Source organism: Pseudomonas sp. SJZ078 (assembly GCF_007828255.1).
Lineage (GTDB): Bacteria > Pseudomonadota > Gammaproteobacteria > Pseudomonadales > Pseudomonadaceae > Aquipseudomonas.
Window position 1 is genome coordinate 57,672 of the sequence record NZ_VIUG01000005.1, and the last position, 56,036, is coordinate 113,707.

Below are 56,036 nucleotides of genomic sequence, written 5' to 3' on the forward strand. Positions count from 1 at the left end.
GTTTCTGTCCTGACAACGCACTGTCCCCCCTGTGGGAGCGGGCTTGCTCGCGAAAGCGGTGAGCCAGACAACTGAGAGGGTGACTGACTCAGCGCATTCGCGAGCAAGCCCGCTCCCACAGGGATTGCAGCGATCGCACGACTGAATATTTATTCCAATATTTGCAATTAGCGAATATTTATTCCATAAATAGCCCTCCTGAAAATAATTATTCAAAGGGCTCTTCTCATGCATGACCTCGGCATCGGTCTGATTGGCACCGGCTTCATGGGCCGTGCCCACGCCTTGGCGTTCAACAATGCCAGAGCGGTATTCGACCTCCCCCTGAACCTGACCCTGGCGGCCCTGGCCGATGCCGATCCGCAGCGTGCCCGGCAATGCGCCAACAGCTGGGGGTTCGAGACGGTGCATAGCGACTGGCAAAAACTGATCGACGACCCGAAGGTCCATCTGGTCGCCATCACCACTCCCAACCACCTGCATTACCCAATGGCCATGGCGGCGCTGGCGGCGGGCAAGGCAGTCTATTGCGAAAAGCCCCTGGCGGTGTCCCTGGAACAGGCCGAACAGATGCGCCAGGCCGCCAAGGCCGCCGGGGTGGTCACGCGGGTTGGCTACAACTACCAGCACAACCCGATCATCCAATTGGCACGGGACCTCATCCAACGCGGGGAGCTGGGGTCGATCGTCAGTTTCCAGGGCGAGTTCAGCGAAGACTTCATGGCCAATCCGGCCTCGCCATGGTCATGGCGCTGCGAAGCGGCCCATGCCGGCGGTGCACTGGCGGATCTGGGCAGCCACTTGCTGGCGATGGCCCGTTACCTGCTGGGCGATGTCGAAGCGGTCTGTGCCGACAGTCAGACCGTACACACCCGACGCCCCGCCAGCGCCGGCAATTCCGAACAACGCGCCATCGCGGTGGACGATCAGGTCCACGCCCTGCTGCGCTTCAGCAGTGGTGCCCGTGGCACGGTGAGCAGCAGCTGGCTCAAGCACGGCTACAAGAACCACTTGGCGTTCGAGATCAGTGGCACTCTGGGAACACTGACATTCGATCAGGAACGGCTCAATGAACTGCGCCTGTGCCGCGCCGGCGAAACCGGTTTCCAGTGCCTGCTGGCCGGCCCGGATCTTCCTGGCTATGCCGCCTTCAGCCCCGCCGCCGGGCACCAGCTGGGCTACAACGAATTGAAAACCCTGGAGGTGCAGGAGCTGATCCTGGCACTGGCCGGCGAAGCAGGTCACGGTATGGATTTCGAAGAAGCCTGGGCGGTGGAACGCCTGGCGGCGGCGATTCGCCTGGCGGCGCGGGAACAGCGGTGGGTGAGGCTCACTGAGCTGTAACCCTCACTTAAGTGAACACGTTCCCTTGTGGCGAGGGGATTCATCCCCTCGCCACAAATTTTTGCTCAATTTCAATATTAGGTTTGCAATTCGGCCAGACGCGCCGCCAGTGCCTTGGCTTGACTGGCAACGTCGGTCACCGCGGTACTTTCCCACCACATCCCACGCAACGGCGGGCCCATGGCGAACAAACGTTCGGCGGGCTCGCCTTGAGCGTTGAGCACCGCACCGTCGGGACGGGCGGCGATGCCCAGGGCCAGTGGGCCGGGCTGGATCAGGCCGCGGGCCAGGAGCTGTTGCGGCAACGGTCTTGCGACCCGTCGCCAATCATATTCGATGCCACTGGAGTTGATCAGCGCGGCGCCCTGCACCATCGTTAACCCCGCCTCACCCCGCCGGCGTATGCGAATCCCCACTGTCCCCTCGGTAGACTCAACCAGCCCCTTGAACGACGCCGCCTGAATCCGCAGCCGCCCCTCTTCGTGCAGGCGCGCCACCAGTTCGGCACTCAACGGCGGCGAACGATGGTGATGGCTCTCCCACCACGGCCGGACGTGCCGGACGAATTGCCGACGCTGCACATCACTGGCCTGGCTCCACAAGCGCCCGATATGGGCACGTACCGTGTCCAATGGCGCCTGCCAATCGATGCCTTGGGCCTGGGCCTGACGGCATTGCTCACGCAGGGCTCTCATCAATTGGCGTAGCGAACGTAGGCTGTGATCTTCAGCGAGGAAATCCGCCCAGGCGGGCGGTTGGCGCCGCACATGGGGCAGCAAGCCATGGCGGGAAAACACTTCGATGGGCCCACGGTGCCCGGCCTGCTCCAGGGAAACCACGGCATCAACCATGGTCAGCCCCGAACCGATGATCAGCACCGTGGACTGCGGATCGAGCTGGCGCATCGCAGTCACGTCCCAAGGATCCAGGGCAGCGGCATTCAGGCCAGTGGACTCGGTTTGCGGGGTTCGTGCCGCCGGGAACATGCCAGTCGCCAGCACGGCGAAACGTCCACCCAGGGTCTGGCCGTCGTTCAGCGTCAGCAGGACCCGGTCATCGGCGAGTTGCAGGTCCACCACCTCCCCTCGCACATGCTCGGCCATAGAACCGTTCGATTCGCCCAGTGCCTGGGCCTCGGCCAAACGCTGTTGCACATACAGGCCAAACATTCCGCGAGGGGGAAACAGCTCACTGACCGGCACGTGCTGCTGGTCCGACTCGGGCCAGCCACCGGCTTCGATGAAAGCGGTCAGCCATTGGGTCAGGTCGTCGGCGTTGTCCGGATCGACGCTCATCCGTGCCGCATTGCCGTTCAAGGTGTGCCCCAGCTCCACGGCACTGTAGGCCTCGCCCCGGCCCAGTTCGCTGCGCGGCTCGACGATCAGCACCTTGCGTCGACCCGGCAGACGCAGCAATTGCGCCGCCAGCATGGTGCCGCTCAGACCGCCGCCGACAATGACCACATCGGCTTCACGGGCGATGTCGTTCGCCTGTTGCTCCGGCGTTGTATCCATACCGCTCTCCCCCAGGCGTCAAATCACCACGTTGCGTACAAATCGTACCGCCACCGGCCCCTCATTACGATAAGCGTGGGGCTGGTTGCTGGCGAACATGAAAAACTCCCCCGAGCCTATCCGCCGCTCTTCATCGCCCAGCAGCACAGTCAGGCACCCCTCGAATACATAGAGTTGCACGCTCCAGCCGTCGTTATCCGGTTCAGACGCGTAGCGTTCGCCCGGCTCCAGGCGCAACTCCCACAGTTCGACTTCGCGGCTGGCATTGGCCTTGGCCAGGAGCACGGCTTTGCTGCCGGGGATCGCGCCGGCCCAGGCCAGCTCGTTGATGCGGCTCGGATCACGGGCATCGGGCGCCTGGATCAAGTCGCTGAAAGCTACATCAAGGGCTTCGGCGACACGATCCAGGGTGCTCAGGCTGACATTCTTTTCACCGGCCTCGATGGCAACCAGCATCCGCCGGCTGACCCCGGACAACTGTGCCAAGGCCGTCTGGCTGAGCTGCGCGGCGTGTCGCAGACGGCGGACGTTCTGACTGACGTGTTGCAGGACTGAGGCGCGCTGGCCGTTTTCTTTGTGCACGGTATGGCTCATTTATCGAGATTGCGCATTATACTGCCCAACTTCGGACGCATTGTGCGTCCCCCTCCAATGGCGCGCAAGGTCATGGCATCGGTGAACTCCCCTCAAACTTCCTCCCGTTTCCTGCGGCTCAGCAAGGCCGAGTGCGTGCTGGTGCTGATCACCATGATCTGGGGCGGTACTTTCCTGTTGGTGCAGCACGCCATGACCGTCAGCGGGCCGATGTTTTTCGTCGGCTTGCGCTTTGCCGCCGCGGCGGCGTTCGTCGCGTTGTTCTCCTGGCGCCATCTACGGGACCTGACCCTGTTCGAACTCAAGGCCGGCTGCTTCATCGGCGTGGCGATCATGCTCGGCTACGGTTTGCAGACGGTCGGCCTGCAAACCATCCCCAGCAGCCAGTCGGCGTTCATCACCGCGCTCTACGTGCCCTTCGTGCCGCTGTTGCAGTGGCTGGTGCTGGGCCGGCGGCCGGGTTTGATGCCGAGCATCGGCATCATGCTAGCGTTCACCGGGCTGATGCTGCTATCAGGCCCCGCCGGCGCGTCGCTGAATTTCAGTCCCGGCGAAATCACCACGCTGATCAGCGCCATCGCGATTGCCGCCGAAATCATCCTGATCAGTACCTATGCCGGCCAGGTCGATGTACGCCGGGTGACCGTGGTGCAACTGGCAAGCACCGCGGTGCTGGCGTTCCTGATGGTCGTGCCGACCCAAGAGGCGGTTCCGGGATTCTCCTGGCTGCTGCTGTTCAGCGCGGTGGGCCTGGGCGCAGCCAGCGCGGCGATCCAGGTGGCGATGAACTGGGCGCAGAAAAGCGTCTCGCCGACCCGTGCCACGCTGATCTATGCCGGCGAGCCGGTGTGGGCCGGTATTGCGGGGCGCCTGGCGGGCGAGCGGTTGCCGGGGATTGCGCTGGTGGGTGCCGGTTTGATCGTGGCGGCGGTGATTGTCAGTGAACTCAAGACCCGGAATAGAGGTGCCATCGAGGCGGAGAAGGTGCTGGAACGGGAGGGTTGAGGCCTTTCCTTGAAACAACGCAAAACAGGAAAACTCCACCTATCTTGTAGGATTCTGCGACATCCTCGCGGTTGGTGATCAGACCTACGCCACGTATGATCCCCCGCAACCTCCCGCCGAATAGAAGCCTATGTCACTGATAGTTCTATTGCTTTTGCCCTTCATCGGCAGCGGAATCGCGGCGCTGCTGCCGCATAACGCCCGTAACGCCGAATCGATGCTGGCAGGCCTCATCGCGCTGGTCGGCACCGTTCAGGTGGCCTTGCTCTATCCACAGATCGTCGACGGCGGCGTGATCCGTGAAGAGTATCTCTGGTTGCCCAGCCTGGGCCTGAACTTCGTGCTGCGGCTGGACGGGTTTGCCTGGTTGTTTTCGTTGCTGGTGCTGGGCATCGGTACGTTAGTGTCGTTGTACGCCCGCTATTACATGTCACCGGAAGATCCGGTGCCGCGCTTCTTCGCGTTCTTCCTGGCATTCATGGGCGCCATGCTCGGGCTGGTGATCTCCGGCAACCTGATCCAGATGGTGTTTTTCTGGGAACTGACCAGCCTGTTCTCGTTCCTGCTGATCGGCTACTGGCATCATCGCTCCGACGCACGGCGCGGCGCCTACATGGCCTTGATGGTGACCGGGGCCGGTGGGCTGTGCCTGTTGGCCGGGGTGCTGCTGCTTGGCCATGTGGTGGGCAGTTACGAGCTGGACAAGGTCCTGGCGGCGGGCGACCTGATCCGGGCCCATGCCCTCTACCCCATCCTGCTGCCGCTGATCCTGATCGGCGCCCTGAGCAAAAGTGCCCAGTTCCCGTTCCATTTCTGGCTGCCCCACGCCATGGCCGCGCCCACGCCGGTCTCGGCCTATCTGCACTCGGCGACCATGGTCAAGGCCGGGGTATTCCTGCTGGCACGGTTGTGGCCGTCGCTGTCGGGCAGCGAACAATGGTTCTACATCGTCGGCGGTGCGGGGGCCTGTACGCTGTTGCTGGGTGCCTACTGCGCGATGTTCCAGAATGACCTCAAGGGGTTGCTGGCCTATTCCACCATCAGCCACCTGGGGTTGATCACCCTGCTGCTGGGCCTGAACAGCCCGCTGGCGGCGGTGGCGGCGGTGTTCCACATTCTCAACCACGCCACCTTCAAGGCCTCGCTGTTCATGGCAGCCGGAATCATCGACCATGAAAGCGGCACCCGAGACATCCGCAAGCTCAGCGGCCTGGTGCGGCTGATTCCCTTCACGGCGACCCTGGCGATGGTCGCCAGCGCGGCCATGGCCGGGGTGCCGCTGCTCAACGGTTTTCTTTCCAAGGAAATGTTCTTCGCCGAAACGGTGTTCATTTCCGCCACGACCTGGGTCGAGTTGGCGCTGCCGATCGTGGCCACCATCGCCGGGACCTTCAGCGTCGCCTACTCTCTGCGCTTCACCGTGGATGTGTTCTTCGGCCCGACGGCCACCGACCTGCCCCATACCCCCCACGAGCCACCGCGCTGGATGCGCGCGCCGGTGGAATTGCTGGTGTTCACCTGCCTGCTGGTGGGGATCTTTCCAGCCCAGGTGGTCGGTTCCTTGCTGGCGGCGGCCGCGCTGCCGGTCGTGGGCGGCGCCCTGCCCGAATACAGCCTGGCGATCTGGCATGGCCTCAATGCGCCGATGATCATGAGCCTGGTGGCGATGTCCGGTGGCGTCGTGCTGTACCTGCTGCTGCGCAAACAGTTCAAGCGCGGGCAGATCACCCATACGCCGCTCATTGGCCGGTTCAGCGGCAAGCATCTGTTCGAGCGCTGCCTGGTGCTGATGATGCGCACCGGCCGGCGATTGGAGCGACTCATCAGTACCCGGCGCCTCCAGGCCCAACTGTTCCTCCTGGTGCTGGCCGCGGTGCTGGCCGGGCTGATCCCGATGCTGCACAGCTCGCTGGTCTGGGGCGACCGGCCGAAAATTCCCGGCTCCATCGTCTTCGTCATCCTTTGGCTGCTGGCCATCGCCTGTGCCCTGGGTGCGGCATGGCAGGCCAAGTATCACCGTCTCGCGGCCCTGACCATGGTCAGCGTCTGCGGCCTGATGACCTGCGTGACCTTCGTCTGGTTCTCCGCCCCCGACCTGGCCTTGACGCAACTGGTGGTGGAAGTGGTGACCACGGTGCTGATCCTGCTGGGCCTGCGCTGGCTGCCGCGGCGGATCGAGGACGCATCGCCGCGGCCCAACAGCGAACGGCGCGCGCGGATCCGTCGCCTGCGGGACTTGCTGTTGTCCGGCGCGGTAGGTGGCGGCATGGCGTTGCTCTCCTACGCGATGCTGACGCGCCAGACGCCCAACGACATTTCTTCGTTCTACCTCAGCCGGGCCCTGCCCGAAGGCGGCGGCAGCAACGTGGTGAACGTGATGCTGGTGGACTTCCGTGGCTTCGACACCCTGGGGGAAATCACCGTGTTGGTGGCGGTGGCCCTGGCCGTGTTCGCCCTGTTGCGGCGTTTCCGCCCACCGAAGGAAAGCATGCAGCTACCGGCGCAGCAGCGCCTGCTGGCACCGGACGTGGTCACCGACCTGGTCAACCCGCGCCATGCCAGCGACACCGCATTGGGCTTCATGATGGTGCCCTCGGTGCTGGTGCGCCTGCTGCTGCCGATTGCCCTGGTAGTGTCGTTCTACCTGTTCATGCGCGGCCACAACCAACCGGGGGGCGGCTTCGTGGCCGGGCTGGTGATGTCGGTGGCGTTCATCCTGCAATACATGGTGGCCGGCACCCAGTGGGTCGAGGCGCAAATGAGCCTGCGGCCGCTGCGCTGGATGGGTACCGGGTTGTTGTTCGCCACGGCGACGGGCCTGGGGGCGATGGCCGTGGGCTATCCGTTCCTCACCACTCACACCTGGCATTTGGAACTGCCGCTGCTGGGTGATATTCACCTGGCCAGCGCACTGTTCTTCGACATCGGCGTATATGCCGTGGTGGTCGGCTCGACGCTGCTGATCCTCACCGCGCTGGCGCACCAGTCGGTGCGGGCCCACAAGCCGGCCCTGCAATCCAAAGCCGCCGCCCCTCTCAAAGGAGCCACCCCCTGATGGAAGAAGTCATCGCTATAGCAATCGGCGTCCTGGCCGCCTCCGGCGTCTGGCTGGTGTTGCGGCCGCGGACCTTCCAGGTGGTCATGGGCCTGTGCCTGCTGTCCTACGGCGTCAACCTGTTCATCTTCAGCATGGGCAGTCTGTTCATCGGCAAGGAGCCGATCATCAAGGACGGCGTACCCCAGGATCTGCTGCACTACACCGACCCGCTGCCCCAGGCCCTGGTGCTGACCGCCATCGTCATCAGCTTCGCCATGACCGCGCTGTTCCTGGTGGTATTGCTGGCCTCCCGGGGCCTGACCGGCACCGACCATGTGGACGGCCGGGAGCCCAGGGAATGATGTTGACACCCCATCTGATCGCCGCGCCCATCCTCCTGCCGCTGCTCACCGCCGCGTTGATGCTGATGCTGGGGGAAAAGCACCGCGCGCTCAAGGCACGGATCAATCTGTTTTCCAGTCTGCTGGGCCTGGGCGTTGCAGTATTGTTGCTGTATGGGACCCAGGAGCAGGCCCTGCCCGCGTCCATTGGCGTGTACCTGCCGGGCAACTGGCAGGCACCGTTCGGCATCGTCCTGGTGGTGGACCGCCTGTCGGCGCTGATGCTGGTGTTGACCGGCATCATCGGCGTCAGCGCCCTGCTGTTCGCCATGGCCCGCTGGCACGGCGCCGGGGCCAGCTTCCATGCCTTGTTCCAGATCCAGCTGATGGGTCTCTATGGCGCCTTCCTCACCGGGGACCTGTTCAACCTGTTCGTGTTTTTCGAGGTATTGCTGGCCGCTTCCTACGGCTTACTGCTGCATGGCTCGGGTCGGGCACGGGTGTCGTCGGGCTTGCACTACATCTCGATCAACCTGCTGGCTTCGTCGCTGTTCCTGATCGGCGCGGCGCTGATCTATGGCGTCACCGGCACCCTGAACATGGCCGACCTGGCGCTGAAAGTGCCTCTGGTGCCGGAAGCCGACCGGGGCCTGCTGCATGCGGGTGCGGCGATCCTCGCCGTGGCGTTCCTGGCCAAGGCCGGCATGTGGCCACTGAACTTCTGGCTGGTGCCGGCCTATAGTGCCGCCAGCGCTCCTGTGGCAGCGCTGTTCGCGATCATGACCAAGGTAGGCATCTACACGATCTTGCGCTTGTGGACCTTGCTGTTCTCCGGCCAGGCCGGCGCTTCGGCGTATTTCGGCGGCGACTGGCTGATCTACGGCGGCATGGCGACCATTGTCTGCGCGGCCATCGCCATCCTGGCGGCCCAGCGCCTGGAGCGCATGGCCAGCCTGAGCATCCTGGTATCGGCCGGCATCCTGCTGTCGGCCATCGGCTTCGCCCAGCCGAACCTGGTGGGCGCTGCGCTGTTCTATCTGGTGAGTTCGACCCTGGCGCTGTGCGCGCTGTTCCTGCTGGCCGAGTTGATCGAACGCTCGCGTTCGGCCAATGACCTGTCGCTGGAGGACGACCTCGATACCTTGCCGCGACCGCTGGAGTCGCTGCAACCGCCCAAGGGCACCAACCTCGATGACGAGCAGAAAGCCGTGGTCGGGCAAGTCATTCCCTGGACCATGGCCTTCCTCGGCCTGAGTTTCATTGCCTGTGCGCTGTTGATCGTCGGCATGCCGCCGCTGTCGGGATTCATCGGCAAACTGGGGCTGTTGAACGCCTTGCTCAATCCCCAGGGGCTCGGAGCCGACGTCGGCCAGCCGGTGTCGCCTCAGGCCTGGGGCCTGCTGGCGTTGTTGATCCTGTCCGGGCTGGCCTCGTTGATCGCTTTCTCGCGCCTGGGTATCCAGCGCTTCTGGACCCCGCAGGAACGACCCTCGCCGCTGCTGCGGCCGTTCGAGTGCCTGCCGATCCTTGCACTGCTCGGCCTGGGCATCGCCTTGACGTTCAAGGCCGAACCCCTGCTGCGCTACACCCAGGACGCGGCCAATGCGCTGAACACGCCGGAACACTACGTGATGTCAGTGCTCGGTACTCGGAGCGTTCCCGGCCCCGACGCCATCAGTGCCGTGCCGCAGGTGCAGCCATGAAGCGCCTGTTCCCCGCGCCATGGCTGTCCCTGGCACTCTGGGCACTGTGGTTGCTGTTGAACCTGTCCCTCAGCGCCGGGCACCTGCTGCTGGGGGCAGCGTTGGGCTTCCTGGCACCTTTGATGATGCGCCCGTTGCGGCCACGGCCCATTCGTATCCGCCGCCCCAGGGCGGTGCTGCGACTGTTCCTGCTGGTGGGGCGCGATGTGCTGGTGTCCAATCTGGCGGTGGCCTGGGGCGTGCTGAACGCCGGCCGGCGCCCGCCGCGCTCGCGGTTCGTCAAGGTACCGCTGGACCTGCACGACGCCAATGGCCTGGCGGCGTTGTCGATGATCACCACGGTGATCCCCGGAACGGTCTGGTCGGAACTGGCGCTGGATCGCCGCATCCTGCTGATGCATGTGTTCGATCTGGAAGACGAAGCGTCGTTCATCGCGCATTTCAAGGCCACTTATGAGCGGCCCCTGATGGAGATTTTCCAATGAGTCCGTTGCTGTCCAATGCGATTGTGCTGAGTCTGTTCCTGTTCTCCCTGGCGCTGGTGCTGACCCTGTTGCGCCTGTTCAAGGGGCCGTCGGCGCAAGACCGGGTCCTGGCCCTGGATTACCTGTACATCGTGGCGATGCTGATGATGCTGGTGCTGGGCATTCGCTACGCCAGTGACACCTACTTCGAGGCGGCGCTGTTGATCGCCCTGTTCGGCTTCGTCGGCTCGTTTGCCCTGGCCAAGTTCCTGCTGCGTGGCGAGGTGATCGAATGACCGGACAATTGTCACTCTGGATCGAGATCCCGGTGGCGCTCCTGTTGGTACTCGGCAGCCTGTTCGCCCTGGTCGGGGCCATCGGCCTGGTGCGCTTGAAGGATTATTTCCAGCGCATGCATCCACCGGCCCTGGCCTCGACACTGGGGGCCTGGTGCGTGGCGCTGGCCTCGATCATTTATTTCTCGGTGCTCAAGTCCGGGCCGGTGCTGCACGCCTGGCTGATACCGATCCTGCTGTCCATCACCGTTCCGGTGACCACCCTGTTGCTGGCCCGGGCGGCGTTGTTCCGCAAGCGCATGGCCGGGGATGATGTGCCGGCGGAAGTGAGTAGCCGGCGGAGTGCTCAGGCCCAGGCCACCGCCAGCAGCCCCGCGCCCAGCACGACGCACAACGGCGAATAGACCCAGGTGTCGAGCCGGGCGAAGGTCGATTCCTTGAATTCCTTGAAGAAGCCCACCAGGTTCGACTCGCCAATGGCCCGGGCAAACATCAGCAAGGCAATCGCACTGATCAGCCATTGCAGCGCGCGATGGGTGACCGGCGGCGCCAAGAGGCCGCCGCGCAGGCACACCAGCACAGCGATGAACAGCAGCGCCAGGGCCACCAACAGGGTCAACCAGCCCGAGGGGTCGAACGCCGGGCGCAGGATGTCCCCCTGCTTGACCGGAACCTGGGGGACCACCGCCTGGGCCGCCCAGCGTCCACCCAGGGCCCAGTACAAATGAATCAAACTGATGGTCGCAAACACCGCGACCAGCGTCCGTGCCAATAAAAGCGTCATTCGCCAGCCTCCTGGAAAAGGTTGAACAATCATCCTAGCTCGAATTTGGCATTTCGCAGGACGGGCGCAGATTGCCCGTTTCCAGCGGATGACACATTGCTCGGGATCAAGTGTTCAGACACCGGCAATCGACGCTACAGACCGGCAGACACTTTTTCCGCCACCTCGCTGGGCACCCAGGCCTGCCACACCTGCGGATGGGCCTTGAGAAAGGCCTGGGCAGCCTCACGGGGCGGTGTGCGCTTTTCGCTCATTTCGGCCAGGGCCTTGTTCAAAGGATCGATGGGCAGGTCGACCTTGCTGAAGAATTCGGCGATCTCCGGATACTGTTTCTGGAACGGCGCCGAGACGCCAATCGACAGTTTAGAGGCCAGGGAACGGGTCGGCCGGGGGTTGGGATTGTCGGCGTCGGTCAGGGTTTTCCACGCTTCGGCATCGAAGGGCGGCTCTTGTAGCTGCACCAGCTTGAATCGCCCCAGCAGCGGCGTGGGTGACCAGTAGTAGAACAGGATCGGTTTGCCCCGGCGAATCGACGAGGTGATTTCCGCGTCCAGCGCCGCGCCGGAGCCGCTGCGAAAATTCACATAACTGTCGGTCAGGCCATACGCCTTGAGCTTCTGCTTGTTGACGACTTCGGATGTCCAGCCGATGGGGCTGTTGAGGAAGCGCCCCTTGTCGGGACTCTCCGGGTCCTTGAACACATGCTTGTAGCGCGCCAGGTCGCTGACGCTGCGAAGGTCCGGCGCCAGGGGCTTGATGCCTTTGGCGGGATCGCCCTTGATCACGTATTCCGGCACCCACCAGCCTTCCGTCGCGCCCTTGACCGTATCGCCCAGGGCGATCACCTTGCCCTCGGCTTCGGCCTTGACCCATACCGGGCTGCGACCGGCCCACTCCTCGCCGATGACCTGTATGTCGTTATTGGCCAGTGCGGTTTCCAGGGTGATGGTGGTGCCCGGCAAGGTGTCGGTGTTCAAGTCGTAGCCTTTTTCGACGATGATCCGCAGGATATCAGTGATCAGGCTGCCGCTTTCCCAGTTCAGGTCGGCGAAGTGGATCGGTGCCGAAGCAGCCGATGCCGGGAACGATGAAGCCAACACAGCGCAGGTGGCCCAGGCAGCCAGCCACTGTCGAACTCGTTTCATGCGATGTTCCTCATACCAGACAGCAAGAGCTGAACGGTCCTGCGTAATCGAACGCAAGCCCCTGAATAATTCAGTCAACTGACTGTAGCCGAGGTTCCAGTAAAACGGTCGCCGCGCCTGCGTATCACTCGCTGGCCTTGAACGTCACCAGTTCGCCCTTGCGCCACTTCGCAGCCTTGGCGGTGACCGCCTTGAGGGTCTTGGTCAAACCTTCTTGCAGCTGTTCGTTCGCCGCATACACGGTCACCACGCTGTGGCCTTCCTTGAACAGGATGGCCTGGCCGCCCGGGGTCGTGACGAACGCGTAATCCCCAAGGCCATAGACCGTCAGTTTGATTTCGCGAAACCTGATTTCGAACTTGCCCCCTTCGCGACTGGGCAATACCGCCGCACGAAAATGATCGCCCACCTTGAGCTCGAGCCTGGGCTTGTCATCGACCACAAGAGCCGATTCGGTGTCGATTTCGGCGACGTAGATACCTTCGGCGGTCTGCTCGGTGATGTAGACGAAACGTGACTGGAACAGTTTGACCAGTTTTGCCCGCAGGTCACCCAGTACAAATAACGCATGCGTATCGAGATTACTTACTGCCAAGGAAACATCCCCATCTTGAAAACGGCCCGCTGCGCAGAAAGAACGGACCACGAGAACCCGTGCCGACTGCAGCGTCGCAATGACCTGTAACTGAAATTCGAAGTGAACGGCGCACCCTGTCCCGGGGCGAGAGAAGACTAAAGGATTGCCACTCTCGCCGTCTTTCCCAGGAGGTCGTCAGAAGCTGAAGGAAATAGCCACTCTGAGCATCGGAAAAGGTGGGACTACTAACTTTAGGGAAAATTCTCACTTAGAAAAGCATTTTTCTGACATCGAGCCTAAAAAAAATTGCTTTAGATAGGCGCAACCGTCCGCACAGCGCAACCGATTCTAGAGCAGCCGGCGGTACGGAGACTACGAAACACTTGGCAATTCGTCGGTAAACCATAGAAAAGGAATTCACATGGGCACTTTCACAACCTTGCGCCACCCCACTACACCACCCATCGTCAATCCCCATGACGCCTTTGACGGGATTCATTACCTGCCGGTCTCGCTGGTTCAACCGCGATATCGGGTCGTACTGGCCGGCAAGTGTTTTTTCCATATTGAAGAAACCTCGACTGGACGTGTAAGAGGTTTCCGCACCGATCATAACGAAGCCTGCTACCTGGCCAGGCATCTCGAGCGAAGTGCCGGAACACAGCAATAATCGAACTCCTGACGCGCGCTTGCCTCAGATAAAGGGACGCAACCGACGCGCCATGACGGCGCATGCCCAAAGGAGAACCCCATGGAACAGCCTTCTCACGAACTCAAGACCTTGTTCGATCAACTGGGCCTGCCCTCGGACGACAAAGCCATCGACAGCTTCATCGTGGCACACCCCCTGGACCCGGAGACAAAACTGGTGGAGGCCGATTTCTGGTCGGATCAGCAAAAGGACCTGCTACGGGAATGGTTGCTCGCTGATGGCGAAGAGGCGGTGCTGGTGGATCAACTGAACGTACGCCTGCACGACGGAAAATAGCGGCTCAACAGCATGTTTTGTGGGAGCGAGCTTGCTCGCGATAGCGGTGCATCAGTCGATACTTTGCTGACTGCACCATCGCTATCGCGAGCAGGCTCGCTCCCACAGGGGATTTGTGGTGCTCCCGGAACTTGCGGCCACTGAAGGCCCCTGTGGGAGCGAGCCTGCTCGCGATCAGCGGTGAGCCTGGCCTATCCAAATGAAAGCCTAGCGCGGCTTCTCGGGTTTGTAGCCCAACCGCAACCCACCCCAGTGGCGGCCCTTGATCATGATGGGCACGGACAGGTCATGCATCAGCTCGCCTGTGTCGCGGGTATAGGTCTGCAACAGCACCGGTTGCTGGTGGCTGCCGCATCGAATCCCGGTGCGATCGGAGAACTTGCGCTTGGTACGGTTGTTCAGCGTGTCGACGGCAGGATCGCCGGTCAACGGCTGGCTGAAGACTTTGTTGTGGGTCGGCACATACCCTTGCTGGGTACAGGCAATCGCAAACACCAGGCCTTCATGCCGGGCGAGCAAAGGCTCCTGGATGGCCGGCAGGACCTGGTCGGTATAACGGTCGAAGCGGGTCTGGAACTTGGCGGGATGGGTATTGGGAATGGCCTGGTAGTTACGATCGAACAGATCCTCCAGGCTGACACGCCCTTGATCGATATCCGCCTCGAATTGCGCGGCGATCTGGCTCGCGCCTTCACGCGCCAGGTCGTAGACCCGCTGGTGATAATCGTCGAGCCCCACCTCCGCCAGGCGCTCGCTGATGGTTTCGGCCTGGCCTTCCATCTGCACAGCCGCTTCGGCCAGGCGCTGGGTCTGCTGGTCGCTGATGGACAGGTCACTGCGCATCTGCTCGATGGCGTGGAACAGGCTGTCGAGTTGTTCACGGTTGGTGTCGGTGCCCTGGGCGATGGCGCTGACCTGGGTTTCGACACCGGCGGCGAGCCGGGCAATGTTCTCCAGGTGCTGGCCCGTGTGCTCGACCTGCTGCACACCGCTGTCCAGATCGGCGGCCAGTTGGCGGATCTGCTCGACCACCTGGGCAGTGCGCTGCTGGATATCCGCCACCATGACGCCGACCTCGCCAGTCGCCGCCGCCGTGCGGCCCGCCAGGCCACGGACTTCGTCGGCAACCACGGCGAAGCCCCGACCATGCTCCCCGGCCCGAGCCGCCTCAATGGCCGCATTCAGCGCCAGCAGGTTGGTCTGGCTGGCAATCGACTGAATCACCAGGCTGACCCGCTGGATCTCGTCGCTGCGCACGCTCAAGGCCTCGATCAGCTCGCGGCTGTCGTTGGCCCGTTGGCTGAGTTGGTGCATGCGACTGATGGACTCCACCAGTTCGCTGCGCCCGGCAACGCTGCTGCGATGGGCTTCGCTGGCAGCGCCCAGGGCCTGCTGGCTGAGTTGGGAAGTGGCCTGTTCGGTGGCAATCATCGATTCGGCACTGCTGACGATCTGCGCCGCCGCATCGAGCTGCGACTGGACCTTGCCGGCCAGCTGCCTGACCGAATAGGCGACGCCGGCGGCCGACAACGCGTTATGACTGGTGGTGTAGGACAGGTCACGGGTCAGCTCGGCCAATGAGCCGGTATTCGACGAAGGCTGGGGCGCGATGACCAGGCGCGAGCGCAAGCGCGGCAACCAGACAATCAGCATCGCCAGGGGCAGGCCCAGGTACAACGACCAACCTCCCAGCACCATGCCGCACAGCAGCAAGGTCAGGGCAAGGCTCTGCAAGGTCGGCGTCAGCCAGCGCGCCGTGCTTTTCGTAGCCGATACCGAGGCAGGCACCGCCGCCAGAGATCCGTCTGTCGCCATGTTCGTCACCACACTTCTCGTTGTTATGCCCGCATTAAACGCCACTACGGAGCCATTATCCATGGTCCATTAGTCGCGTTCTTGCAGCAGATCAATGCAGGTGTGTGATTTTCGAGGAACGCTACATGGCCTGGCGGGAGCAAGCGCCCTCGCCCCAAGGTCTGTGCAGCCTTCGGTAGCTCGAATGGCAGGTAGTGGATCAGGCCTGACGCTGGTGCTTGTCGATCTGCTCGTGACGTTCCTGGGCTTCGATGCAGTACTTGGTGGTCGGGCTGATCAGCAGACGCTTGAGGCCGATCGGCTCGCCGCTGTCGTCGCACCAGCCGAAGCTTTCGTCGTTGATGCGATCCAAAGCCTGCTCCAGCTGGGGCAGCATGCGCTGGTCACGATCGATGGCGTTGACCAGCCAGGTGCGCTCTTCTTCTACGGAAGCAGCGTCGGCCGGGTCAGCCGGGGAATCCAGGCTTTCAATGGCGATTCGGTTCTGTTCGATGCGCTCGTGGGTTTCGACTTTCATGTTCTGCAACAGCTTGGTGAAGAAAGCCAGTTGCTCGGCGTTCATGTAGTCATCCGCCGGCATGGCCAGCAACTTTTCCTTTGTCATTGATATCTCTATAAAAAAACGTGCATTAAGGCGAATTATGGAGCGTCCCGCAGCGCAGCTGCCACGCTCGTCAGGAAGGCGCCGTCTATTCCAAGCGCCACCCGGCACTCAATTTACGAGGGGCGGCAGTCTAAGGCCGAGTCGAGGCCTCAGCAACCGAAAACATGGGAAAATGTCCGACAACCCCTTCAAATGTTCTCTGACAGGCTTTTAGCGATCATCGGAGTGCGTTTATAACAAGAAATTCGCTGTAATGGCTGTATTAAGAAGACAAATGGCAACGCCACGCGGGTCAGGCGTGGCGCTTTGTCGCAACTGGGCGGTCGTTAACGCTTGAGTTTGCGCTTGTTGCGATATTGGTCGATGACCACCGCTACCACAATGATCAGCCCCTTGATGATGTCCTGGATATAGGCATCGACACCCACGAATGTAAAGCCGCTGGCCATGACGCCGAGGATCAGCGCGCCGATCACCGTCCCGGTGATGCGCCCCACTCCACCGGCCAGGCTGGTACCGCCGATCACGGCCGCGGCGATCGCATCCAGCTCATAGGACATGCCCATGCCGGCCTGCCCGGTCGCGGCCCGCGCCGAAGCCACCACCCCGGCGAGACCGGCCAATAGCCCGGCGATGCTGTAGACGATGACCAGGTGCCGCTTGACGTTGATCCCCGAGGTACGCGCCGCCTGCATGTTGCCGCCGATGGCGTAAGTATATTTGCCGTACTTGGTGTAGCGCAGGGCAATATGGAAAATCACCGCCACCACCAGGAAGATGATCACCGGCATGGCGCCATGACCGATGGCAGTGTAGGAATCCGACAACATGCTCACCGGCTGGCCTTCGGTGTAGTAACGCGCCAGGCCGCGGGCCGATACCATCATGCCGAGCGTGGCAATAAAGGGCGGGATGCCAGTGATGGCGATAATGCTGCCGTTGATCGCCCCGGCCAGCAGCCCCACGCCCAACCCTGCCACCACCGGTATCCATGCCGGTAGATCGGTGAGGGACGGAAACACGGCACGGGCAAAATCCGAGGTCTGGGCCAGGCTGGCGGCGATCATGGCCGACAACGCCAGCACGGAACCGGACGACAGGTCGATGCCGGTGGTGATGATGACCTGGGTCACTCCGATGGCCAGCAGGCCGATGATCGACACTTGCAGGATCATCAGTACCAGGCGCTGGGAGTTCATCAGGAAACTCTGGTCGCGCATGATCCAGCCGAACAATTCGAACACCAGGCCAATGCCAATCAGCACCAGGAAGATACTCAGCTCTGTCGGTAACCGCCGGCGCGTCCTGGCCGGTGCGGCCGCGGGTTTGTTTTCCAGTATCGCGTTCATTGCCATCCACCTTTTTTGTTCGTTGGCGAGGGGATGTTCCCTGCCGGGCGGTGTAGTACGGCCCGGCGGGAGCAAGCTCCCTCGCCACCATGTTGCTCGACGTTATTGATGTGTGCGGGTGTCAGGCCAGGCCGGAGGCCAATTGCATGACCCGCTCCTGGGTCGCTTCGCTACGGTCGAGGGTGCCCATCAGGTCGCCTTCGTGCATCACCAGGACCCGGTCGCTCATGCCCAACACTTCCGGCAGCTCGGAGGAAATCATGATGACTGCCATACCCTCACTGGCGAGGTAGGCAATGAGCCGATAGATCTCGGCCTTGGCGCCAACATCGATGCCACGGGTCGGCTCGTCGAGAATCAGGATCCGCGGATTGGTCATCAGCCAGCGGGCCAGCAGCGCCTTCTGTTGATTGCCGCCGGACAGGGTGTCGATGCACTGCTCCAGGGACGGGGTCTTGACCCGCAGCTTCTTGCACATGTCTTCACACAAGGCGCGCAAGGCTTTCTGCTGGATGAATCCGTTGCCGACATAATGGGGCAACACGGCCATCTCCATGTTTTCCAGCACCGACAGGCACGGGAACAGCCCACTGAGCTTGCGATCCTCGGTCAGCAAGGCGAAGCCCTTCTCGATGGCCATGTGTGGGTCGCTGATGCGCACCGGTTGGCCGTCCAGCAGAATCTCGCCACCGGTACTGGGCGTGACGCCGAAGATCGCTTCAGCCACGTTGGTCCGTCCCGAGCCCATCAGCCCGGCGATGCCGAGGATCTCCCCGGCGTGCAGGTCGAAGGAAACCTCCTTGAAGACGCCGTCCAGGCTCAGGTCGCGTACCGACAACACCAACTCGCCAATGGGTTTTTCCCGTTCCGGGAACAGCTGGCTCAATTCCCGTCCGACCATCATCGAGATCAGACTGTCGCCGTCCATGCTGTCGGCCCGTTGCAAGCCGATGTAGCGGCCATCGCGAAACACCGCCACTTCATCGGCGATGGCAAACACTTCATTCATTTTATGGGTGATGTAGATGATGCCCTTACCCTGAGCCTTGAGGTCGGCAATGATCGAGAACAGGTGGGCGACTTCCGTTTCAGTGATGGCTGAGGTTGGTTCGTCCATGATCAGAATGTCGGAGTCATAGGACACCGCCTTGGCGATCTCCACCATCTGTCGCTCGGCAATACTCAGGTTGCCCACCTGCTCCTCGGGGTCGAGGTTGATCCGCAAGCGCTCCAGCAGCCTGGCGGTGCAACGGTGCATCGCCCCATGGTCGACCATGTGCAGGCCATTGAGCTGCTCGCGGCCGATCCAGATGTTTTCGGCGATGCTCATGTGGGGCATCAGATTCAGTTCCTGATGGATCATCGCGATGCCGGACTGCAACGCCGCCAGGGGCGTGTCGAATGTGACCGGCTTGCCCCGCAGGCGCAGCTCACCGGCGTCGGGCGGGTAGATGCCGGCAATGATTTTCATCAAGGTGGATTTGCCTGCGCCGTTTTCCCCCATCAGCGCCAGCACCGAACCGGGGCGTACCCGCAGCTCTACATCAGACAGGGCCACCACGCCGGGAAAACCTTTGCTGACGTTGACGACTTCCAGTAGATAGGGCTCGTCAGGTAGTGCGTCCGGCTGGGGAATCATCGCCGGGGCGCTCGATGCAATCGCTGAAGCGAACATGATCAGGTACTCCCTCGGCAAGGTCGGCGCGGCGACCCTGCCTGCTGGTTATGGGGTGGGACGTCACTTGAACTGATTGACGTTTTCCGGGGTGATCAGGCGATACGGCACCCAGACGGCTTGCTCGACCGGCTGTTTCTTGACCATTTTCACCGCCGTATCGATCGAGCCATCGGCCTGGCCCTTGGCGTCCTGGAACACCGAAACCGTCATATCGCCCTTCTTGATCGCTTCCAAGCCGTCCGGTGTACCATCGACACCGGCAATCAGTACTTGGCCCTTCCCTTTGTTCACATTCTTCAGGGCCATGGCAGCCCCAATGGCCATCTCGTCGTTGTTGGCCACCACGGCCTGGAAGTCGGTGCCCTGGGTCAGCCAGTCGCCGACCACATTCATACCCTTGTCCCTCAGCCAAGTGGCAGTCTGCCGCTCCTTGATCTTGATGTTCGGGTATTTCTTCAACACGTCCTCGACGCCCAGGGTACGGTTGGTGGTGGAGTTGTTGGCCAGGTCGCCCAGCAGGATCACGATGTCGCCCTTGCCGCCCATTTTGTCGGCCAGATACTGCATCTGCATGCGCCCCGCTTCCAGGTCATCGGAGGCCACGGTGACCACGCCTGCCGGCAGTTTCAGTTCATCAGGACGGCGGTTGACGTAGACCAGCGGAATCCCGGCGGCCACGGCGGCCTTGGTGATACGCGCGGTGGCAGCGGTGTCGACGGGGTTGACGATGATCGCATCGACCTTCTGGCTGATGAAACTTTCCACCTGACTCAATTGCTTGACCACATCACTGCGTGCGTCTTCGAACTGCAGGGTGACGCCGTCCGGCATGGACTTGGCTTTCTTGTCCATGGACTCACGCAGGTAAGTCAGCCAGGTGTCGTCGAACTGCGACATGCTGACCCCAATCTTCAGGTCCGCCAGGGCAGCGCCGCTGGTGAGCATCAACGACAGGGCCAACGAGGCGATACGGGTCTTGGTCTTCATGAACGGTCTTTCTCCACATTCTTGTTGGTTTTATGGATAAGGCGTGTCGGAACTCAGGAACGGGGCAAACGCACGATGGGCGCGCCGGGCATGCAACACACCACGGCACCGCTGCGCTGGATGCACAGGGATTCGAACAGGGGAAGGACTGCGGACAAGCGCAGCAGGTGTGGCAGGTGAAACGCAGAGCGGCTGAAGGTTTTCATCGACGGTACCTGGCTGTGTTTCTTGTTTTTGTTGAGTTCGCTGCTTGTTTAAAAAACCGTTGCACGAGCGGGAACTGGATGTCGGTAACCTGGAAAAGACTTTATTGGAAAATATTTTCCACATCAACAGATTTTAGAATTTTATTCGTTTTTTGTTCCATGGCCGATGGGCGTGGCCAACACCACGACTTCATGGCGTTCCGCGCTCTGCCGGGCAACGTCCAGCAAACGGGTAGTCGCCAGTGCATCACGGGGCAGGACTGGCAGCGGGCCAGCTCCCTGCAAAGCGGTTTGCAGGCGCTGATAGAATTCGATCCAACAACCGCGCTCCGATGTCACCCGCTCGCGCTCGGTGCCGTGCTCGAACCAGCCCCAGCGTCGATGTTCTTCGGTTCCCCAGCGTTCGCCCTCGGTCGCCGGACTCAACCCGGCCAAGGCCTGGGCCTCCTGCCCGTCCAATCCCTCGACGGTGTAGCAGCCCTGGGAACCACTGACCCGGAACCGTGGGCGCGGCGCGTTCTGCAGGCAATTGCCACTCAAGTGCGACACCACGCCGTTGACATGGCTCAGGGACATGAAGAAGCCATTGTCGAAAACCTGGCCTGGCTGTCGGTAGTCCAGCTCGGCGTACACCCGCACCACCGGCCCGAACAGCTGCAACGCCTGATCCACCAGATGACTGCCCAGGTCACGCAGGAATCCGCCACCGCTGCTTTTGCCGACGGACGTCGGTGAATAACGCTCGACGCTGGATTCGAACCGCAGGACCTGTCCCAGGACACCGGACGCCAATAATTTGCGCACGGTCAGAAAGTCCGAGTCCCAGCGCCGGTTCTGGTACACGCAGAGCGGCACGTTGTGACGTTCGGCTGCCAGCACCATCGCCTCGGCCTGCTTGGCATCAGCGGCAAAGGGTTTATCGCTGACCACCGCCACGCCCCGCTCGATGGCCTCCATCACCAGCGCCGGACGACCGTCCAGAGGCGTGGAAACCACCACCGCGTCGATGCCAGCCGCCACCAATTGCTCCAGTGTGTCGAAAGCCTGGACATCGGGGTGTTCGGTCGCCAGTTGCTGGCGACGCTCGGCGGACCGGGTCACCACACCGACGAACGTCGCCCCGGGCAAACTGCTGATCAGCGGCGCATGAAAGAAGCGTCCACCCTTGCCGTAGCCCACCAGTCCGATTCGCATGGCAACTCCTTATTAAATCACTGAATCAACGCCCCCCCTGTGGGAGCGGGCTTGCTCGCGAAGGCGGTGGATCAATCGGCATCAATGTTGAATGTCAGGCCGCTTTCGCGAGCAAGCCCGCTCCCACAGAGATTGGGGTCAGCCGTAGAACCGCGGGCGCTCAGGCAGTTCCACCTTGACGATCTGCCCACTGCCCTGCGCCTCGATACAGGCATCCGCCGCTACCGCCGCGGCGAAGCCATCCCACGCCGAAGGGCCGTCCACCTGGCCGGCGCGAACGCCGTCGATAAAGGCCTGCAACTCGACGTCATAAGCGGCGATGAAGCGATCCTTCCAGTCCATCAGGATGGCATTGGACAGCTTGGCGCCGCTGCGCAGCTGCACCTGAGACGGTTCCGGCAACTTGGCGATGCCGGTCTCTCCCACCACTTCGCACTGAATGTCATAGCCGTACTGGCAATTGACGAACACTTCCACGTCGATGCGCGTGCCCTTGGCGGTTTCCAGCAGGACGATCTGTGGATCACGCAGGTGGGCCAGGGCCTTGCTGGTCTTGCGCGGAAATACCACTTGCACCGACACGTAGTCGTCGGCCAGCAGCCAGCGCAGCACATCCAACTCATGGATCAGGGTGTCGGTGATCGCCATGTCGGTCTTGTAGTTTTCACCCACGCGGGGGTTGCGGTGGGCGCAATGCAGCATCAGGGGTTCGCCGATCTGGCCGCTGTCGATCACCGCCTTGAGCGCCCGATAGCCTTCATCGTACGGGCGCATGAAACCGACCTGCACCAGTCGCTTGCCATGGGCCACCTCGGCCTCGACGATCCGGCGGCAACCTTCAGCCGTGACAGCCAGGGGCTTTTCACAGAACACCGGTTTTCCGGCGGCGATCGCCGCCAGCACGAATTCCTCATGACTCGGCCCCCAGGAGGTGACGAGGATCGCCTCGACTTCCGGGGCCTTGATCAGCGCGTGCCCATCGGGATAGACCTCGGCGGTCAGTTTCAGGTCGGCCACCACTTTCGCCGCCTGGGCCAGGTTGATGTCGGTCACTGCCACCACCTGGCTGTTGAGCAAGGTCTGGCTGCAACGACGGATATGGTCCTGGCCGATGGCCCCGGTGCCGATGACGCCCAGTTTCAAAGACATTTGGAACTCCTTGTTGTGTGATCAGTACTGACGGGCCTGGGCCAGTCGTTCATTGAGGGCCTTGGCGACGACATTGGTCCGGGCGCTGGTGGAGACTTGCGCCACACCGACCCGCCACCAGGACAGGTAGCCGTGAATCATGGTCTTGGGCAGGACCTTGATGTCGATCAGAGTCGAGACCGTTTGCCGCCGTGCGTCGGCCAGGGCCGCGTGCAGTTCGTCGAGGGTCTTCACCTTGTAGGTCTTGCAGCCGTAGGCCGCCGCACTCATGGCGAAATCCACCGGCACGAAAGCGCCGTCGAGCTTGCCGGTGTCCGGGTTGCGGAAACGAAACTCGGTGCCGAAGCTGTCCATCCCGTTCCCCATCTGTAAATTGTTGATGCAACCGAAGGCCATGTTGTCCAGCAACACCACATTGATCTTGCGCCGCTCCTGGATCGAGGTCGCCAGCTCCGAATGCAGCATCATGTAGGAGCCGTCACCCACCAGGGCATACACCTCTTTATCAGGCTCGGCGAGCTTCACCCCCAGTGCCGCATTCACTTCGTATCCCATGCAGGAATAGCCGTACTCGAGGTGGTAGGTGTTCACGCCCTTGCAACGCCAACTGCGCTGCAAGTCACCGGGCAGGCTGCCGGCGGCGGCGACGATGATCGCATCATCCGCCAGGGTTTCGTTGAGGGTGCCCAATACCCGGCTCTGGGTCAGGCAGGAGCCGGTGAGCTCGATGAATTCGCGAAACACCGCCGGGTCCATGCCGTCGTTGATTTCCGGGATGAAATCCTCGGCCTGGTAATCGGCCTGGTAGACCCGGTCCACCTCGGCCTCCAGTTGCCCCTTGGCGGCGGCGATCCGCCCGCCCCATCCGGCACGGTAATCCCCCATGGCGGCGGACAGCGCTTCCAGCCCCACACGAGCATCGGCCAACAACTGCACGCCGTCGAGTTTCAGCGCATCGCATGGGCTGATATTGAGGTTGAGGAACTGCACATCCGGATGCTGGAACAGCCATTTGGAGCCGGTGGTGAAATCGCTATAGCGAGTACCGATGCCGATGATCAGGTCCGCTTCCTTGGCCAGCAGGTTCGCCGCCAGGCAACCGGTTTCGCCGACACCGCCGACGTTCAGCGGATGGCTGGACACCACCGCGCTCTTGCCGGCCTGGGTCTCGGCAAAGGGAATATCGAAGCGTTCGGCAAAGGCCTGCAATGCGGCGTTGGCGCCGGCGTACTTCACCCCGCCGCCACAGATGATCAATGGCCGGCCCTTGCCCTTGAGCAGGGCCAGGGCATCGTCGAGCATCGCCGCAGTGGCCGGACGGCGGTCGATGCGATGCACGCGCCTGGCCAGGAAATAGTCCGGGTAGTCATAGGCTTCGCCTTGCACATCCTGGGGCAACGCCAGGGTGACCGCGCCGGTTTCGGCCGGATCGGTGAGCACACGCATGGCCTGAATCGCGGCGCTCATCAATTGCTCGGGACGGTTGATCCGGTCCCAGTATTTGCTCACCGCCTTGAACGCATCGTTGGTGCTGATGCTCAGGTCGTGGAACTGCTCGATCTGTTGCAGCACCGGGTCCGGTTGACGACTGGCGTAGACATCGCCGGGCAACAGCAGCAGCGGAATGCGATTGGCCGTCGCGGTGGCCGCCGCAGTCACCATGTTCGCCGCACCAGGGCCGACCGATGAGGTACAGGCGTAGATCTTCCGGCGCAGGTGCTGCTTGGCGAAACCGATGGCGGCGTGGGCCATGCCCTGTTCGTTGCGGCCCTGATGGACCACCAGGTCGCCGCTGTCCTGCTCCAGCGCCTGGCCCAGGCCCAGCACGTTGCCGTGACCGAAAATGGTAAAGACCCCGGCAACGAACTTGCTCTGGACACCGTCGACCTCGACGTACTGGTTATCGAGGAATTTCACCAGGGCCTGGGCCATGGTCAGTCGTGTTGTGGACATGCTTGCACCTTTTCAAACGCAACTCGGTTCAAGTGTGGGAGCGGGATCTTCATCAGGTCGATGCCGGTATCAGACCTGTGAATCCTGCAAATGGCTCATGCTCGCGCCCAACGCCTGGCGGATGTCGGCCAGTTCATGAACGCTCTCGGCGAACGGTTCGAAGGACAAGTAACCTTCATAGCCACCGGCCCGCAGCGCTTCGATCTGTGCGGCGTTGCCGAGGATGTCGGCCTTGCCCACCAACACCCGGTGGCCGTCGCGGATCGTCGCCAACGGCGCCTGGGCATCTTCCACGCCGGAGATGTGCACCAGCCCGGTGAGTTCGGGGAAGAACACCTGCTCACCCGCCAGATGGTGATGAAAGGTATCGTGCACCAGGCGGAACACATCCAGCCCGCCGATGGCCTTGATCGCTTCTACCGCCGTCTCCTTGCGGCGCAACGAGCACTCCTCGAACCCCAGGGGCTCGATGAAGCCGTAGATGCCAAAGGCCCTCAGGATCGGCGCCAGTTCGCTGAGCGCCGTACGCAGCCCCGCCGCGCGCTCGGCCTCGCTGCGTGGGTCGGCACGCTCGTTGAGCGGGCACATGACCAGGCCTTCGGCACCACATTCGCGGGCATAGTCGGCCAACCTCAAGGCCTGGGCGCGGCGCTCTTCGTTCCACACGTCGAAGGGATAGAGGGCGTTGATCGACAACACCTTGATGCCCCTCTCTTCGCACAACTCGCGCACGCTGGCCGGCGCCATGCCGTTCTCGATCTCGACGCCTTTGAGATCGTTGCGGATCTCGATGGCATCGGTCTTCAAGGCCAGGGCCAGATCGATGAATTCGGGCAACGACAGGCGCGGGGCAACCATTCGGTTCAAGGCAAAACGCAGGGGTTTATTCATCTTGTTATCCCTCCAGTGTCCATACGAAACGGCGTGGGTGAGCGGGCAGCAAACGGTGTTCAGAGATCCAGCAACCAACTGTGCTGCGGGTCGTTATGGAACTGCCAGACCCGCTTCGGGCCGGCCATGACGTTCAAGTAGTACGACTCGTACCCGTAAGGCACGCTGACCGGGTGGTAGCCCTTGGGCACCACCACCAGGTCGCCGTTTTCCACGGCCATGGCCTGGTCGATGCTGCGGTCGTCGGTGTAGACCCGCTGGAATACGAAGCCCTGGGACGGATTGATCTGGTGATAGTAGGTTTCTTCCAGGAAACTCTGGTGCGGCAGGTCGTCGGTGTCGTGCTTGTGGGGTGGATAGCTCGACGAATGCCCCGACGGCGTGCGCACTTCCACCACCAGTAGCGAGTGGGCCGGTTCGCTGTCCGGCAGGATGTCGCAGATATACCGGGTATTCGCGCCCTTGCCACGCACGCTGCGCTTCATGCTGTCGGGGCGGATCAGCCGTGGGCCGTAATCGTTCTGGCTGGAACCCGGCGCGGCACAGACGGCGACCTGAACGTCGCTCAAGGCGATCACCTGGGCCTGGCTGCCGGGCGGCAGGTAGGCGGCGTAGGGCGATTTATCCTCGAACACCGACTGGCGATCGCCAAGGTTGTCCCAGGCGAAACTGCCCTGCCCCGGCGCTTCGCCCTTGAGACTGATGCGACCACTGAGCAGCACCAGGCACAACTCCTTGTCGCCGGCGGCCACCGGCAGGGTTTCGCCGAGGCTCAGGCGGTAGGCGGCGAACGCGACGTACTCCAACTCGCCCTCGGGCAGTTGGACCATGGTCCGGCCAGCGGGCTGGTTCTTGATCAACAGACTCATGAGGAACTCCTTTCCAGCAACAAGGTGCGCAAAGTGTCGTAGCCCTTCTTGGCGTAGGCATAACTCGGCGCCACGGCCGGGTCCTGTTCGGCTTCCACCACCAACCACCCCTGGTAATCGGCGGCCAGCAGGACATCCAGCAACGCGGCGAAATCAATGTCGCCGTCCCCCGGCACGGTGAAGGTGCCGTTGACGATGCAGTCCGGAAAGCTCCAGAGATGGTTGCGCGCCAGTTGCACCACCGGCTTGCGCACATCCTTGAAGTGCACATGACAGACCCGCTCGATGTGCTTGCGCAACACCTGCAGCGGCTCGCCACCGCCCATGTAGCAGTGACCCGAGTCGAACAGCAGACCAACCTCGCTGCCGGTCAGGGCCATCAGCTTGTCGATGTCCGAGGGGGACTCGACATAGGCGCCCATGTGGTGGTGATACGCCAGGCGCACGCCTTGGGACAAGGTGAAGCGGGCCAGTTCGGTGAGCTTGTCGGCATAGGCCTGCCAGGCGTCGTCGGTGTGAAAACGCGGCCGCTCGATCAGGGGAATGCGCTGGCCTTGGATAGAATCGGCGACTTCGCCATAGACCAGCACCGTGGCGCCGTTTTGCGCCAGCAACTGCACATGGGCGGCAATCGCGTCGATTTCCTCGGCCGCCGAACGTCGGGCCAGGCGGCTGGAGTACCAACCGGACACCAGCGCCAGGTCATAGGGACGCAGCACATCACCGACGCCCTTGGCGTCCCTGGGAAACTTGCCGTTGAGCTCGAACCCCTCGTAGCCGATGGCCTTGCCTTCGCTCAGCGCAGTGCTCAACGGCGTCTCACCGCCCAGGGATGGCAAGTCGTCGTTGCTCCAGGAGATCGGGTTGATGCCAATTCGAATAGCGGGCATGGCTGCACCTTTTATTGTTTTACATAGCAATTGAAAGCTGCGGAGGACCTTGGTGGGAGCGAGCCTGCTCGCGATAGCGGTTTGTCAGGCAACTGATTATTAACGGTTAGTCCGCTATCGCGAGCAGGCTCGCTCCCACACTAGGTTCAGTGTTCGCACTATTCAGCTTCGGGCAGCACGCCATGCCTCGATCAACTCCACAAACGTGCCCTGCACCTGCCCGATCAGCGTTTCATCATCGATTTCCCCCGCCAGCCAGGCCCGGCTCGGCTCTTGGAAAATCGTGCGGCCCACGGCAAATCCCCGGCAGGTCGTGCTCTGGCTGGCCTGGCGAAACCCCTCGGCCAAAGCGGCAGCCGGGGCGTTGAGCCCCAGAAGCACGACCCCACGACAGTACGGGTCGCGCTGCTGGATCAGCTCGTCGAGCTGTTTCCACTCCTGCGCTGTCTGGGCTTCGATCTTCCACCACGCCGGGTAGATGCCCAGGTTGTAGAGGCGTTTGAGCGCGCGGTACAGCACATCAGGATGGGGCGACGGATGATCCTTCGGCGGAATGACCTCCAGCAGCAATTCATGGCCGCTGACCTGTGAGGCCTTGTAGAGTCCCATCAGTTGGGCCTCCTGCTCCAGGCGCAGCAGCGGTTCGTCGTCGGGGTGGAACTGCACCAGGCACTTGATGATTTGTTCGCTGGGCCAGGCGATCAGGTTGCTGCCGATGGAACGCCCGTGTTCGAACGCCAGCGGACGCGAGCCTTGCACCTCCACCGGGCGGGCAACCCACCAGCCGCGCCCGGTGGCGGCGTTCAACGAGTCCTGGCCGAAGCGTTGATCGGCCAGCAAGCCGACATCGGCCTCGACGCCCTGGCGCTGCAGGTCGGCTTCGACCCGTTCCACCGCCTGGATGAACAGTTGCTTGAGGGCAGCAATGCTACTCAAGTCTCGATCACTCTTTTGCGCCAGTTCCACCAGTTGCCACCGATGGTCGAAGGCAAAGATGAACAGTTGCTTCCAGGCCTTGCGCGGCACGCTGACCTGATGCAACCGCTGCAACGCGAGGTCCTGGTCCGGCCGGGTGATCGGCACCGGGCTGTCGAACAAGTAGTCGAGTTCAGCCCGGGTCGGCATCGCCGGCGCACAGCCGTGACGCGACACCACCAGGCCACCGCAGGCATTGGCGAGCTGGCAGCAGCGTTCATCGCTGGCGTCCTCCAGCCAGCCGGCGAGGAAGCCCGACATGAAGGCATCGCCGGCACCCAGTACATTCAGTACCTCAACGCGGACACCCGGATAAATGGCACCGTCCTCGAGTCGGGCCGGGATGGCGCCGTGTATCACCGTGCAACCCTGCGGGCCGAGCTTGACCACCAGGGTGGCCGCCGTCAGCGAACGGACAGTACGCAGTGCCGTCAGCAGGTCTTCGCTGCCGCCGGCAATCAGGAATTCTTCTTCGGTGCCGACGATCAGGTCGAAACGCGGCAGGATGCCTTGCACATGCTGGCTGACTTTCTGGTCGGCGACGAAACGGGTTTCCCCGTCGGCCTTGCCCGTCACGCCCCAGAGCACCGGCCGGTAGTCGATGTCCAGTATGCGTTTGACGTTGTGCCTGTCGGCATGATCCAGCGCCTGGAGGCTGGCGTTGTAGACGCCTTCAGCAGAGAAATGAGTGCCGGTGATCAGCAGCGCCTTGCTCGAAGCGATGAAGGCCTCGTCGATGTCTTCGGCGCGCAGCGCCATGTCGGCGCAGTTGTCCCGATAGAACACCAAGGGAAAGGTTTCCCGATCCTTGATGCCCAGCAAGACCAGGGCGGTCAGGCGCTCGGGGTCAACCTTGATGCCGCTGACATCGCAGCCTTCGCGGGCCAGGGATTCCACCAGGAAACGGCCCATGTGGTCGTCCCCTACCCGGCTCAGCATCGCCGACCTGAGCCCAAGTCGCGCGGTACCGAAAGCGATGTTGGCCGATGAGCCGCCCAGGTATTTGGCGAAGCTCGACACATCTTCCAGCCGTGCCCCGACTTGTTGCGCATACAGGTCCACGCCCAGGCGTCCCAGGCAGATCACATCCAATTGACGCCCACTGGCAAAACGAGTCTGGCCCATGCTGGCTCCTGTTATTTTTATCAGCCTGCGTTCGCTGCCGGACCGGCGCCAACGCTCTTGGTGGGTGCAGACTAAAACGAGCGAGGAGCAACAATCAATAATTTTTCTATAAATTTTTTATGTGGAATATATTTTCCAATAAACTGCAAATCAGCTGTGTCAGACACGGTGCGTTCGGTTCAGTCATGGATTGCGACGTTACCCGTCATGATTTTCCCTGCGCCTACGCTGTAGACTGCGAGCAGCCAACTTATTGTCGAGGGCCGGTCTTTCAGCGGACGGCTCTATAAGAACAAGCCAGAAGGATTATCTATGACCCGCCCCGATCTGCCGGCGCCATCCGAGCGCGCGTCCGAGGCCGCCCTCGCCAGCCCTCCGATCAATGCCGAGCGTCTGTTGCAACTGATTACCGATGAATATGAAAGCCTGCCGCGCCAGCTCAAGCGCATTGCCAGCTACATGAGCCAGCAAAGCGACCGGATCATGGTCGATCGCATCAGCGACATCGCCCGCGAGTGCGAAGTGCATCCCTCGGCCATCGTGCGCTTCTCCCAACGGTTCGGCTTCAGCGGGTTCAGCGAAATGCAGGCCTTGTTCCGCGAGGCCTATACCCACAAGACCACGCCGGTGCAGAACTATCAGCAACGCATTCGCAGCATGATCGCCAACAAGTCGCAGAAAGCCAGCGGCGGCGACCTGGCACGCGAGTGCATCAACGCCACGCTGTCGGGCATCGAACGACTGGGGCTGGAATTGGACGACCAGGCGTTCGACAAGGCCGTCGACCTGGTGGTCAATGCCGACAATATCTATGTGGTGGGCGTGCGACGCTCCTTCGCCGTGGCCGATTACCTGGTCTATAACCTGCAACACACCAACAAACGCATCCATCTGGTGTCCGGCCTGGGGGGCAGTTATCGCGAGCAGATGCGCAGTGTCCGGGCCAATGATCTGGTGATTGCCATCAGCTTCACGCCCTATGGCAAGGAAACCCAGCACTGCCTGCGCATCGCCCAGCATCACCAGGCCAAGACGCTGATCATCACCGACAGTAACCTGTCGCCCCTGGCAAAACGCGCCAACACCATACTGCTGGTGAACGAAGGCAGCTCCTTCGCCTTCCGCTCGCTGAGCGCCACCCTGTGCCTGTGCCAGGCTCTGTTCATTGCCGTGGCCTATCGGCTGGAGCTCAAGGTGGATGAGATTCATGAACAGGTGGGGTTCGAGGATTAACGCTCAACACCATTCCCACAGGGTCCTGAGGTGATCGCAGACTTGGCGTTCACTGCAAATCCCCTGTGGGAGCGGGCTTGCTCGCGAAGGCGGAGTGTCAGCAAAACATCTGTTGACTGACACTCCGCCTTCGCGAGCAAGCCCGCTCCCACAAAGTCCGCGCGCGGCTGCAACTGTGTGTTCACCCGACAGGGTTCTACTGTCTCAGGCCAGCTCAACATCCTTCGGCTCAGCAACCCTCGTCGTCACCTCGAAGCGATCCGCCAGGAACGGTGTGATATCCAACGGCAGCGGCTCGTTGTTCACCAGCCTGTCCAGCAGCACCCCGGTGATGGCCGAGGTCAGGATGCCGGTGCGGAAATGTCCGCAAGCATTCAGATACCCTTCCACCCCTCGCATCGGCCCCAGGATCGGCAATTCATCGGGAGAGCCCGGACGCAGGCCGGCCCAGGTTCGCTTGAGATTGATGTCGGCCAGTTGCGGGATGCACCGCATCGCCCCTTGCACCAGCCCCTCGATCTCCGGGTAGGTGGTGGTCACGTCAAAGCCTTTGTTTTCCGTGGTGCTACCAATGAGGATTTCACCATTGTCTTTCTGCGCCACGTAGCAGTCGCTGGTGGTCAGGCAGCCGTTGAGAAGCTTCGGCATGCGCTCGGTCAGCAGGATCTGCCCCTTGACCGGCTTGACCGGAATCCGCACGCCGGTGGCCTGCTCGCTCAGGTCGGCCGCCCAGGCACCGCTGGCATTGATCAGGGTCCGGCAGTTGAAGGTGCCGGCCTCGGCGGTGTCTACTCCCGTCACCCGCGCCCCGCTGCGTAGCACCTCGGTAACGTGGGTGTTGAAATACAGGTCGACACCATTCTGCCGGGCACCTTCGGTGTAGGCGTCGGCCAGTCGGAACGGGCTGACCTGGTGATCGCACAGGAACTCCAATGCACCCCGAGCCTCGTGGCTGACGCTGGGCTCGGCCTCGCGCAGGGCGGTCTGGTCAAGCCAGCGCACCTGATCGGCCAGGTGAGGAATGCAGGCGACGATGTGCTCGGCATACAAGCGATCCTCGTCGTCGTAGATCACGAACTTGAGCCCGGTTTCCTCGAATTTGATATCCATGCCATGGTTGTCCAGCAACTCCCGGTGCAATTGGGGGTACATCGCGTTGGACTGCAAGGCAAAGTCGAAGAACGACTGGGGCAGGATATGCGGCGTGCTGGCATCTACTGCCACGGCGGCGCCCTGGGTCTGGCGCTTGCGGTTGGCCGACATCATGCGAAAGAAGATCACCCCACAGCCCAACCCCACCGACTCGCCGATGGCCCACAGGCCGCCGGCCGAAGCGCGGGTCGCGTTGCCGGGGCGCTTGGCGTCGATCAGGGCGACTCTCAAGTGCTTGCGCTTGGACAATTGGTAGGCACAGGAAGCGCCGATCACGCCGCCACCGGCGATGACCACATCGTAATCCCTGATTTCTGGATGCTTAATCATGGCGGGCGGCCTCCATGCCAACATTGCGGAACGCTGAAAACGGTATCGGATCGATCGGAAAGCGTGGCCGTAGCCAGCCGACGTCGGCGCGCCCAGTGGCCTCGCGCAGGCGGTCGCTGCAATACCCGACGCACATCCGCCCCTGGCAATCGCCCATGCTCACCCGGGTGCGCATCTTCAGGCTGGCGATGTCCTGCACGCCCTGTTCAATGGCCCGGTCGATGTCCGCGCGGGTGGCGTGCTCACAGCGGCAGATCACCGTATCGGCCGTCGGCAGCGCGGTTAGTCCGGCTCCGCGCCGGGTGTAGCGGTCCACGGCTGCACGGAAGCGGAGGATCCGGTCCAACTTCGCCTGATATTGCCCCCGGCGTTCGAGGGCGGCATGGGAGTCCAGCACATTGCATTGCATCAGCACCGACAGCGCAGCGATGCGCCCGCTCAGCATGGCCGCTTCACCGCCGCGAATCCCGCCCATGTCACCGGCCAGGTGGATGTGCGCCTCGCTGCTTTGCTGCCAGGCATCAGACACTGCACGCAGATAGCCATCGTCGCTGAAACCATGCTCCAGGCCCATCTGCTGGCTCAACTGGGTGCGCGGTATGAAACCGTAGCCGACCGCCAACGTCTGGGCCGGCACCTGTTCGGCACGTTCGAGGTCGGGTTTCCAGTCGCTGGAATATGGTGCAACGGTGACCATGTCCAATTCGCCCTCGCCATGGGCCTGCACCACGCCCCAGCCATAACGCACGGGTATGCGATGACGCTTGAGGTAGGCCAGCATGCTCAGGCCATCGAGGAAAAGCTGCGGCTTGTTCAGCAACGCCAGGCTTTGCTTGGCAATCGTGCCGAATGCGCAGGCTTCATAGACACCGGCCACGGCCACGCCCGCGGCATGCAACTGACACGCCACCAGCGGCAGCAACGGACCGGTACCGGCAATCACCACCGGGCTCGGTGGCCTGACCACCCCGCTCTTGATCTGCAGTTGCAGGCCTCCCAGCAGCATCACCCCGGGCAGCGTCCAGCCGGGGAAAGGCACGCTGCGCTCATGACAACCGGCCGCCAGGACCAGGTGGGAATAGGCGACCTCGCAGACACGCTCCTCGGCATCCAGCAGCATCAGCGCCCGCAGCCCCTCGGCCCCGACGACGCGGTGGTTGAACCGGACGTCGATCAGCCCGGCGTGTCGGTCGAACTCGCCGTGGAGTTTTTCCAGGGCTTCGCTGTAGCGCGGTCCCAGGTAGTCGAGGCTGATGCCATCACGCAACGGCCCGCGATACACCACGCCACCCAGACGCGGCGCCTCTTCAAGCAACGTGCAGCGCAGCCCATGGGCCGCCAGCTCGATGGCGGCTGCCATACCGGCCGGCCCACCGCCGACGATCACCGGAGCGAGGTTCATGGCGCCTCCGTTTCGACGATGCGGTTGGTCCGGGTTTCGATCTGCATACCGGGGCGTACCTGGGTCTGACAGGCGCGGCGCTTGTAACGACCGTCGATCCTGACCAGGCAGCATTGGCACACGCCCATGCCGCAGTAGGCGCCGCTGATCTGGCCATGATCGTTGCGGGCGACCTGGCGCTGCCCCTGGGACTGGATAACGGTCAGGACGGTTTCGCCCCGGGCGGCATTGACGATCCGCCCGTCCAGGTGCACCGTCATGTCGGGCCGGGTCAAGGGTTGGATATCGAATTTTTGGCGTAGAAGGTCTTGAGGCTGCATGATGCGGCTCTTCCTTGATGTGAATGCTTTATCGAAGACCGGTGAGGTCTCGGCTCCTTGCAGCACACCATCACCGGTTAGCGTCGGTACCCGACGGCGACAGCGCGCCAAGGCAGGGCAACGGACGCAACATAATGGTGCGCACTCGATTCATGTTAGGGATTATTTGTGACCAAGTGTTGATCCAGGCCAGTGAAACCACTTGCCCGTCCATGAACTTTTTTTCAGAAAGCCGACAGGATTTCTTTGGCAGAATGCTGCGCAATGGCATCAATTTCTCAACCCGGTACCGCCCATGAACCGCATCCTGACCATCGAAGACGACGCCGTGACCGCCCGTGAGATCGTCGCCGAACTGACCCGTAACGGCCTGAACGTCGACTGGGTCGATAACGGCCGCGAAGGCCTGGAACGAGCAGTGAGCGGCGACTACGACCTGATTACCCTCGACCGCATGCTGCCCGAGCTCGACGGCCTGGTGATCGTCACTACCCTGCGCACCATGGGCGTGGCGACGCCGATCCTGATGATCAGCGCCCTTTCCGATGTGGATGAGCGCGTACGCGGCCTGCGGGCCGGCGGTGACGATTACCTGACCAAACCGTTCGCCACCGATGAAATGGCCGCCCGGGTCGAGGTGCTGCTGCGGCGCAATAATGGCGCCCGGGAACCGGAAACCATCCTGCGGGTGGCCGATCTGGAACTGGATCTGATCAGCCGTGAGGCCAGTCGCAACGGGCAACTGCTCAGCCTGCTGCCCACCGAATACAAATTGCTGGAATTCCTGATGCGCAACAGCGGACAGATTCTTTCGCGCATGATGATTTTCGAGGAAGTCTGGGGCTATCACTTCGACCCCGGCACCAACCTGATCGACGTCCATATCGGTCGCCTGCGCAAGAAAATCGATCCGCCAGGCCTGGAACCGCTGATTCGCACCGTGCGGGGTTCGGGCTATGTCATTGCTGAACCCCGCTAAGGGCTGGCGCTCTTCCAGCAGCCGCCTGCTGGCGCTGTACAGTGCGCTGTTCGTGCTCTGGAGCGCGATTTTGATGGGGGTCATGTACTACGAGGTGTTCGGCTACCTCGACAGCCTGGCCAAACACTCCCTGATGCAGCGCCAGCACCTGTTCGCCCGCATCCACGGCGATCAACTGGAAGATGCGCTCATGGCCAGCCTGACCCTGGACGATCGCGGCGTCGACGCCTATGGCCTGTTCGATCCACAGTTGCGCCACCTGAGCGGGCCGATCCAGCGGATTCCCGCCGACCTGCCGCTGGACGGCAAAATCCACATATTGAGCGATTGTGTCGACTACGACGATCCGGGCGTGCCCTCCGACAGTTGCGACGCCGTGGCTAACCGGACCCAGGACGGACGCTGGCTGGTGCTGGCGCGGGACAACGGCTCGCTCTTCGCAGTGACCCGTATCATTCTCCACGCGCTGTTATGGGGTGTATCGCTGACCATCCTGCCGGGGATTGCCGGCTGGCATCTCTTGCGCCGCCGACCGTTGCAACGCATCCGCAAACTGCAGGCCAGTGCCGAGGCCATCGTCGCCGGCGACCTGACCCATCGCCTGCCGCTGTCGAGCCGGCGGGATGAACTGGACATGCTGGCGGCGATCGTCAATGCCATGCTCGATCGCATCGAACGCCTGATGAACGAGGTCAAGGGCGTGTGCGACAACATTGCCCATGACCTGCGCACACCGCTGACGCGCCTGCGCGCCCAGCTCTATCGTATCCAGCAGCAAGCCGCGGATGGATCCCCCGAAGCCTTGCAGATGGATCAGGTGCTAGCCGAGACCGATACGCTGATGGCGCGGTTCCGAGGCTTGCTGCGGATCTCCGAGCTGGAAGACCAGCAGCGTCGCTCGGGCTTCGTGCGCGTCGACCCGCTGCAGTTGCTACAGGAACTGCATGATTTCTATCTGCCCCTGGCCGAGGAAGGCGAACTGATCTTCAGCCTCGAAGTGCCCGAGACCCTGCCTTTGCTCAACGGCGACCGGGCCCTGCTGTTCGAAGCGGTGTCGAATCTGCTGAGCAACTCCATCAAGTTCACCCCGGCGGGAGGCAAGGTGACCCTGCGCGGTATCGATCAGGGCGACAGCACCCGCATCGAGGTGCTCGACTCCGGCCCCGGCATTCCGGAACCGGAGCGCAAGGCCGTGTTCCGCCGCTTCTATCGAGCCGAGGGCAGCAGCCACCATGGCGGGTTTGGCCTGGGCCTGTCGATCGTCGCAGCGATTGTCAACTTGCACGGGTTCACACTGGAGGTAGGCAGCAGCGAATACGGCGGTGCGCGGTTGGCACTCGATTGTCGGGCGACGCTGCTGTAAGAATTACCTGTGGCGAGGGAGCTTGCTCCCTCGCCACAAAAATGGACTAGCCACAACTGGATCAGCCAGCGGGATCGGTGCGATGCCCAGGGGTTTTCTGCAGCTCATACCGCAATTCATCGATCAGCTTCGCCAGGCTTTCTTCGGAGCGAACGCTGTCAAGGTTCAAGCCACTCACTACCAGGTCCACCTCCCCACTTTCGCGGCGATAGAGACGGACGGTCAGGGTGCCGTCACCGTTGAGGCTGCATTCGCAGGACAGCGGCGAGAAACTTTCTTCGAGTCGGGCGCGCAGGGGGGCTAACTGGGTCATGGACGGCACCCTCAACGCAAGCAACACAAGGGAGTGGCATACAACACCGGGCTCTTGGTTCCAGCAGACATCCTGTCGATGGCACGTTGGCTTCGATCACTACACATTACGGCGTATTCCTTGACTGTTTCGTAGGGACGCGGCACCGTTGTTGAAAGTGCCGCACCCTCACATCCTAAGCAGCCACCTGCCCGCCAGATACCCGAATTTGCACTAACCCTTCCGGTGCATTTGCACTGGCTATCATGGTGCCTTCATGTTCCAGTCATTCCCGAACAGACCGCGCTCCCGGGCCCAGACAATGGCCTCGCTGCGGCTGTGGACGTCCAGCTTCGAATACAGCGTAGCAACGTGATTTCGCACGGTATTGGGCGCCAGTTTCAAACGTGCGGCGATCTCCTTGTCTGCCAGGCCCTGGCAAATGAGTCCCAGCACATCACGTTCACGGGCGGTCAGTTCGGTGTAGGAGGTACTGGGCAGTTGCGTGTTGATGCTCTTCACGTTGGCCAGCTTCTCTATCAGCGTACGGCTGAACCAGGACGCATCCTTCATCACCTCCTCGATCGCCGCCACCAGTTCCAGTTGCGAGCGCTTGCGTTCGGTAATGTTCACCAGGACCAATAGATAACAAGGCTGGTCCTGGATGATCACGGTGTCGGCCGCCACCTCGCAGTCGATCATTTCGCCGCCCTTCTTGCGGACCTTGACGTCGACATTGGACACCGTCGCGGTCTTCTCCAGACGGGCAAACAACGTGGCACTGGCGTCCTTGTCGAGAAAGCCGATTTCCGCCACCGTCCTGCCAAACAGTTCTTCACTGGCGTACCCGGTGGTTTCGAGAAAGGCGTCGTTGATTTCCAGCAGCAGTTGCTCGGCGCTGCACACCAGGGTGGGCACGGGGGACAGGCGAAACGACTTGGCAAAGCGCTCCTCGCTCTGGCGCAGCGCCGTTTCGGCCTTGCGTCGCGGCTCCATGTCCATGAAGGAAAACAGCATGCAATCTTCGTCGTGCAAGTCCAGTGGCTGGCCGGCGACGATCACTTGCTTGCTCGTGCCCTCCGGCAACTTCAACTCGGCCTGCATCTGCGGAATGGTCGCGCCCTGCCCCAGGCGCTCGATGGCCAGCTCACGGCGCTCGGCGGCCTCCAGCACGTCCAGCTCATAGACCGAACGGCCGATCACCTGCTCACGGCTGTAGCCGGTCATCTCCAGGAAGCCCTGGTTGACCTTGATGTAGCGCAGGTCGCTGAGGCGGCAGATCACCGCCGGCGCCGGGTTGGCGGCGAAGGTTTTCTCGAACCGCTGTTCGGCGCTGGCCCACTCCGTGGCGTCGCTGAGAATCAGCACCAGCAAGGTCGGTTCGTCGTTGCGATCGGTCAGCACCATGCTGCGGATGCGGTGGACCCAGGTGCGATCCGGATCAGCCACCGGGGTGACCTCCACCAGCACATCACTGAACTCATCGCCACGGGCGACCCGGGCGATGGGGTAGCTGTCCTCCGTCAATGGATGGTTGTTGCGATAACGCAAATGGAAGCGCCGGGCGTACTCCCGGGCATTGGCGCCCAGTTCCGCGAGGCTCCTGACCCCATGCATGTTCAGCACGGCCTGGTTGGCCCAGGCAATGGTCTGGTCGATTTCGATCAACATCACCCCGTCCGACAGTCCGGCGATGATTTGCAGCAATTGACGACGATTGGTCTCCGTGGTCGGGACGTCCTGGCTCATTGGGTCTCCATAGGTCAGAAGCGCATGGAGGTTACGACCGTCCGTGGTCGCCGTGCGTTCCCTTGCAGGCGATGGCGAAACCGCCGCCCCACTCGTTCAAGCCGCCATGCGTCCCTCGGCGATGGCCTGGGACGCGGCCAGCATTGCCCGCAGCAGCACCGCGCAACCGGCGGCAAGGTCGTCGGGGGCGGCGTTTTCAATCTCGTTGTGGCTGATCCCGCCTTCACAGGGCACGAAAATCATGCCGGCCGGGCCCAGTTCGGCGAGGAAAATCGCGTCATGGCCGGCGCCGCTGACGATGTCCATATGGGACAGGCCCAGACCCTGGGCGGCACCGCGGACGGCGTCGACACAACCCCGGTCGAAGTACAGCGGCGGGAAGTCGGCGGTGGGGGTCAATTCATAGGTCAGGCCGTGTTGCCGGCAGGTGTCGTCGATGACCTGCTTGACCTCGGCGATCATCGAGTCCAACCGCGCCGGTTCCAGGTGACGGAAATCCAGGGTCATGCGCACCTCGCCCGGGATGACGTTTCGCGAGCCCGGGTAGGCCTGCAGGCAACCGACGGTGCCGCAGGCGTGGGGTTGATGGCCCAGGGCCGCGCGGTTGACGGCGCCGACGATGATCGATGCGCCAACCAGGGCGTCCTTACGCAGGTGCATCGGGGTCGGACCGGCATGAGCCTCAACCCCCCGCAGCGAGAGGTCGAACCACTTCTGCCCCAGGGCGCCCATGACGATGCCGATGGTCTTGTGTTCATCTTCCAGAATCGGGCCCTGTTCGATGTGCGCCTCGAAATATGCGCCCACGGGATGACCGGTGACCTGACGCGGACCGGCATAGCCGATGGCATTCAGCGCCTGCCCCACGGTAATGCCTTCGGCGTCGACCTTGGCGAGGGTTTCTTCGAGGGTGAATTTCTCCGCGAACACCCCCGACCCCATCATGCACGGCGCGAAGCGCGAGCCTTCTTCGTTGGTCCACACCACCACTTCCAGCGGCGCTTCGGTTTCGATGTTCAGGTCATTAAGGGTGCGCAGCACCTCCAGCCCGGACAACACGCCAAAGCAACCATCGAATTTGCCACCGGTGGGCTGGGTGTCGATGTGGCTGCCGGTCATCACCGGCGGCAGGATCGGATTGCGCCCCGGACGACGGGCGAAAATATTGCCCACCCCATCGATGCTGACGGTGCAGCCGGCCGCCTCGGCCCACTGCACGAACAAGTCCCGGGCCTGGCGATCGAGGTCGGTCAAGGCTAGCCGACATACACCGCCCTTGACCGTGGCGCCCAAGCGGGCCAGGTCCATGAGTGACTGCCAGAGGCGGTCACGGTTGATGTGTTGGTGGGTGGATTGCAGGACGTCGACGGGGGCGTTCATGGAGATCTCCTTCAAAACATTTATCTCGCGTGTAATGCGATCCAGCGTGGGAGCGGGCTTGCTCGCGGAGGCGGTGTGTCAGTCGATATTGATGTTGACTGGCAGATTGCATTCGCGAGCAAGCCCGCTCCCACAGGGCCGCATACATCCCTTATTGCAGCGGTGACTTGACGACAGCTGGGCTGGCGCCTTGCAACACGCACAACCCGTAATAAATCACCCCACCCAGCGCCGAGCCGGTGAACCAGCCGTAGCTGTAGAACCAGTTGAACGCATCGCTGCCCAAGGACAGCAGCGTCAAGGCCACCGGCACGCCGAAGGCGATGAAACCGTTCCAGTTCCACGCCGGGTAAACGTCGTCGCGGTACAACCCGGCCAGGTCCAGTTGTTGTTTCTTGATCAGGAAGTAATCCACCACCATGATCCCGGCAATCGGCCCCAGCAGGCTCGAATAACCCAGCAGCCAATTGGAATACACCGACTCGAGGCTGACGTCGGAGATGATCCAGCCGAGTTTCTTCAGCAGTTCGTGGGCCATCAGCGCCAATCCCACCAGCCCGGTCAGCATCACCGCCTTGGAGCGGCCGATCAGCTTGGGCGCGAGGTTCTGGAAGTCATTGGTGGGCGAGACGATGTTGGCGGCGGTGTTGGTCGAGAGCGTGGCGACGATAATCAGCACCATGGCCAGCGCCACCCACAACGGGCTCTGGATATGCCCGATCAAAGTCACCGGGTCGGAGACGGTCACGCCCACCAGTTTTTCCGAGGCGGCGGTCATGACCACGCCGAGGGAGGCGAACAGGAACATGGTCAGCGGCAAGCCGATGATCTGTCCCACGATCTGGTCCTTCTGGCTCCTGGCATAACGGCTGAAGTCCGGAATGTTCAACGACAGGGTTGCCCAGAAACCGACCATGGCCGTCAGCCCCGCCAGGAAATAGCCGGTCACGCCAGCCCCCTCGGGCCGTTTGGCCGGGACCGCCATCAGTTCGGTCAGGGAGACATTGGGCAAGGCCCATACCAGCAGACCGGCCCCCACCAGCACCAGCAGCGGCGCAGACAGGGTTTCCAGCCACTTGATCGATTCGGCGCCGCGCAGCACCACCCACAGGTTCATCACCCAGAACATCATGAAGCCGAGTACCTCGCCCGTGCCCCCCAGGCTCTTCCAGCCCTCGAACACCGAACCGAGAAACAGGTGGATCGCCAGCCCGCCGAACATCGTCTGGATCCCGAACCAGCCGCACGCCACCAGGGCGCGGATCAGGCAAGGGACGTTAGAACCGATGACCCCGAAGGACGAGCGCAACAGCACCGGGAACGGAATGCCGTATTGGGTTCCGGCAAAGGCGTTCAGGGTCAGCGGAATCAATACGATGATGTTGGCAAACAGAATCGCCAGCAGCGCCTCGCCCACCGTCAGGCCGAAATAGGCAGTGAGTACGCCGCCGAGGGTATAGGTCGGCACGCAGATCGCCATGCCGACCCACAGGGCAGTGATGTGCCATTTGTTCCAGGTTCGCTCATGCACCTTGGTCGGTGCGATGTCGTGGTTGTAACGGGGGCTCTCGAGCACGTCGCTGCCGGCTTCAAGCTCAAACAACCCGTCGCGCTCGGTCACAGTTGATCTGGTCATGTCCGCTCCACTGTTTTCATTATTTTTGTTCATCGACGGGGCGATGGCCGGAGGACTTGCAGTAAGGCACGCGTACTACCACGGCTCAACGGCAGTCAAGCCGCTGATTTGCCGTAACAAATCTCGCTCAAATAACGATCCTGTCAAGCTCGTCAAAATGACCTGGAAGCGCAAAATCCTGCGTTTTTTTGTATTTAATCGTTAGTTTTCAATCAATTATTTAAAAAACCGACTTATCGAAAATAATCTTGCTCATTTCAATATCTCCAACTAGCGTCTAATCCTGACAGCAGTGACAGGAACACCCTCTCGCTGCACACCTTGATCGATACAACATCAAGAACCGACATCAGTCGGTCATGCCTGCGAGGAACTCGGAATGTCTCTGTTGATCCGTGGCGCCACCGTGATTACCCATGATGAAAGTTACCGCGCCGATGTGTTCTGTGCCGACGGCATGATCAAGGCCATCGGCGAAAACCTGGATGTTCCGGCCGCGGCCGAAGTGCTCGACGGCAGCGGTCAATACCTGATGCCCGGTGGCATCGATCCCCATACCCACATGCAGTTGCCATTCATGGGCACAGTGGCCAGCGAAGACTTCTTCAGCGGTACAGCCGCAGGCCTGGCCGGCGGGACCACATCGATCATCGACTTCGTGATTCCCAATCCCCAGCAGTCGCTGATGGAAGCTTTTCACCAATGGCGCGGCTGGGCCGAGAAAAGTGCCAGCGACTACGGTTTCCACGTCGCAATCACTTGGTGGAACGAGCAGGTCCGTGAAGAAATGGCCGAGCTGGTCAACCACCACGGCGTGAACAGCTTCAAGCATTTCATGGCCTACAAGAATGCGATCATGGCTGCCGACGACACGCTGGTGGCGAGCTTCGAACGCTGCCTGGAGCTGGGCGCGGTGCCCACCGTGCACGCCGAGAACGGCGAACTGGTCTACCACCTGCAACGCAAGCTGTTGGCCCAGGGCATCACCGGACCCGAAGCCCACCCGCTGTCACGGCCCTCGCAGGTGGAAGGCGAAGCCGCAAGCCGGGCCATCCGCATTGCCGAGACACTGGGCACGCCGTTGTACCTGGTGCACGTTTCCACCAAGGAGGCATTGGACGAAATCACCTATGCCCGCAGCAAAGGCCAACCGGTCTACGGTGAAGTGCTGGCCGGGCACCTGCTGCTAGACGACAGCGTTTATCGCCACCCCGACTGGCAGACCGCCGCCGGTTTCGTGATGAGCCCGCCCTTCCGTCCTCGCGGACATCAAGAGGCACTGTGGCACGGCTTGCAATCGGGCAACCTGCACACCACCGCCACCGACCATTGCTGTTTCTGCGCGGAACAGAAAGCCGCTGGTCGTGAGGACTTCAGCAAGATTCCCAACGGCACCGCCGGTATCGAAGACCGCATGGCCGTGCTCTGGGACGAAGGGGTCAACAGCGGCAAATTGTCGATGCAGGATTTCGTCGCCCTCACCTCCACCAACACCGCGAAAATCTTCAACCTCTACCCACGCAAGGGGGCGATCCGCGTCGGCGCCGACGCCGACCTGGTGCTCTGGGATCCCCAAGGCAGCCGCACGATTTCGGCCAAGACCCATCATCAGCAGGTGGATTTCAACATCTTCGAAGGCAAGACCGTGTGCGGCGTGCCCAGCCATACCATCAGCCAGGGTCGGCTGGTGTGGGCCGACGGTGACCTGCGGGCCGAGCGCGGTGCCGGGCGCTATGTCGAACGACCGGCATATCCGGCGGTGTTCGATCTGCTGAGCAAGCGGGCTGAGTGGAATAAGCCAACCGCCGTGAAACGCTGACATCCAGGCCTGCGGCCTTCGCGAGCAAGCCCGCTCCCACATTGGATCTGGGATAGACGCAGATATGTGGTGTGCCGCAAATCCCTTGTGGGAGCGGGCTTGCCCGCGAAGGCGTCAGTCCAGACACCGAAAAAACCACTGCCCACCAGAGGCAGCACCTCAAACACCGTGAGGCCCATTCCATGATCCAGCCCTTGAGTCACCTTCCCCATTCCCAGGAAGACCCGGCCACCCTCGCCGCCCGCTTCAGCGACCTGGCGCCACCGCTCAACGCCAGGCAAGCGCATCTGGAAGCGTCCCGATGCCTGTATTGCTACGACGCCCCATGCGTAAACGCTTGCCCGAGCGAAATCGATATTCCTTCGTTCATTCGCAACATCCACCAGGACAACGTCCAAGGCGCGGCCCAGAAAATCCTCTCGGCCAACATCCTCGGCGGCAGTTGCGCCCGGGTCTGCCCCACAGAGGTCCTGTGCCAGCAAGCCTGCGTGCGCAACAACGCCCACGAATGCGCGCCGGTGTTGATTGGCTCGCTGCAACGCTACGCGGTGGACAACGCCCGCTTCAGTGAACACCCGTTCAAACGGGCTGCCGCCACCGGCAAGCGCATCGCCGTGGTCGGTGCCGGCCCGGCGGGCCTGTCCTGCGCTCACCGCAGTGCGATGCACGGCCATGACGTGGTGATTTTCGAGGCTCGGGACAAAGCCGGTGGCCTCAACGAATACGGGATCGCCAAGTACAAGCTGGTGGACGATTACGCCCAGCGCGAGCTGGACTTCCTGCTGGAGATCGGCGGCATCGAAATCCGCCACGGCCAGAAGCTGGGGGAAAACCTCAGCCTGAGCGACTTGCACCAACAGTTCGATGCGGTGTTCCTCGGCCTCGGCCTGGCCGCCAGCAAACAATTGGGCCTGAGCGATGAGCAAGCGCCGGGGCTGCTGGCCGCCACCGAGTACATCCGTGAACTGCGCCAGGCCGACGACCTCAGCCAGTTGCCGCTGGCCGATCGTTGCATCGTGCTCGGAGCCGGCAACACCGCCATCGACATGGCCGTGCAGATGGCTCGCCTCGGCGCCCGGGACGTCAGCCTGGTCTACCGTCGTGGCCTTGAAGACATGGGGGCCACCTTGCATGAGCAAGACATCGCCAAGGCCAATCAGGTACGTCTGCTGACCTGGGCCCAACCGCAACAGGTATTGCTCGACGACGCCGGGCATGTGCGGGGCATGCGCTTTTCCCGTACCCATCTTGAAAACGGTCGACTGGTCATCGGTGCCGAGACCTTCGACCTGGCCGCCGACGCCGTTTTCAAAGCCATCGGCCAAGCCTTCGATGACAACGCGCTGGTGGACCCACTGGCCCGGGAACTCAAGCGCCAGGACGGGCGGATCCTGGTGGACGAACACCTGCGCACCAGCATTCCCGATGTCTATGCCGGCGGCGATTGCACCAGCCTGGACCAGGACCTCACCGTGCAGGCGGTGCAGCACGGTAAACTCGCCGCCGAGGCGATCAACGCTCAACTGATGTTCAACGTGGAGGCTGCGTAAATGGCCGATCTGTCGATTGTCTTCGCCGGCATCAAAGCCCCCAACCCGTTCTGGCTGGCCTCCGCGCCGCCCACCGACAAGGCCTACAACGTCGTCCGCGCCTTCAAGGCCGGCTGGGGTGGCGTGGTCTGGAAAACCCTCGGTGAGGATCCGGCAGCCGTGAATGTGTCCTCGCGTTATTCGGCCCACTACGGTGCCAATCGCGAGGTCTTGGGCATCAACAACATCGAGCTGATCACCGACCGTTCCCTGGAGATCAACCTGCGGGAAATCACCCAGGTGAAAAAGGACTGGCCGGACCGGGCCTTGATCGTGTCGCTGATGGTGCCCTGTGTCGAAGCCTCCTGGAAAAACATCCTGCCCCTGGTGGAAGCCACCGGCGCCGATGGCATCGAGCTGAACTTCGGCTGCCCCCACGGCATGCCGGAACGGGGCATGGGCGCGGCGGTCGGCCAAGTGCCGGAGTACGTCGAACAGGTGACCCGCTGGTGCAAGACCTATTGCTCGTTGCCGGTGATCGTCAAGCTCACGCCGAACATCACCGACATCCGCGTCGCCGCCCGGGCCGCCCATCGCGGTGGCGCGGACGCGGTGTCGCTGATCAACACCATCAACTCCATCACCAGCGTCGACCTGGAGCGCATGGTCGCCCTGCCCAGCGTCGGCAGCCAGAGCACCCATGGCGGTTACTGCGGTTCGGCGGTCAAGCCCATCGCGCTGAACATGGTCGCCGAAATCGCTCGCGACCCGCAGACCCAGGGCTTGCCGATCTGCGGCATCGGCGGCATCGGCAGTTGGCGCGACGCGGCGGAATTCATCGCCCTGGGCAGCGGCGCGGTGCAGGTGTGCACGGCGGCGATGCTGCACGGTTTTCGCATCGTGGACGAGATGAAGGACGGCCTGTCGCGGTGGATGGACGAGCACGGCCACGCCAACCTCCAGGCGTTCTCCGGTCGCGCGGTGGGCAACACCACCGATTGGAAATACCTGGACATCAACTACCAGGTCATCGCCAGGATCGACCCGGAAGCCTGCATCGGATGCGGTCGCTGCCACATCGCCTGCGAAGACACCTCACACCAGGCCATTGCCAGCCTCAAGCAGGCGGACGGCACGCGTAAATATGAAGTGATTGATGAGGAATGCGTGGGCTGCAACCTGTGCCAGATCACCTGCCCGGTGCAGGATTGCATCGAGATGGTGCCGGTGGAAACGGGCAAGCCATTTCTGGACTGGGACCATGATCCGCGTAATCCCTATCATGTAGCCGTTTGAGAGCTGCGGTGCCTGGACTGGCGCCATCGCGAGCAGGCTCGCTCCCACAGGGGATCGCATTTCCAATGTGGGAGCGAGCCTGCGCGCGATGGCATCATCAGCCCTACCACAACACTAAGGCTCCAACCCGATCCCCCGCAAAATCACCCCGGTCACCGTCTGCACTGCCCGTTCGAATTGCATGTCGGACAGCGGCTGGTGGTCATTGAGAATATTGATCTGGTGGTCGAAGTCGGCGTAGTGCTGGGTCGAAGCCCAGATCATGTAGAGCAGGCTCGAGGGCTCCACCGGGAGGATGCGTTTGTCCTCCACCCACTGGCGGATCTTTGCTTCCTTCATCTTGGCCCATTCATAGAGGCTGGCGTCCAGCGCCTGGCCCAGGGTCGGGGCACCATGGATGATTTCGTTGGCCCAGACCTTGGAGCCATAGGGTCGGCTGCGGGAGTGGTTCATCTTGGCGCGGATGTAGCTGCTGAGCACCACCCGCGGGTCGTCGAACATTTCGAAGCACAAGGCATCCTGTTTCCACACCTCCAGCAGATCGAACAGCACGGCGCTGTACAGTTCGCTTTTGGTGCTGAAGTAGTAATGCAGGTTGGAACGCGGCAATTGCACTTCGGCGGCGATGTCGGCCATGGCGGTGCTGCCGAAGCCTTTCTCGGCAAAGACCTTCTCGGCGGCCAACAGGATTTTCTCAACGTTACTGCGACGAATCTCGATCTTGTGATTGCCCATGAGGGCTCCCTGGCAACAGCGTTGCTCAAGACTAGCATCCGCCCACTGTTGAAAACACTGGGGGCTCGTTCCCCATTTGACCGTGCATGTTCAGGCGGATGTACACAATGCCCCTGTGGCGAGGGAACTTGCTCCCTCGCCACAGGGGGTGGTGGTGAGTCGGCTAGCGTTTCCCTAAATCCCCTCGCCACAAGAGACCGCACCGTCAATTAGATCGCGGGCATTCGACTAATGTCTTAGACCAGTCATCGCACAACCAATCACCCTACCCACTATCCTCAAACCACAGATCTGCCCCGGCGCTACGCCTGCGATCTTGACCTCGCCCAGCAACAGCCATTGAAACGCCTCATCTTGAAGCACAGCCGAGTTGGACAATTCCGATAATGGCCAGTTGACAATGAGCAGCCGCTTCCAAATAATCCCCCCATGTTGTACGACGACGTATGACAAGAATAAAAAAAACAAAAAAGTAGGAGCGTCATAGTGAGCACACGTGTCCGTTTTTCGCCCGATCACCGTCCAAACCGCCGTACCCTTCTCAACGCCAGCCCCGCCCTGGTCCTGCTCGGTTGCAGCAGCCTCGCCGCGTTTCTGCCAACGGCCGCCAGTGCCGAAGGCTTCGTCGATGATGCCAAGGCCACGCTGAACCTGCGCAACGCCTATTTCAACCGCAACTTCACCAACCCGAACAACGCCCAGGGCAAGGCCGAGGAATGGACCCAGAGTTTCATCCTCGACGCCAAGTCCGGTTTCACCCAGGGCCCGGTGGGGTTCGGCATGGACGTGTTGGGCCTGTACTCGATCAAGCTCGATGGCGGTAAAGGCACCGCCGGCACCCAGCTGCTGCCGGTGCATGACGACGGTCGTCCGGCCGACGACTTCGGCCGTTTGGGCGTGGCCCTGAAGGCCAAGGTGTCGAAGACCGAATTGAAGGTCGGTGAATGGATGCCGGTGCTGCCGATCTTGCGTTCCGACGACGGCCGCTCCCTGCCGCAAACCTTCCGCGGCGGCCAGGTGACCTCCACCGAGATCAGCGGCCTGAGCCTCTACGGCGGTCAGTTCCGCGGCAACAGCCCGCGCAACGATGCGAGCATGGAAGACATGTTCATGAACGGCCGCCCGGCCTTCACCTCCGACCGCTTCAACTTCGGCGGCGGCGAATATGCCTTCAACGACAAACGCACCCAGGTCGGCGTCTGGTACGCGGAACTGAGCGACATCTACCAGCAACAGTATTTCAACCTGACCCACAGCCAGCCCATCGGCGACTGGACCCTGGGCGCCAACCTCGGTTACTTCACCGGCAAGGAAAACGGCAGTGCCCTGGCCGGCGACCTGGACAACAAAACCGCGTTCGCCATGCTCTCGGCCAAGTACGGTGGCAACACCTTCTACGTCGGCCTGCAGAAACTCAGCGGCGACGATGCCTGGATGCGCGTCAACGGCACCAGCGGCGGCACCCTGGCCAACGACAGCTATAACTCCAGCTACGACAACGCCAAGGAAAAATCCTGGCAACTGCGCCACGACTTCAACTTCGCCGCCGTCGGCGTGCCGGGCCTGACGTTGATGAACCGCTACATCAGCGGTGACAACGTGCACACCGCCACGGTGGACGATGGCAAGGAATGGGGTCGCGAGACCGAACTGGCCTACACCGTGCAGAGCGGCGCGTTGAAGAGCCTCAACGTGAAATGGCGTAACTCGACGATGCGCCGGGACTTCAGCACCAACGAGTTCGATGAGAACCGTATTTTCATCAGCTACCCGATCAGTTTGTTGTAAGGCGGTTGGGTGAGTCTGCTGGTGAGGGAGCTGCTGGGTCGGCGCCTTCGCGAGCAGACTCGCCCCCACAAGGAAAGGTCACCCTTTGCCCGCGGTCATATGGCCTATACAACGGATATCACTCATTGTTTGCTCAGGTAATGCCATGACTACGACACCGATTCGCCACCCCCTCAATCGCCTGCTGCTGACCGGCGCCGCCGGCGGCCTGGGCAAAGTCCTGCGCGAGCGCCTCAAGCCTTTCGCCCGTCATATCCGGCTTTCGGACATCGCCAACATGGCCCCGGCCATCGATGAAAGCGAAGAAGTGGTGCCGTGCGACCTGTCTGATAAGCACGCCGTGCACCAACTGGTGGAAGGTGTCGATGCCATCCTGCACTTCGGGGGTGTTTCGGTGGAGCGCCCGTTCGAAGAAATCCTGGGCGCCAACATCAGTGGCGTGTTCCACATCTATGAAGCCGCCCGCAAGCACGGTGTCAAGCGGGTGATCTTCGCCAGTTCCAACCACGTCATCGGCTTCTACAAGCAGGACGAGGCCCTCGACGCCCTCTCCCCGCGTCGCCCGGATGGCTACTACGGCCTGTCCAAGTCCTACGGCGAAGACGTCGCCAGTTTCTACTTCGATCGCTACGGCATCGAGACCGTGAGCATCCGCATCGGTTCGTCGTTCGCCGAGCCACAGAACCGCCGGATGATGAGCACCTGGCTGAGTTTCGACGACCTCACTCAACTGATCGAATGCTCGCTCTACACGCCAAAGGTCGGCCACACCGTGGTCTACGGCGTGTCCGCCAACCGCGACGTCTGGTGGGACAACATCCACGCCGCGCACCTGGGTTACCAACCCAAGGACACTTCCGAGATTTTCCGCGACAAGATCGAAGCCCAGCCAATGCCGGCCGCCGATGACCCGGCCAGGATCTACCAGGGCGGTGCGTTCGTCGCAGCCGGCCCGTTCGACGACTGATTGGCCTGTTTCCATGGGATACGAACGTACAAAGGAATCACCATGCAAGCCGAATTGATTGTCGATGCGCGCAACGCCGTCGGGGAGAGCCCGGTATGGGTCCCCGAGGAAAACGCCCTGTATTGGGTGAACATCCCCAGCGGCGGCCTGCAACGCTGGAATGCCAGCAGCGGAAAAGTCCAAGGCTGGGAAGCTCCCGAAATGCTTGCCTGCATTGCCCGTCACCAGGACGGCGGCTGGGTCGCGGGCATGGAAAGCGGTTTCTTCCGCCTGCATCCCCATGACGACGGCAGCCTGGACAGCGAACTCTGTGCGAGCGTCGAGCACAGCCGCGTCGACATGCGCCTCAACGATGGCCGTTGCGACCGCCAGGGCCGCTTCTGGGCCGGCAGCATGGTGCTGAACATGGCCGCCAACGTCGATGAAGGCCGGATGTACCGGTATGAAGCCGGGCAGCGCAGCCCGGTCGAGGCGCAACTGAGCGGTTTCATCGTGCCCAATGGCCTGGGCTTCAGCCCGGATGGGCGGACAATGTACCTCTCCGACTCACACCCGTTGATCCAGCAGATCTGGGCTTTCGATTACGACATCGACAGTGGTACGCCGTCCAACCGGCGTCTGTTCGTCGACATGCTGCCCCTGGCCGGTCGCCCGGACGGCGCGGCGGTAGACGCCGATGGTTGCTACTGGATCTGCGCCAACGACGCCGGCCTGATCCACCGTTTTACCCCGGATGGCCGACTGGATCGTTCGCTGGCCGTACCGGTGAAGAAACCGACGATGTGCGCCTTTGGCGGCAGCCGTCTGGACACCCTGTTCGTCACCTCAATCCGCCCCGGCGATGACAACGACCCGCAATCCCTGGCCGGTGGCGTGTTCGCCCTTCACCCCGGCGTCAAGGGTCTGGCTGAACCTGCCTTCGGAGGACGGAAACACTCCGCGAACTGATCTGCTTTGCCGCTTCACATCGATAGACATAAAAACAACAACACTGGAGATTGAACATGAATTTCAAACGCACACTTTTGATCGCCGCTTTGCCCCTGGCCTTCCTGGCGCAGGCGGCTCATGCCCTCGATATCAAGATCGCCGACATCCACCCCAAAGGCTACCCGACCGTGGTCGCCGAGGAGTCCATGGGTAAAACCCTGGAAAAGGAGAGCAACGGCGAGCTGAAGTTCAAGTATTTCCCAGGTGGCGTACTGGGTTCTGAAAAAGAAGTCATCGAACAGATGCAAGCCGGCGCGATCCAGATGTCTCGCGTGAGTTTGGGCATCGTCGGCCCTGTGGTGCCGGACGTGAACGTCTTCAACATGCCGTTCATCTTCCGCGACCAGGCGCACATGCGCGCCGTCATCGACGGTGAAGTGGGCGATGCGATCCTCGACCGGATCACCAACTCCGAGTTTGGACTGGTGGCCCTGGCCTGGATGGACGGCGGCACGCGCAACCTCTACACCAAGAAACCGGTGCGCAAGCTCGAAGACCTCAAGGGCATGAAGATTCGTGTCCAGGGCAACCCGATGTTCATCGACACCATCAATGCCATGGGCGGCAACGGCATCGCCATGGACACCGGCGAGATCTTCAGCGCCCTGCAGACCGGCGTGATAGATGGCGCGGAAAACAACCCGCCGACCATGCTCGAACATAACCACTACCAGAACGCCAAGTTCTATAGTCTGACCGGTCACCTGATCCTGCCCGAGCCGATCGTGATGTCGAAAATCACCTGGAACAAGCTCACGCCGCAGCAACAGGACATGGTGAAAAAAGCCGCCAAGGCGGCCCAGGCCGAAGAGCGCGAGCTGTGGGACAAGAAGTCCGCCGCCAGTGAAGAAAAACTCAAGGCAGCTGGCGTCGAGTTCATCACCGTCGACAAGAAACCTTTCTACGACGCCACCGCACCGATCCGGGCCAAATACGGCGCGCCATATGCCGATCTGATCAAGCGTATCGAAGCGGTCCAGTAACCCCTCTCGATCTGTACTCATGAAAAGGCTGGGCGCGCCTGCGGTTAAAAGGCGCGCCCGGTTACGGTGGAACCCGATGAAGAATTCACTGCTGCGTATCAACGACACGATTTACATGACTTGCATCTGGGTGGCCGGCCTTTCTGTCCTTGCCGTTGCGCTGATGATTCCGTGGGGGGTGTTTGCCCGCTACGTACTCGGTACCGGTTCAAGCTGGCCAGAGCCCACCGCCATCCTGCTGATGATCGTATTTACCTTCATCGGTGCCGCCGCCAGCTACCGCTCCGGCTCGCACATGGCCGTGGACATGGTCACCAGCCGGCTGCCCCCGCGCTGGCAAACCCTGGCTTCGGTTTTCACCCAGCTCTTGATGGCTGCGGTGTGCATTTTCATGACCATCTGGGGCACCAAGCTGTGCATGACCACCTGGAATCAATTCATGAGCGCCATCCCCACCCTGCGCGTCGGCATCACCTACATGCCGATCCCGATCGGCGGTTTCCTGACCCTGATTTTCGTCCTGGAAAAACTCTTGCTAGGTGATCAAAGCCAGCGTCGGGTCGTGCAGTTCGACCTGGTTGAAGAAAACGAAGGTGCCGCTTAATGGACGCTCTGATTCTGCTGGGCAGTTTTTTGTTGTTGATCCTGATCGGCATGCCGGTCGCCTACGCGCTGGGCGCTGCCGCCCTGATCGGTGCGTGGTGGATCGATATTCCGTTCCAGGCCATGATGATTCAGATAACGGGCGGCGTGAACAAGTTCTCGTTGTTGGCCATCCCCTTCTTCGTTCTGGCCGGTGCGATCATGGCCGAGGGGGGCATGTCCCGCCGCCTGGTGGCATTCGCCAGCGTGTTGGTAGGCTTCGTGCGCGGTGGTCTGTCATTGGTCAACCTCGTGGCCTCGAGTTTTTTTGGCGCGATCTCCGGTTCCTCGGTAGCCGATACCGCTTCGGTCGGTTCGGTGCTGATCCCGGAAATGGAACGCCGCGGCTATCCGCGTGAGTTCGCCACCGCTGTCACCGTCAGTGGTTCGGTGCAAGCGCTGCTCACGCCGCCAAGCCACAACGCGGTGCTGTACTCCCTCGCCGCTGGCGGCACCGTTTCCATCGGATCGCTGTTCATGGCGGGCATCGTCCCCGGCATCATGATGAACCTCTGCTTGATGGCGCTGTGTCTGGTCTTTGCGAGGAAGCGCAATTACCCCAAGGGCGAGGTGATTCCGCTCAAGCAAGCGTTGAAGATCTGCAAGGAAGCCATGTGGGGCATGATGACCCTGTTCATCATCCTCGGCGGCATTCTCTCGGGCGTTTTCACCGCCACCGAATCGGCCGCCATTGCGGTGGTGTGGGCATTCTTCGTGACCATGTGCATCTATCGCGACTACAAGTGGAGCGAGTTGCCGAAACTGATGCACCGTACGGTACGCACCATCTCCATCGTGATGATCCTGATCGGCTTCGCCGCCAGCTTCGGCTACATCATGACGCTGATGGAAATCCCGGCAAAGATCACCACTGCGTTCCTGACGCTGTCGGACAACCGCTACGTGATCCTGATGTGCATCAACGTGATGTTGCTGCTGCTGGGCACCGTGATGGACATGGCGCCGCTGATCCTGATCCTGACGCCGATCCTGATGCCGGTGATCGTGGGCATTGGTGTGGACCCGGTGCAGTTCGGCATGATCATGCTGGTGAACCTGGGGATCGGCCTGATTACCCCACCGGTGGGCGCAGTGCTGTTCGTCGGCTCGGCCATTGGCAAGGTCAGTATCGAAAGCACCGTCAAGGCCCTGCTGCCGTTCTACGCCATGTTGTTCCTGGTGCTGCTGCTGGTGACTTACGTCCCGGCCATTTCGCTCTGGTTGCCGCATCTGGTGTTGTAACTCGAAGCACATCCCCTTTGCGGCGAGGGATTCATTCCCTCGCCGCAACAGCGTTCACATAGAAACCCTTGCACCGCCCTCCTACCCTGCAGACAACGCCCACATGACTTCCCTCCTGCACCTAGAAGACGAACTCACCCACCTTACCCTGGCGCCTCACCTGGGTGCCAGCCTGGTCAGTTGGACCTTGCGCAGCAACGGCCAGCCTCTGCTGCGCCCGCCCGCACCCCAGGCCCTGGAAAACCGCCTGCCCGGCAAGCTCGGCTGTTTTCCATTGATCCCCTGGTCGAACCGGATCGCCAAAGGCGGCTTCGATTGTCCCGGCGGCTGGCTGGCATTGGAGACCAACAGCCCCAACGATCCGTTTCCGATCCATGGCAGCGCCTGGCAGCAACCGTGGCAGGTGATCGAACAGGGCCCTCAGGAGGCGTTGCTGCAACTGCACAGCCAATACCCATTCGCCTATTGCGCCAGCCTGCGCATCCGCCTGGACGGCGGCCAGTTGCACTTCGCAATGCATATCACGCACATGGCCGAACAGCCGGCCTGGCATGGGTTGGGCTTGCATCCCTACTTTCCCCGGACCCTCAATACCCGCCTGCAAACCCGCGCCACCGACGTCTGGCTATGCGACGCCACGAAGCTGCCGACGGAACTGAGTGCCGTCCCCGCGCACTGGAACTTCCAACAGCCTCGCGTGCTGCCGGATACCCTCGTGGACAATGGTTTCGGCGGTTGGGACGGACACTGCCTGATCGAGCAGCCCGACCTGGGCTATGCATTGGAATGCCAGGCCAGCGGCTGCGATTACTTCCTGCTGTACTGCCCCGTGGGCCTGGATTTCTTTTGCATCGAACCGGTCAGCCACCCGGTCAACGCCCACCACCTGCCGGGACGGCCGGGGTTGCGTTTGCTGGAGCAAGGGCAATCGGTAGCGATGGAGTTTTCGATGCGGTGCCGGTTGTTGTGACCACAACCTGTGGCGAGGGGATTTATCCCCTCGCCACAAAAGCATCACAAGCTACAGGGTGTAAGTACGCTACGCCCGCACGAGCATATACACCGCCACCCCCAGACACACCCCGGCAAACCCCACCTGTAACACCCGGGCCGGGATCCGGGACGCCAGCCGCCGGCCCAGCACCATGCCAACAATACTGGCCACGATGAACACCGCCCCGACCTGATCGATACGCACCCCCGCATGCAAGGCCCCTGCCACGCCGATCAGCGAAATCAGGCTGATGACCATCAGCGAGGTTGCGACGATCCCGCGCATCTGCACGTCGGTCAGTTGCTTGAATGCCGGCACGATCAGGAAACCACCGCCCACGCCCAGCAGGCCGGACACCACCCCGGTCACCGCACCGAGCGTCGCCAGCGTGGCAGTGCAGCGCGGGGTCCAGGCCAGGCGTCCGGTCTGGCGGTCGAGCATGCAGTTTTTCTGACCCCAACTGGCGGCGCCATGATCGCTGGGTGCCACTTGCGGCGTTTCACGACGCAACATGCGCGCCGCCACCAGCACCATCAGCAGGCTGAACAGCATCATCAGGATTTTTTCCGAAAGCTGGTGGGCAAGGTAGATGCCCAGCGGCGAAAACACCGCGCCCAGCAGTGCGATCAGCAACGCCGCGCGATAGCGCACCAGGCCATGGCGCAAGCCATCGATGGCGCCCACCGCCGCCGCACTGCCCACGGCGAACAACGCCACGGGCGCGGCCTGAGTCATGGTCAAACCCAGCCCCAGTACCAACGCCGGAACCGCGAGGATGCCGCCCCCGGCCCCGGTCAATCCCAGGACCAGGCCCATGACCACGCCGAAAAAACTTGCCAGCAACATAAGATTCTCTCAAACAGCGCACACCTGTTGGCAGGTGCGATCGCATTTGCAGGACGCCTTGGCCCTCACTAAGCTGCGGACCATATGTTGCTAACCTTACGTGTTGCAACCGGTTCCTTCCGCACAGGTTAGTCGTCATGCCCGCGCAGATCCAAAGCTTCCTCGACCCCGCTTCAAAGACCTACACCCATGTCGTTTATGAGCAGGACGCCGGGCAATGCGCGGTGGTCGATCCGGTGCTCGACTACGACCCGGCCTCGGGGCGCAGCGGCACCACGCAGGCCGACCGGGTGATCGCGTTCGTGCGGGAACACCGGTTGACCGTGCAATGGTTGCTGGAAACCCACGCCCACGCCGATCACCTCTCCGCCGCGCCTTACCTGCGACGGGAACTGGGTGGCAAGATCGCCATCGGCGAATCCATCGGCCAGGTCCAGAACGTGTTCAAGGCGCTGTTCAACCTCGAAGCGCAGTTTGCCGTGGATGGTTCGCAGTTCGATCATCTGTTCGGCCCCGATGAAACATTCTTCATCGGCAACCTCAAGGCCACTGCGCTGCACGTGCCCGGTCATACCCCGGCGGACATGGCCTACCTGATCGACGACGAGGTGATCCTGGTGGGTGATACGCTGTTCATGCCCGATGTCGGCAGTGCCCGTTGTGACTTCCCGGGCGGCAACGCCCACCAGCTCTACGCCTCGATCCACAAGCTGTTGGCCTTCCCCGCCGGCGTGCGGTTATATGTGTGTCATGACTACCCGCCGGAGCATCGCGAGCCCCGCTGCATGAGCACCGTGGGCGAACAGCGCCGGCACAATATCCACGTTCACGATGGCATCGACGAAGCCACCTTCGTCGCCATGCGCACCCAGCGCGACGCCACGCTGGGCAT

At 62.0% G+C, this 56,036-nt stretch carries 53 protein-coding genes (2 of these 53 cut by a window edge); 26 read left to right on the forward strand and 27 right to left on the reverse strand.

Translation table 11 applies throughout. The features are described 5' to 3' along the window. Positions 1-13: the 3' portion of an SDR family oxidoreductase gene (locus FBY02_RS06920; protein WP_041022123.1), read on the forward strand. The gene continues 755 nt to the left of window position 1, outside the view; the window shows 13 of its 768 coding nt (coding positions 756-768); its start codon lies beyond the left edge, outside the window; its stop codon occupies positions 11-13. Positions 14-228: 215 nt separating this feature from the next. Continuing rightward, on the forward strand, positions 229-1,344 hold the full coding sequence (locus FBY02_RS06930) for a Gfo/Idh/MocA family protein (RefSeq protein WP_144925113.1): 1,116 nt from the start codon (positions 229-231) through the stop codon (positions 1,342-1,344). 77 nt (positions 1,345-1,421) lie between these two features. Here the strand turns inward: FBY02_RS06930 and FBY02_RS06935 are convergent, their stop codons facing one another. Then, on the reverse strand, positions 1,422-2,858 hold the full coding sequence (locus FBY02_RS06935) for an FAD/NAD(P)-binding protein (protein WP_144925116.1): 1,437 nt from the start codon (positions 2,856-2,858) through the stop codon (positions 1,422-1,424). An 18-nt stretch (positions 2,859-2,876) separates the two neighbouring features. Further along, positions 2,877-3,440, reverse strand: a complete 564-nt coding sequence (locus tag FBY02_RS06940) for a helix-turn-helix domain-containing protein (RefSeq protein ID WP_144925119.1) — start codon at positions 3,438-3,440, stop codon at positions 2,877-2,879. A gap of 3 nt (positions 3,441-3,443) precedes the next feature. Here FBY02_RS06940 and FBY02_RS06945 point away from each other — a divergent pair, with 3 nt between their 5' ends. The 7 genes from FBY02_RS06945 to FBY02_RS06975 all read left to right on the forward strand — a co-directional run bounded on the left by FBY02_RS06945 (position 3,444) and on the right by FBY02_RS06975 (position 10,702). Continuing rightward, complete coding sequence (locus FBY02_RS06945; protein WP_371921398.1) at positions 3,444-4,457, forward strand: DMT family transporter; 1,014 nt, start codon at positions 3,444-3,446, stop codon at positions 4,455-4,457. Between the two features lie 130 nt (positions 4,458-4,587). Next, positions 4,588-7,512 (forward strand): monovalent cation/H+ antiporter subunit A, encoded by a 2,925-nt coding sequence (locus FBY02_RS06950; protein WP_144925126.1) that lies wholly within the window; start codon positions 4,588-4,590, stop codon positions 7,510-7,512. After that, positions 7,512-7,856 (forward strand): Na+/H+ antiporter subunit C, encoded by a 345-nt coding sequence (locus FBY02_RS06955; RefSeq protein ID WP_003180540.1) that lies wholly within the window; start codon positions 7,512-7,514, stop codon positions 7,854-7,856. The genes FBY02_RS06950 and FBY02_RS06955 overlap by 1 nt, the downstream gene beginning before the upstream one ends. Continuing rightward, the gene (locus tag FBY02_RS06960; protein WP_144925131.1) at positions 7,853-9,538 is read left to right on the forward strand and encodes a monovalent cation/H+ antiporter subunit D; all 1,686 of its coding nucleotides are present in this window, start codon (positions 7,853-7,855) and stop codon (positions 9,536-9,538) included. Before FBY02_RS06955 ends, FBY02_RS06960 begins: the two co-directional genes overlap by 4 nt. After that, positions 9,535-10,023, forward strand: a complete 489-nt coding sequence (locus FBY02_RS06965) for a Na+/H+ antiporter subunit E (RefSeq protein ID WP_144925134.1) — start codon at positions 9,535-9,537, stop codon at positions 10,021-10,023. The genes FBY02_RS06960 and FBY02_RS06965 overlap by 4 nt, the downstream gene beginning before the upstream one ends. Further along, the gene (locus FBY02_RS06970) at positions 10,020-10,298 is read left to right on the forward strand and encodes a K+/H+ antiporter subunit F (protein ID WP_144925137.1); all 279 of its coding nucleotides are present in this window, start codon (positions 10,020-10,022) and stop codon (positions 10,296-10,298) included. Before FBY02_RS06965 ends, FBY02_RS06970 begins: the two co-directional genes overlap by 4 nt. Further along, a complete protein-coding gene (locus FBY02_RS06975) occupies positions 10,295-10,702 on the forward strand; it encodes a Na+/H+ antiporter subunit G (protein ID WP_144925140.1) in 408 nt (135 codons plus the stop codon). The genes FBY02_RS06970 and FBY02_RS06975 overlap by 4 nt, the downstream gene beginning before the upstream one ends. Here the strand turns inward: FBY02_RS06975 and FBY02_RS06980 are convergent. The 3 genes from FBY02_RS06980 to FBY02_RS06990 form a co-directional block, all read right to left on the reverse strand. After that, a complete protein-coding gene (locus FBY02_RS06980) occupies positions 10,645-11,082 on the reverse strand; it encodes a DUF3995 domain-containing protein (RefSeq protein WP_047700908.1) in 438 nt (145 codons plus the stop codon). The two genes, FBY02_RS06975 and FBY02_RS06980, sit on opposite strands and share 58 nt — an antisense overlap. Positions 11,083-11,216: 134 nt before the next feature. Next, positions 11,217-12,227 carry an ABC transporter substrate-binding protein gene (locus FBY02_RS06985; RefSeq protein ID WP_144925143.1) on the reverse strand — a complete coding sequence of 337 codons (1,011 nt, stop codon included), beginning with the start codon at positions 12,225-12,227 and terminating at the stop codon, positions 11,217-11,219. Between the two features lie 124 nt (positions 12,228-12,351). Continuing rightward, the gene (locus FBY02_RS06990; protein ID WP_144925146.1) at positions 12,352-12,822 is read right to left on the reverse strand and encodes a hypothetical protein; all 471 of its coding nucleotides are present in this window, start codon (positions 12,820-12,822) and stop codon (positions 12,352-12,354) included. Between the two features lie 403 nt (positions 12,823-13,225). Between FBY02_RS06990 and FBY02_RS06995 the strand changes: the two genes are divergently transcribed. Together FBY02_RS06995 and FBY02_RS07000 are read left to right on the forward strand one after the other, a co-directional pair. After that, complete coding sequence (locus FBY02_RS06995) at positions 13,226-13,474, forward strand: hypothetical protein (RefSeq protein WP_144925149.1); 249 nt, start codon at positions 13,226-13,228, stop codon at positions 13,472-13,474. 81 nt (positions 13,475-13,555) lie between these two features. Then, positions 13,556-13,792, forward strand: coding sequence for a DUF2789 family protein (locus FBY02_RS07000; protein ID WP_144925151.1), 237 nt, complete (start codon positions 13,556-13,558; stop codon positions 13,790-13,792). A gap of 207 nt (positions 13,793-13,999) precedes the next feature. Here the strand turns inward: FBY02_RS07000 and FBY02_RS07005 are convergent, their stop codons facing one another. The 13 genes from FBY02_RS07005 to iolC form a co-directional block, all read right to left on the reverse strand. Next, the gene (locus FBY02_RS07005) at positions 14,000-15,670 is read right to left on the reverse strand and encodes a methyl-accepting chemotaxis protein (protein WP_371921399.1); all 1,671 of its coding nucleotides are present in this window, start codon (positions 15,668-15,670) and stop codon (positions 14,000-14,002) included. A 136-nt stretch (positions 15,671-15,806) separates the two neighbouring features. After that, positions 15,807-16,211 (reverse strand): TraR/DksA family transcriptional regulator, encoded by a 405-nt coding sequence (locus FBY02_RS07010; protein ID WP_024780047.1) that lies wholly within the window; start codon positions 16,209-16,211, stop codon positions 15,807-15,809. A gap of 326 nt (positions 16,212-16,537) precedes the next feature. After that, a complete protein-coding gene (locus FBY02_RS07015) occupies positions 16,538-17,560 on the reverse strand; it encodes an ABC transporter permease (RefSeq protein ID WP_042731369.1) in 1,023 nt (340 codons plus the stop codon). Positions 17,561-17,681: 121 nt separating this feature from the next. Beyond that, positions 17,682-19,235: a sugar ABC transporter ATP-binding protein gene (locus FBY02_RS07020; protein WP_144925157.1), complete on the reverse strand. Its 1,554-nt coding sequence runs from the start codon at positions 19,233-19,235 to the stop codon at positions 17,682-17,684. Between the two features lie 63 nt (positions 19,236-19,298). After that, positions 19,299-20,225: a sugar ABC transporter substrate-binding protein gene (locus tag FBY02_RS07025; RefSeq protein ID WP_144925161.1), complete on the reverse strand. Its 927-nt coding sequence runs from the start codon at positions 20,223-20,225 to the stop codon at positions 19,299-19,301. 53 nt (positions 20,226-20,278) lie between these two features. After that, entirely contained in the window at positions 20,279-20,431 is a 153-nt protein-coding gene (locus FBY02_RS28080; protein WP_178112045.1) for a hypothetical protein, read from the reverse strand. Between the two features lie 141 nt (positions 20,432-20,572). Further along, positions 20,573-21,625 (reverse strand): Gfo/Idh/MocA family protein, encoded by a 1,053-nt coding sequence (locus tag FBY02_RS07030; protein ID WP_144925165.1) that lies wholly within the window; start codon positions 21,623-21,625, stop codon positions 20,573-20,575. A 138-nt stretch (positions 21,626-21,763) separates the two neighbouring features. Next, positions 21,764-22,774 (reverse strand): Gfo/Idh/MocA family protein, encoded by a 1,011-nt coding sequence (locus FBY02_RS07035; protein WP_144925168.1) that lies wholly within the window; start codon positions 22,772-22,774, stop codon positions 21,764-21,766. Positions 22,775-22,795: 21 nt separating this feature from the next. Continuing rightward, a complete protein-coding gene (gene iolD, locus FBY02_RS07040; RefSeq protein ID WP_144925171.1) occupies positions 22,796-24,727 on the reverse strand; it encodes a 3D-(3,5/4)-trihydroxycyclohexane-1,2-dione acylhydrolase (decyclizing) in 1,932 nt (643 codons plus the stop codon). Between the two features lie 69 nt (positions 24,728-24,796). Beyond that, on the reverse strand, positions 24,797-25,618 hold the full coding sequence (locus FBY02_RS07045) for a TIM barrel protein (RefSeq protein ID WP_144925174.1): 822 nt from the start codon (positions 25,616-25,618) through the stop codon (positions 24,797-24,799). Between the two features lie 59 nt (positions 25,619-25,677). Beyond that, positions 25,678-26,487 (reverse strand): 5-deoxy-glucuronate isomerase, encoded by an 810-nt coding sequence (gene iolB / locus FBY02_RS07050; RefSeq protein ID WP_144925177.1) that lies wholly within the window; start codon positions 26,485-26,487, stop codon positions 25,678-25,680. Then, entirely contained in the window at positions 26,484-27,377 is an 894-nt protein-coding gene (iolE, locus tag FBY02_RS07055; RefSeq protein ID WP_144925181.1) for a myo-inosose-2 dehydratase, read from the reverse strand. Before iolE ends, iolB begins: the two co-directional genes overlap by 4 nt. Before the next feature lie 162 nt (positions 27,378-27,539). Continuing rightward, positions 27,540-29,477, reverse strand: a complete 1,938-nt coding sequence (gene iolC, locus FBY02_RS07060) for a 5-dehydro-2-deoxygluconokinase (RefSeq protein ID WP_144925184.1) — start codon at positions 29,475-29,477, stop codon at positions 27,540-27,542. Between the two features lie 312 nt (positions 29,478-29,789). Here iolC and FBY02_RS07065 point away from each other — a divergent pair, with 312 nt between their 5' ends. After that, complete coding sequence (locus tag FBY02_RS07065; RefSeq protein ID WP_144925187.1) at positions 29,790-30,710, forward strand: MurR/RpiR family transcriptional regulator; 921 nt, start codon at positions 29,790-29,792, stop codon at positions 30,708-30,710. A 204-nt stretch (positions 30,711-30,914) separates the two neighbouring features. Here the strand turns inward: FBY02_RS07065 and hcnC are convergent, their stop codons facing one another. From hcnC to hcnA, 3 genes are read right to left on the reverse strand one after another with little or no spacing between them, the layout of a single operon-like run. Next, a complete protein-coding gene (gene hcnC / locus FBY02_RS07070; protein ID WP_144925191.1) occupies positions 30,915-32,192 on the reverse strand; it encodes a cyanide-forming glycine dehydrogenase subunit HcnC in 1,278 nt (425 codons plus the stop codon). Next, positions 32,185-33,594 (reverse strand): cyanide-forming glycine dehydrogenase subunit HcnB, encoded by a 1,410-nt coding sequence (gene hcnB / locus FBY02_RS07075; RefSeq protein WP_144925194.1) that lies wholly within the window; start codon positions 33,592-33,594, stop codon positions 32,185-32,187. Before hcnB ends, hcnC begins: the two co-directional genes overlap by 8 nt. Next, the gene (gene hcnA / locus FBY02_RS07080; RefSeq protein WP_144925197.1) at positions 33,591-33,914 is read right to left on the reverse strand and encodes a cyanide-forming glycine dehydrogenase subunit HcnA; all 324 of its coding nucleotides are present in this window, start codon (positions 33,912-33,914) and stop codon (positions 33,591-33,593) included. The genes hcnB and hcnA overlap by 4 nt, the downstream gene beginning before the upstream one ends. A 295-nt stretch (positions 33,915-34,209) precedes the next feature. Between hcnA and FBY02_RS07085 the strand changes: the two genes are divergently transcribed. Further along, positions 34,210-34,893 carry a response regulator transcription factor gene (locus FBY02_RS07085; protein ID WP_047700891.1) on the forward strand — a complete coding sequence of 228 codons (684 nt, stop codon included), beginning with the start codon at positions 34,210-34,212 and terminating at the stop codon, positions 34,891-34,893. Then, positions 34,871-36,256: a HAMP domain-containing sensor histidine kinase gene (locus tag FBY02_RS07090; protein ID WP_144925200.1), complete on the forward strand. Its 1,386-nt coding sequence runs from the start codon at positions 34,871-34,873 to the stop codon at positions 36,254-36,256. Before FBY02_RS07085 ends, FBY02_RS07090 begins: the two co-directional genes overlap by 23 nt. A gap of 61 nt (positions 36,257-36,317) precedes the next feature. On the opposite strand, the gene FBY02_RS07095 is transcribed toward FBY02_RS07090, so the two are convergent. The 4 genes from FBY02_RS07095 to FBY02_RS07115 all read right to left on the reverse strand — a co-directional run bounded on the left by FBY02_RS07095 (position 36,318) and on the right by FBY02_RS07115 (position 41,313). Continuing rightward, complete coding sequence (locus FBY02_RS07095; protein ID WP_144925203.1) at positions 36,318-36,569, reverse strand: DUF1652 domain-containing protein; 252 nt, start codon at positions 36,567-36,569, stop codon at positions 36,318-36,320. A 243-nt stretch (positions 36,570-36,812) separates the two neighbouring features. Continuing rightward, on the reverse strand, positions 36,813-38,297 hold the full coding sequence (locus tag FBY02_RS07100; RefSeq protein ID WP_144925206.1) for a helix-turn-helix transcriptional regulator: 1,485 nt from the start codon (positions 38,295-38,297) through the stop codon (positions 36,813-36,815). A gap of 96 nt (positions 38,298-38,393) precedes the next feature. Further along, positions 38,394-39,677, reverse strand: coding sequence for a Zn-dependent hydrolase (locus FBY02_RS07105; protein ID WP_144925209.1), 1,284 nt, complete (start codon positions 39,675-39,677; stop codon positions 38,394-38,396). Positions 39,678-39,828: 151 nt separating this feature from the next. Continuing rightward, positions 39,829-41,313, reverse strand: a complete 1,485-nt coding sequence (locus tag FBY02_RS07115; protein ID WP_144925215.1) for an NCS1 family nucleobase:cation symporter-1 — start codon at positions 41,311-41,313, stop codon at positions 39,829-39,831. On the opposite strand from FBY02_RS07115, the gene FBY02_RS07120 reads away from it, so the two are divergent. The 4 genes from FBY02_RS07120 to preA all read left to right on the forward strand — a co-directional run bounded on the left by FBY02_RS07120 (position 41,312) and on the right by preA (position 45,957). Further along, positions 41,312-41,518, forward strand: coding sequence for a hypothetical protein (locus FBY02_RS07120; RefSeq protein WP_144925218.1), 207 nt, complete (start codon positions 41,312-41,314; stop codon positions 41,516-41,518). The two genes, FBY02_RS07115 and FBY02_RS07120, sit on opposite strands and share 2 nt — an antisense overlap. 174 nt (positions 41,519-41,692) lie before the next feature. Then, positions 41,693-43,132 carry a dihydropyrimidinase gene (hydA, locus tag FBY02_RS07125; RefSeq protein WP_144925221.1) on the forward strand — a complete coding sequence of 480 codons (1,440 nt, stop codon included), beginning with the start codon at positions 41,693-41,695 and terminating at the stop codon, positions 43,130-43,132. A 182-nt stretch (positions 43,133-43,314) separates the two neighbouring features. Further along, a complete protein-coding gene (locus FBY02_RS07130) occupies positions 43,315-44,682 on the forward strand; it encodes an NAD(P)-dependent oxidoreductase (protein WP_144925224.1) in 1,368 nt (455 codons plus the stop codon). Next, a complete protein-coding gene (preA, locus tag FBY02_RS07135) occupies positions 44,683-45,957 on the forward strand; it encodes an NAD-dependent dihydropyrimidine dehydrogenase subunit PreA (protein WP_144925227.1) in 1,275 nt (424 codons plus the stop codon). A 114-nt stretch (positions 45,958-46,071) separates the two neighbouring features. Here preA and FBY02_RS07140 read toward each other — a convergent pair whose 3' ends face one another. Then, on the reverse strand, positions 46,072-46,692 hold the full coding sequence (locus FBY02_RS07140; RefSeq protein WP_144925230.1) for a TetR/AcrR family transcriptional regulator: 621 nt from the start codon (positions 46,690-46,692) through the stop codon (positions 46,072-46,074). Between the two features lie 558 nt (positions 46,693-47,250). Between FBY02_RS07140 and FBY02_RS07145 the strand changes: the two genes are divergently transcribed. From FBY02_RS07145 to FBY02_RS07175, 7 genes are all read left to right on the forward strand, one after another. Further along, positions 47,251-48,480, forward strand: a complete 1,230-nt coding sequence (locus FBY02_RS07145; protein WP_256662482.1) for an OprD family porin — start codon at positions 47,251-47,253, stop codon at positions 48,478-48,480. A gap of 145 nt (positions 48,481-48,625) precedes the next feature. After that, positions 48,626-49,447, forward strand: a complete 822-nt coding sequence (locus FBY02_RS07150; RefSeq protein WP_144925236.1) for an NAD(P)-dependent oxidoreductase — start codon at positions 48,626-48,628, stop codon at positions 49,445-49,447. Between the two features lie 42 nt (positions 49,448-49,489). Next, positions 49,490-50,395 (forward strand): SMP-30/gluconolactonase/LRE family protein, encoded by a 906-nt coding sequence (locus FBY02_RS07155; RefSeq protein WP_144925238.1) that lies wholly within the window; start codon positions 49,490-49,492, stop codon positions 50,393-50,395. Positions 50,396-50,451: 56 nt separating this feature from the next. Next, positions 50,452-51,420, forward strand: coding sequence for a TRAP transporter substrate-binding protein (locus tag FBY02_RS07160; RefSeq protein WP_144925241.1), 969 nt, complete (start codon positions 50,452-50,454; stop codon positions 51,418-51,420). A 76-nt stretch (positions 51,421-51,496) separates the two neighbouring features. Continuing rightward, entirely contained in the window at positions 51,497-52,024 is a 528-nt protein-coding gene (locus FBY02_RS07165) for a TRAP transporter small permease (RefSeq protein WP_144925244.1), read from the forward strand. Then, positions 52,024-53,304, forward strand: a complete 1,281-nt coding sequence (locus tag FBY02_RS07170; RefSeq protein WP_144925246.1) for a TRAP transporter large permease — start codon at positions 52,024-52,026, stop codon at positions 53,302-53,304. Before FBY02_RS07165 ends, FBY02_RS07170 begins: the two co-directional genes overlap by 1 nt. 103 nt (positions 53,305-53,407) lie before the next feature. Next, positions 53,408-54,274, forward strand: a complete 867-nt coding sequence (locus tag FBY02_RS07175) for an aldose 1-epimerase (protein ID WP_144925249.1) — start codon at positions 53,408-53,410, stop codon at positions 54,272-54,274. 69 nt (positions 54,275-54,343) lie between these two features. On the opposite strand, the gene FBY02_RS07180 is transcribed toward FBY02_RS07175, so the two are convergent. Then, a complete protein-coding gene (locus FBY02_RS07180) occupies positions 54,344-55,144 on the reverse strand; it encodes a sulfite exporter TauE/SafE family protein (RefSeq protein WP_144925252.1) in 801 nt (266 codons plus the stop codon). Between the two features lie 137 nt (positions 55,145-55,281). On the opposite strand from FBY02_RS07180, the gene FBY02_RS07185 reads away from it, so the two are divergent. Beyond that, positions 55,282-56,036 carry the 5' portion of an MBL fold metallo-hydrolase gene (locus FBY02_RS07185; protein ID WP_144925255.1) on the forward strand. The gene runs 109 nt beyond the window's last position, so 755 of the gene's 864 nt are visible here — the first part of the coding sequence; it begins with the start codon at positions 55,282-55,284; the stop codon falls past the right edge of the window.

What these genes read in the sequence shown, in the direction of transcription:
- FBY02_RS06930 (WP_144925113.1), top strand. Translation starts at nt 229, where the DNA reads ATGCATGACCTCGGCATCGGTCTGATTGGCACCGGCTTCATGGGCCGT.
- FBY02_RS06935 (WP_144925116.1), bottom strand. Translation starts at nt 2,858, where the DNA reads ATGGATACAACGCCGGAGCAACAGGCGAACGACATCGCCCGTGAAGCC.
- FBY02_RS06945 (WP_371921398.1), top strand. Translation starts at nt 3,444, where the DNA reads ATGGCTCATTTATCGAGATTGCGCATTATACTGCCCAACTTCGGACGC.
- FBY02_RS06950 (WP_144925126.1), top strand. Translation starts at nt 4,588, where the DNA reads ATGTCACTGATAGTTCTATTGCTTTTGCCCTTCATCGGCAGCGGAATC.
- FBY02_RS06955 (WP_003180540.1), top strand. Translation starts at nt 7,512, where the DNA reads ATGGAAGAAGTCATCGCTATAGCAATCGGCGTCCTGGCCGCCTCCGGC.
- FBY02_RS06960 (WP_144925131.1), top strand. Translation starts at nt 7,853, where the DNA reads ATGATGTTGACACCCCATCTGATCGCCGCGCCCATCCTCCTGCCGCTG.
- FBY02_RS06965 (WP_144925134.1), top strand. Translation starts at nt 9,535, where the DNA reads ATGAAGCGCCTGTTCCCCGCGCCATGGCTGTCCCTGGCACTCTGGGCA.
- FBY02_RS06970 (WP_144925137.1), top strand. Translation starts at nt 10,020, where the DNA reads ATGAGTCCGTTGCTGTCCAATGCGATTGTGCTGAGTCTGTTCCTGTTC.
- FBY02_RS06975 (WP_144925140.1), top strand. Translation starts at nt 10,295, where the DNA reads ATGACCGGACAATTGTCACTCTGGATCGAGATCCCGGTGGCGCTCCTG.
- FBY02_RS06980 (WP_047700908.1), bottom strand. Translation starts at nt 11,082, where the DNA reads ATGACGCTTTTATTGGCACGGACGCTGGTCGCGGTGTTTGCGACCATC.
- FBY02_RS06985 (WP_144925143.1), bottom strand. Translation starts at nt 12,227, where the DNA reads ATGAAACGAGTTCGACAGTGGCTGGCTGCCTGGGCCACCTGCGCTGTG.
- FBY02_RS06995 (WP_144925149.1), top strand. Translation starts at nt 13,226, where the DNA reads ATGGGCACTTTCACAACCTTGCGCCACCCCACTACACCACCCATCGTC.
- FBY02_RS07000 (WP_144925151.1), top strand. Translation starts at nt 13,556, where the DNA reads ATGGAACAGCCTTCTCACGAACTCAAGACCTTGTTCGATCAACTGGGC.
- FBY02_RS07005 (WP_371921399.1), bottom strand. Translation starts at nt 15,670, where the DNA reads ATGGATAATGGCTCCGTAGTGGCGTTTAATGCGGGCATAACAACGAGA.
- FBY02_RS07010 (WP_024780047.1), bottom strand. Translation starts at nt 16,211, where the DNA reads ATGACAAAGGAAAAGTTGCTGGCCATGCCGGCGGATGACTACATGAAC.
- FBY02_RS07015 (WP_042731369.1), bottom strand. Translation starts at nt 17,560, where the DNA reads ATGAACGCGATACTGGAAAACAAACCCGCGGCCGCACCGGCCAGGACG.
- FBY02_RS07020 (WP_144925157.1), bottom strand. Translation starts at nt 19,235, where the DNA reads ATGTTCGCTTCAGCGATTGCATCGAGCGCCCCGGCGATGATTCCCCAG.
- FBY02_RS07025 (WP_144925161.1), bottom strand. Translation starts at nt 20,225, where the DNA reads ATGAAGACCAAGACCCGTATCGCCTCGTTGGCCCTGTCGTTGATGCTC.
- FBY02_RS28080 (WP_178112045.1), bottom strand. Translation starts at nt 20,431, where the DNA reads ATGAAAACCTTCAGCCGCTCTGCGTTTCACCTGCCACACCTGCTGCGC.
- FBY02_RS07030 (WP_144925165.1), bottom strand. Translation starts at nt 21,625, where the DNA reads ATGCGAATCGGACTGGTGGGCTACGGCAAGGGTGGACGCTTCTTTCAT.
- FBY02_RS07035 (WP_144925168.1), bottom strand. Translation starts at nt 22,774, where the DNA reads ATGTCTTTGAAACTGGGCGTCATCGGCACCGGGGCCATCGGCCAGGAC.
- iolD (WP_144925171.1), bottom strand. Translation starts at nt 24,727, where the DNA reads ATGTCCACAACACGACTGACCATGGCCCAGGCCCTGGTGAAATTCCTC.
- FBY02_RS07045 (WP_144925174.1), bottom strand. Translation starts at nt 25,618, where the DNA reads ATGAATAAACCCCTGCGTTTTGCCTTGAACCGAATGGTTGCCCCGCGC.
- iolB (WP_144925177.1), bottom strand. Translation starts at nt 26,487, where the DNA reads ATGAGTCTGTTGATCAAGAACCAGCCCGCTGGCCGGACCATGGTCCAA.
- iolE (WP_144925181.1), bottom strand. Translation starts at nt 27,377, where the DNA reads ATGCCCGCTATTCGAATTGGCATCAACCCGATCTCCTGGAGCAACGAC.
- iolC (WP_144925184.1), bottom strand. Translation starts at nt 29,477, where the DNA reads ATGGGCCAGACTCGTTTTGCCAGTGGGCGTCAATTGGATGTGATCTGC.
- FBY02_RS07065 (WP_144925187.1), top strand. Translation starts at nt 29,790, where the DNA reads ATGACCCGCCCCGATCTGCCGGCGCCATCCGAGCGCGCGTCCGAGGCC.
- hcnC (WP_144925191.1), bottom strand. Translation starts at nt 32,192, where the DNA reads ATGATTAAGCATCCAGAAATCAGGGATTACGATGTGGTCATCGCCGGT.
- hcnB (WP_144925194.1), bottom strand. Translation starts at nt 33,594, where the DNA reads ATGAACCTCGCTCCGGTGATCGTCGGCGGTGGGCCGGCCGGTATGGCA.
- hcnA (WP_144925197.1), bottom strand. Translation starts at nt 33,914, where the DNA reads ATGCAGCCTCAAGACCTTCTACGCCAAAAATTCGATATCCAACCCTTG.
- FBY02_RS07085 (WP_047700891.1), top strand. Translation starts at nt 34,210, where the DNA reads ATGAACCGCATCCTGACCATCGAAGACGACGCCGTGACCGCCCGTGAG.
- FBY02_RS07090 (WP_144925200.1), top strand. Translation starts at nt 34,871, where the DNA reads ATGTCATTGCTGAACCCCGCTAAGGGCTGGCGCTCTTCCAGCAGCCGC.
- FBY02_RS07095 (WP_144925203.1), bottom strand. Translation starts at nt 36,569, where the DNA reads ATGACCCAGTTAGCCCCCCTGCGCGCCCGACTCGAAGAAAGTTTCTCG.
- FBY02_RS07100 (WP_144925206.1), bottom strand. Translation starts at nt 38,297, where the DNA reads ATGAGCCAGGACGTCCCGACCACGGAGACCAATCGTCGTCAATTGCTG.
- FBY02_RS07105 (WP_144925209.1), bottom strand. Translation starts at nt 39,677, where the DNA reads ATGAACGCCCCCGTCGACGTCCTGCAATCCACCCACCAACACATCAAC.
- FBY02_RS07120 (WP_144925218.1), top strand. Translation starts at nt 41,312, where the DNA reads ATGTCCGCTCCACTGTTTTCATTATTTTTGTTCATCGACGGGGCGATG.
- FBY02_RS07115 (WP_144925215.1), bottom strand. Translation starts at nt 41,313, where the DNA reads ATGACCAGATCAACTGTGACCGAGCGCGACGGGTTGTTTGAGCTTGAA.
- hydA (WP_144925221.1), top strand. Translation starts at nt 41,693, where the DNA reads ATGTCTCTGTTGATCCGTGGCGCCACCGTGATTACCCATGATGAAAGT.
- FBY02_RS07130 (WP_144925224.1), top strand. Translation starts at nt 43,315, where the DNA reads ATGATCCAGCCCTTGAGTCACCTTCCCCATTCCCAGGAAGACCCGGCC.
- preA (WP_144925227.1), top strand. Translation starts at nt 44,683, where the DNA reads ATGGCCGATCTGTCGATTGTCTTCGCCGGCATCAAAGCCCCCAACCCG.
- FBY02_RS07140 (WP_144925230.1), bottom strand. Translation starts at nt 46,692, where the DNA reads ATGGGCAATCACAAGATCGAGATTCGTCGCAGTAACGTTGAGAAAATC.
- FBY02_RS07150 (WP_144925236.1), top strand. Translation starts at nt 48,626, where the DNA reads ATGACTACGACACCGATTCGCCACCCCCTCAATCGCCTGCTGCTGACC.
- FBY02_RS07155 (WP_144925238.1), top strand. Translation starts at nt 49,490, where the DNA reads ATGCAAGCCGAATTGATTGTCGATGCGCGCAACGCCGTCGGGGAGAGC.
- FBY02_RS07160 (WP_144925241.1), top strand. Translation starts at nt 50,452, where the DNA reads ATGAATTTCAAACGCACACTTTTGATCGCCGCTTTGCCCCTGGCCTTC.
- FBY02_RS07165 (WP_144925244.1), top strand. Translation starts at nt 51,497, where the DNA reads ATGAAGAATTCACTGCTGCGTATCAACGACACGATTTACATGACTTGC.
- FBY02_RS07170 (WP_144925246.1), top strand. Translation starts at nt 52,024, where the DNA reads ATGGACGCTCTGATTCTGCTGGGCAGTTTTTTGTTGTTGATCCTGATC.
- FBY02_RS07175 (WP_144925249.1), top strand. Translation starts at nt 53,408, where the DNA reads ATGACTTCCCTCCTGCACCTAGAAGACGAACTCACCCACCTTACCCTG.
- FBY02_RS07180 (WP_144925252.1), bottom strand. Translation starts at nt 55,144, where the DNA reads ATGTTGCTGGCAAGTTTTTTCGGCGTGGTCATGGGCCTGGTCCTGGGA.